Origin of the sequence: Flavobacterium sp. ACN2 (assembly GCF_002303885.1) — a bacterium.
Lineage (GTDB): Bacteria > Bacteroidota > Bacteroidia > Flavobacteriales > Flavobacteriaceae > Flavobacterium.
The window spans coordinates 346,028-403,698 of sequence record NZ_MRCM01000002.1 but is presented as its reverse complement, the minus strand read 5'-3'; the positions used below and the strand labels follow the sequence as shown (position 1 = coordinate 403,698).

Genomic DNA, 57,671 nt, shown 5'->3' with positions numbered 1-57,671 from the left:
TTTATTTGTTTTTCTTTTAGGGTCGTTATATTCTCCAATTAAAGAATAATATCCAAATGTTCCTAATCCCATGACGATTAGCGGAGTAAGTATAAATAAGATTATTACACCAAATACTAAATCGTCTTGTTGGTCTGAAAGAAGTTTGGGCAAACCAAATTCAAACACGCAAAAATAGGCAGCAGCTGCGGCTAAAGCAATCCATAACGCCCCTAAAACTTGTTTAATCGCATTCATTTTTTTTGTAAATTTTAAAGGTGAGTAATTTTGTTTTTGTTGTCAATATAAATCATCCCAATAACAAAGCAGATTCCAGCAATAATTATAGGATACCATAATCCATCCAGATAAAAATCGGCTTTGCCTGCTGTTTTGGCGTGTGATACAAAGTAAGTAGAGATAGCAGGGAGCAATCCTCCAAAAATTCCATTTCCAACATGATAAGGCAATGACATAGAAGTATATCTAATTTTGGTTGGAAACATCTCCACCAAAAATGCCGCAATCGGACCGTAAACCATGGTTACAAATAATACTTGAATAAAAACCAGAAAAATTAAAGCCCATTTATCATTTGGAGTTATTTGAATAGAGACACTTGTTTGCACATCTTTTTTCTCCATGTACGTTTTTTTCTCCATTACGGTTGTGCCATCTGTATATTTTTTTTGAATGGTTGTAACAGAACTTCCATCAGCTTTCTTTTCGGTTGTTTTTCTAGGATTTTCTGCGATTTCTATTTTTTGGCTAATGTCTGTTGTGTTGTACATTGCTTTATAAATAGGTCTGTATGATAAAATTGCCAATAGCATTCCGAACATCATAATGTATTTGCGTCCAATTTTGTCGCTCAGCCATCCAAAAACAATAAAAAACGGAGTTCCAATTAAAAGAGCAATTCCTAATAATTCATCAACTTGAGAAGAATCAACATTCATTACCGTTTTCATAAAGCTCATGGCATAAAATTGTCCCGTATACCAAACAACACCTTGCCCCATTGTAGCGCCGAACAAAGCCAAAAGAACAAACTTTAAATTGTATCGGTTTCCAAAACTTTCTTTTAACGGATTTGTGCTTGTGGTTCCTTCTTTTTTAGCTTTCGCGAAAACTGGAGATTCGTCCATATTTTTTCGAATTAAATACGAAACTCCAACCATCGCAATCGAAACCCAAAACGGAACACGCCATCCCCATAAATCAAAGGCTTCAGGAGAAAGTACGCTTTTAGTAGCTAGAATAACCATTAGAGAAATAAATAAGCCAACAGTAGCAGTGGTCTGAATCCAAGAAGTCCAATATCCTTTTTCTCCAGCAGGTGCGTGTTCGGCAACATACGTAGCGGCTCCGCCATATTCACCTCCAAGAGCAAGCCCTTGCAATAGACGTAAAATCAAAACCAATAAAGGAGCAAGAAAACCAATGGATTCATAACTTGGAATGCAGCCAATTAGAAAAGTAGAACCACCCATTAATAATAAGGTAGCCATGAAAGTGTATTTACGCCCAATAATATCGCCAAGTCTCCCAAAGAATAAAGCTCCAAAAGGTCGAACTACAAATCCTGCGGCAAATGTCGCCAAAGTAGATAAAAACGCTGCGGTTGGATTGTCGCTTGGAAAAAATTTAGTTGAAATAACGACAGCTAGACTGCCAAAAATGTAAAAATCGTACCATTCGATCATGGTGCCCATAGAAGAGGCTGAAATTACTTTCCAAATGCCCTTAGTAGAAGTTTTGCTCATAAAACTGCTTTGAGATCTTGTTAATGAATGAATTCTAAAAATACAGTTTTACGAATATAGAAGATATTTTGTTATTCACTTAATACTTTTTTAACAAAAACTATTTATTTGTTGACATTTGAATTTAACCGCTAAGGCGCAAAGAAAAAGCGCAAAGGTTCGCAACGTTTTTTTGAATTGGCTCACAAAAGAAAATTTGAAGAGGGTTTAACCGCAAAGAGCGCAAAGAAAAAACGCAAAGGTTCGCAAAGTTTAATTTTAAAAACTTTGCTAACCTTTGCGTAAACCCTAGCGTTCCTTGCGGTCAAAAAAAAACAGAAAAGTATAAAAACAAAAAACCCGAATATTTCTATTCGGGTTTCGTGGTACCTCCAGGGATCGAACCAGGGACACATGGATTTTCAGTCCATTGCTCTACCATCTGAGCTAAGGTACCGTGCTTGTTGCGGGTGCAAATATATAATCATTTTTGGTTTGTGCAAAACATTTTTTAGAAAAAATCTATTCGTATCTTCGCAAAAGCAAAAATGGAAATATGATTTTAACGATAGATGTTGGCAATACCAGAATTAAAGCGTCTGTATTTGAGGGTAATACTTCTCTAGAAAATTTTGTTTTTGATAAAAATGAAATCGAAAAAAAAATTGAAAAAATTTTAGAAAAATATCCAAAATGCTCCGATTTGGTTGTTGCTTCGGTAGGAAATATCGAAAAACAGTCCTTTTTGACTTTTGAAAACAGACTAAAAGTTCACTTTTTTACCCACGAAGATGTTTTCCCTTTTCAAAATAAGTATGCAACTCCAAAAACTTTAGGAATAGATCGAATGATTTTGGCTGCAGGAGCAACACTTCAATTTCCAAAACAAAACCGTTTGGTTATCGATGCGGGAACTTGCATAACTTACGATTTCATCGACGAAAATGATAATTATTTAGGAGGAGCCATTTCTCCAGGGCTTCGTTTAAGATATGAATCGCTGCATAATTTTACGGCCAGACTGCCGTTACTAACCTTAGAAGAGCCCGACTCTTATATAGGAAACTCAACGGCACAGGCTATACATTCTGGTGTTGTCAACGGTTTCGTCTATGAGATTGACGGTTTTATCGATGAATATCGGAAAGAGTTTTCAAATTTTATCATAATTTTAACGGGAGGCGATGCAGATTTTTTGGCTAAACGATTAAAAAATACCATATTTGCCAATTCAAATTTCCTTCTGGAGAGTTTGAGCCAAACATATCAATATAAAATCGACAATGATTAAAAAAGTAATACTAAGCGCTTGTTTGCTTATATCGTTCGTTTCATTCGCTCAACAAGGTACTGCTTCACCTTATTCTTTTTTCGGAATAGGAGATGTGAGATTCAAGGGAACACTTGAAAACAGATCTATGGCAGGAGTTGCAGTAGAGCAAGATACGATTCACTTAAATATAGAAAACCCGGCAAGTTATGCCAGCTTAATTCAGACAACTTTTACAGTTGGAGGAACATTTGCTACTTCTAATTTAAAGACGACTTCTCAATCAGAAAAAGCACAAAGAACTACTTTTGATTATTTAGCATTAGGTATTCCGATGGGGAAATTTGGAGCTTCATTTGGTTTGATTCCTGTAAGTTCAGTAGGATACAAAATACGTAATGACAATTCGGCTACAGAAGGTGCATTAAATTCTCAGCTTGATGGAAAAGGTGGTGTGAATAAAGTATATTTTGGTTTGTCATATAAAATCATGAAAAACTGGAATATTGGAGCAGATGCACAATATAATTTCGGAAAAATTACAACTACAACTATAGAAGGTATTACTGGAGTTGAAAGCGGAACGGCAGAAGTGAATACGTCTGAACTTTCTGGTATGGCATTTAGTTTCGGTACAATGTATCAGAAGAAAATCGATAAAAAAACGAGCATTTTTTCTAGTTTAAGCTATACTTTCGCTAGCAATCTGAATTCAGATAACAAAAGAGTTATTTCGGTTCAAGGAGATTCTGACCCTTATATTTCTCCAACAGAAACAACAAAATTAAAACTTCCGAACAAATTGAGCGTTGGTTTTGGTATTGGTGAATCTAGAAAATGGCTTGTGGGAGCTAACATGACTTTTCAAGGAGACGGACAGCTAGCAAATTATTATAATGAGGCAAGTAATGTAAGATATGAGAGCTATTCTAAATATGCTCTTGGTGGATATTACCTTCCAAATTATACTTCTTTTACTAGTTATTTGAGTAGAATTACCTATAGAGCTGGTTTGAAATATGAAAAAATCGGTCTTATTGTAAATAATGAATCTATTAAAGATATCGGAATGAGTTTAGGAGCTGGAGTTCCAATTCCAGGATCTTTTTCAAATCTAAATTTCGGAGTTGAATTTGGTAAACGTGGTACAACGGCATCAGATTTAGTGCAAGAGAATTATGTTAATTTTAGTGTGAGTTTCTCTTTCAACGACAAATGGTTTGTGAAGAGCAAATTCCAATAAACAAAATATTTTATCTTTTAGAAGCTCATTACAATTTACTACATTTGGCAAATGAATTTACCAAAAAGATATAGTCTATTAGTTGTCACAGTTATTGCTGTGACAATGTTTTTTGGATGCGAAAGTAATTTTAAAGAAGTTCAGAAAATTAACTTCTCAGAGTTTGTTCCTGCCAGTGATGCCGATACTGTAAATATTAAATACACAGATTCTGGACGCATTACAGGAGTTCTGATCAGTCCGAAAATGCTAGATTATTCCAATCTTGATTTTCCTTTTACAGAATTCCCTAAAGGAATCGATGTTACGTTATATGATAAAAAGCAGAAACGTACCTTTATTAGAGGTAATTATGCGGTTTCCTATAAAAACACCGGAATTATTGATTTGATCGGTAAAGTAAAGATTACTTCTGAAGAAGGACAGGTTTTAGAAACAGAACAATTGTATTTCGATCAGAAAAACGAGTGGTTTTATACAGAACGAAAGTTCAAATTGACCGATAAAAAAGGGGTTTCCTATGGTCAGGGAATAGATTTTAGTAGAGATTTTAAAGTGATTAATTCGCAGCGAATAAGCGGTGAAATTGAATCAGACGAAGAATTATAATATTATGGGTTATTTAAAATATACACAATACGTTTACATCCTTTTTGCGGTTTTCTTTACTTATGATGGTATTGTAAAACTGAATGAAGGCGATGAAAGTTATCCTTTCTATTTTGTAATTGCAGGGATGGCTGTTTTTATGTTTTTCTTTAGGAGAAGATTTCTTAATAGGCATAATGACCGAAACAAAAAACAATAAAAATGGAAATTAGTATTATAGTAATCTGTTTAATACTAGCTGCCTTTTTTTCTGGGATGGAAATAGCTTTTACATCCGCCAATAAAATTTATCTCGAAATAGAAAAGAAACAAGACGATTTCTTGTCTCGAATCTTAACAAAATTAACCGAAAATCCTTCTAAGTTTATCGCTGCCATGCTTATTGGCAACAATGTAGCTTTGGTGATTTACGGTTTTTTTATGGGCGATCTGATTTTAGATTGGATGGCTTATTTTGGTTTAGTTTTTTCTGATTGGTGGAATATCCTTATCCAGACACTTCTAGCTACATTTGTAGTGCTGCTGACTTCAGAATTTTTTCCTAAGGTATTTTTTCAAATTTATGCCAATTCTTTAATTAAGATTTTGGCACTTCCGGCTTATTTATTTTACCGATTGTTTTATTATATCTCGACTTTCTTTATTTGGATTGCAGATTTTGTGTTGAGTAAATTTTTTAAAACAGAAGGAAGCCAAATTCATTTATTTAGTCGAATTGAGCTAGGAAATTACATCACAGAGCAAATGAGCACAGTTGAAGAAGATGAAGAAGTGGATTCTGAAATTCAGATTTTTCAAAATGCTTTAGAATTTTCAGCTGTTAAGGCACGCGATATTATGACGCCTCGAACAGAGATTGTCGACATAGATTTGTTTGATACTGTAGACGATCTTAGAGCCTTATTTATCGAAACAGGATATTCTAAAATTATCATAAGCCAGAATTCATTAGATGATATTGTAGGTTATGTTCATTCCTTCGATTTGTTTAAAAAACCAGCTACAATAAAATCGGTTCTAATGACCGTTGAATTTGTTCCAGAAACCATTTTAATTAAAGATGTTCTGAATTTATTGATCAAAAAACGAAAAAATGTGGCAGTAGTTTTAGATGAATATGGAGGGACTTCAGGAATTATCACAATTGAAGATATTGTAGAAGAGCTTTTTGGGGAAATTGAAGACGAGCACGATTTAGATGAAGAATTGATCGAAGAGCAAATTGGAGAAGGCAAGTATTTGTTTTCAACACGATTAGATGTTGAGTATTTGAATGAGACCTATAAATTAATGATTCCAGAAGAAGATTCTTATGGCACATTAGGAGGTTTTATTGTCAATCATACAAAAGAAATCCCACAAAAAGGAGATAAAATTGTAATAGATAAGTTTCATTTTTATATTGAAGAGGCATCAAATAAGAAAATAGAACTAGTCAAAATGACAATTAAAGACTGATTTTTTAAATTAATGAAAAAAAATGTTGAAAATAAAACGCTAGTTGTATTGTTATTAACTAGATAATTGTATTTTCGCAAACTGAATATAAAATTAACGATAATAAAATGGCAGTTTTAGCAAAAATTAGACAGCGTTCCGCTTTATTGATAGGAGTTATTGCACTTGCATTATTTGCATTTATAATACAAGATCTATTTACAAGAGGAACATTTGGTCAAAGTTCAAAAGATGTAGGAAGCATCGATGGAAAAGATATTTCATTTGAAGACTTTAGAGTTAAAGTTAGTAATGTTGAAAAAAGTGGGCAAGGTATAACTTCCACTGAAGCTGCAAACAGAGTTTGGGATCAAGAAGTTTCAATCGCTTTATTGTCATCTCAATTTGATAAATTAGGATTGAGAGTTGGTGAAAAACACATTTTAGAGGTTTTGAAATCAGATCCAAATATTGGTAAAAACCCAATGTTCTTAAACGCAGCAGGAATTTTTGATGTTGTTAAGTTTAAAGATTATTTTAAAACAAATCCAGAAGCTGCACAATACATCGCTGAGAAAGAGAAAGATGCTGAATTGAACGCTAAGTTTCAAATCTATAATACTTTAATTAAATCAGGACTTTACACAACTGCTAGTGAAGGAAAATTAAAGTATGAAATGGAAGCTAATAAAGTGAGTTTTGCTTATGCAGCAGCTCCGTATTCTTCTATTAAAGATAGTGAAGTAAAAATCTCTGATGATGAGATCGTAGCTTACATGAAGAAAAACGAGAAAAAATTCAAAGCTGATGCAACTCGCGAAATTCAGTACGTTTTAGTTGAAGATAAAGCTTCTAAAGAAGATGAGGCAGAAATTAAAGCTAAATTAACTGCTTTATTATCAGGAAGCGTTGTTTACAATGCAAAAACAGGTAAAAACGATACATTGCCAGGATTTAAAAGCGCAACAAACATTGCTGAATTTGTAAATGCAAATTCTGATGTGCCTTACGATTCTACTTATGTTCCTAAAAATGCATTGCCAGCAGTTGATGCAGACAAATTATTTAGCTTACCAGCTGGAGCAATCTACGGACCATACGTTTACGGAAGATACTATGCAATCTCTAAATCTTTAGGATTTAAAGCGGGTGTTAATGCAAAAGCAAGTCATATCTTAATTGGTTATGAAGGATCTCAAACTCCAAATCCAAAAGAGAAAAGAACTAAAGAAGAAGCTAAAGCTAAAGCGGAAGAAATTTTAGCTCAAGTTCAAGCTAAACCAGATAGTTTTATGATGTTGGCTTTTACAAGTTCTGATGATTCATCTGCACAGCAAGGTGGTGATTTAGGATATTTTGGACCAAACCAAATGGTGAAAGCTTTCAATGATTTTGTATTCAGCAACGGAATTGGTAAAGTTGGTTTAGTAGAAACTCCTTTCGGATTTCACATTATCAAAATTACAGACAAACAAGACGGAATTCGTTTAGCTACAATTGCTCAAAAAATCGAGCCTTCTGAAGCTACTTCTGATAAAGTATTTACATTAGCTACTAAATTCGAAATGGATGCTGCTGATAAAGATTTCAATGCTGCAGCGAAAGAATTAGGTTTAAAAGTGGCTCAGCCAGTTAATGCAAAAGCTATGGATGAAGCGTTTGGACCATTAGGAAACCAACGTAACATTGTAAGATGGGCTTTTGATAAAGAAACTGATAAAGGAGATGTAAAACGTTTTGAAATTGCAAACATCGGACACGTTATCGCACAATATAAAGGTGAGAACAAATCAGGTTTAGTTTCTGTTGATATGGCAAGACCTTATGTTGAGCCAATCTTGAAAAACAAGAAAAAAGCAGAATTGTTAAAAGCTAAAATGCAAGGTTCTAGCATTGAGGCTATTGCTAAAGCTGCAGGAGTTGCGGTTCAACAAGCTACAGATGTAACTCTAGATAATCCTGTATTGCCAGGTGGAGTTGGGCAAGAGCCAAGAGTAGTAGGTAATGCATTTGCTTTAACAGCAAACAAAATCTCTGCTCCAATTGAAGGAAATACTGGTGTTTATGTTGTTAAAAACATTAAAACTGTAAAAGCTCCTGCAATTGCTAATCACGCTGCTTATGTAGAGAAAGTAAAAGCTCAAAGTGCTAATGATGCAAGTAGAGTATTACCAGCGTTGAAAAACAATGCTAAAATTGAAGATAACAGATTGCAATTTAACTACTAGTTTTATTAAGTAAAAGGTTAATATATAAAAGCCCAAAACTAAATGTTTTGGGCTTTTTTGTTTTTAGTGACTTTGCTAAAAAATTGGTTTATTGATAATTAGCGGTTTTAATTTTGTAAATCTAAATAGAGTTTATTTATTTTTCAGAAGTAAATAATTTTACTTTGTATTAATTTTCCTAAAGTATATAGGGATTATCGAAATTTAATTTGAAAAACTTGTGATTTTCAAAATATTACAGTTTATTTGCTCGATTTTTTATTTTAACATATTTTTGGCTTTTGCTGAAAAAAAATAAGAAACAAACCAAAACCAATATCCTTAATAATTAATCATTTAATGTTTTTTACTTTTAATTTTTTTAGAAAGAAGCCGAGAGTATATACCAAAATAGAAAGTCATATTTATGGGATTATTATCGAGCTTTTAAAAGTGGGCAGCACCGACATCAATGTTGATGAATTGGGTGGAAAGTATTATTTGAGTAATGAAGAGCAGCATTTTAAAGTTACTATTTTGAGTAACGACTATGTGATCAGATTGACAAATACACATGATTCTGTTGCCGAAAAATATGATAAAGTTTTTGTAGAAGATGTTTTAAGGGCAGTAAAAGAGGAGAAACACCGCCGAATGGAAGTGGTTTACGATTCTATTACAAACAGCATCGAAAAAATGGCTGAACGCTTGCACAATAGGCTTATAGAGTCTAATGAGCAAGAAAGCAAAGCTGTGCGTCGTTTAGAGACAAAGCACGTTAAAAGCACTAAAAAGGCTAATTAATGTCTTTTTTTCAAAATTGATTTTATAAAATCATTTCTTTATAAGTTAAAATCGTCTCATATCCTTTATTAAAGAAATAGTCTTTCGGATTTTCTTTAGAAACTACCATAACAAAATCGCCGCCCCAAGCTCCTAGACTTTTAATGACACCATTAAAATCAGGAAAAATAGCTTCTTTTATAGTTTGCATTTCTAAGATTTTGCTCAAATGAATTTCATGTTTCTGAACTGCAGAAGCAAAATCTTTTAATGTTTGAGCATGAAGAATCGCATTTGTGATTTTATTGTTTTCTGCAATTAGGTCTGCTAAATGATTGTTTTTATGGTTGTTGTAAGAGAAAATAGCAGATTTGCTATTTTGTTTTTTATTCAAATAAACAAAATAAATGTGCTCCTTAAAGTCTGGGTTAAATTCAACTTGCTGTACGAAATTATCTTTTATTCTGTATAAAACAGGGGTGTTGTTTTGTGCGCACGCAATATCATAACCGCTTCCGCCAAAACTATTATTTAATAGCGTAAAAGCATTAATTTGAGCCCACTGGGCAATATTATTTATAAGAGTTGAGGAAGTTCCTAATCCCCAGTTTTTTGGAAAACCCAAATGCGTGCTTACTTTATAGCCTGTAGCGTTATCAATAAACTTTGGATTTAAAATATAAGCTTCATGCAGTATGTTGACTAAAGTCGATTTTACCGTGTCAATTTGAGAGTTTAAACCTTTTATAACTTCGTCAAATGAAATAGTCTCTTCAAACCATAAGTGTTTGTCGTAATCATAACTTTTCCATTCAATTTGTTTGTCTTCTGAATCTTCAATCACTAAATCCTGACCAAATTTTGTAGGCAACGCAAAAGCATCTGCTCCATCCAAAACCAGATATTCTCCAGCAATAAAAAGTTTTCCGTTACTATAAAAGGTTGTTGACATACTTGTTTTATTATATAAATTCTAAATCTTAAATTTCAAATTCCAAATGTGAAATTCCAAATTCCAAGTAGGAAATTTGGAATTTGGAATTTGGAACTTAAAATATTGGAATTTTTGACTTTTTTATTTTCTTAAGTTTTCAATAAATTCTACCACAGCGCTATGAGAAACAGCTGTTTTTTTGAAGTGTGTTTTAATTAAATGACGCTCTTCATCGGTAGCTTCAAATTGATTGATAATGTTGTTAAGGTGCATTTTCATATGTCCTTCCTGAATTCCAGTGGTGGTTAGCGAGCGCAATGCAGCAAAATTTTGTGCTAAACCTGCAACTGCTACAATTTGCATTAATTCTTGTGCGGATGGTTTCTCTAAAATTTCTAAGCACAATTTTACTAAAGGATGTAAAGAGGTTAAGCCGCCAACTGTGCCAACTGCAAGCGGAATTTCAAGCCAAAAAGTAAAGATTCCGTTTTCGATTTTGGCGTGAGATAAACTTGCGTATTGACCATTTCGAGCTGCATAAGCATGAACGCCAGCTTCTACGGCTCTAAAATCGTTTCCTGTTGCCAGAATTACAGCATCGACACCATTCATGATGCCTTTGTTATGGGTAACTGCTCTAAAAGGTTCAACTTCTGCGATTTGAACAGCTTGAACAAAACGTTCTGCAAATTCTTGAGGATTGGTGATGTGTTTTTCTGCTAATTCTTCGATTGGGCAAGAAACTTCAGCTCTAACAAGGCAGTGCGGCACGTAGTTAGAGAGAATACTCATTATGACCTCTAGGTTTTCACCATTTTTGCACAAGTCAGAATTTTGAGCTTCTTCTTTTAAAGTAGTGGCAAATTGCTCTAAGCAAGAATTGATGAAATTGGCTCCCATGCTGTCTTTTGTTTCAAAAGTAGCATGAAGCTGATAGTAGTTTTCAAGTAAACTTCTTTTGTCTTTTAGTTTAATATCTAAAATTCCTCCACCACGCTGCTGCATATTTTTGGTAATGCTTTGCGTTTCTGAAAAGAATTTTGGTTTTAATTGGTCAAAAAACTGAGTTAGTTTTTCTGCATCTCCGCTATAAGTAAAATGTACCTGACCAATTTTTTCAGTATTGATAATAGTAGCTTTAAATCCGCCTCTTGTCGACCAGTATTTTGCGGCTTTTGAAGCTGCTGCAACTACAGAACTTTCTTCAATTGCCATCGGAATTGTTTTGTATTTTCCGTTAATCAAAAAGTTAGGAGCAACTCCAAGTGGGATATAAAGGTTTGTAATGGTGTTTTCTATAAATTCGTCATGAAGCTGCTGAACCTTTTCGTCTGAATTCCAGTAATTTCTTATAATATTTTGTGCCTCTTCAGGATTTGAAAAATATTCATTTGCAATCCAGTTAATTTTTTCTTTTTTGGATAATTTAGAAAATCCGGCAACAGCGTTGTTCATTCTCAATGTATTAAATAGTATTGTGTGCACAAAGATACTATTTTAAGAGTTTTGATTGCAATCTATTTCAGACATGAAAGTACGCAATCGTTATTTTTTTTAACATTTAACACTTAAAATGTGTATTATGTTTATTTTTTTTACTAAAATTGGGCTCTTTTTATATTTAAAATAATTCTAATGAATACAAGCAAATTTACTGCAGTACTTTTATTCTTAACTGCGGTTGTTTTTGGACAGCAGAAAATAACTGTCGAAAATGTTTTTAGCGGTACTTTCCGGGCTAAAGGAATGGATGAACTACAATCGCTGAAAAATACAAATCAATATACTGTTTTAAATATTGACCAAGCGAGCAGAAGTATGCAGATTGATTTATACGATTTTGCTACCCTGAAAAAAGTATCCAATCTTATTGATACTAAGAACTTTAAAGAACTTGCCGACGGAATTGACAGCTACACTTTTGATGTTTCTGAAAAAAAGATCTTAATTGCTTGTCATTCTTCTAAAATCTTCCGTCACTCTTTTACTGCCGATTACTACCTTTATGATATCGCAGCAAAATCTCTGATCAAACTTGTTGATTTTCAAATTCAAGAGCCAACATTCTCACCTGACGGAACAAAAATCGCTTACGCAAAAGAAAATAACTTATATGTATACGACGTAGCATCAAAAAAATCTACGGCTATTACAACAGACGGAAAGAAAAATGCTGTTATAAATGGTATTACGGACTGGGTTTACGAAGAAGAATTTGCATTTGTTCGCGCTTTCGACTGGAGTAAAGACAGTAAAAAAGTAGCTTATATTCGTTTTGACGAAAGTCAAGTTCCTGAGTTTTCAATGTCAATATTTCATAAAGATTTATATCCAAAAATTGAGACTTTTAAATATCCTAAAGCTGGAGAAAAAAACTCAGAAGTTTCATTACATATCTATGATGTAGCTGCTGCAGCAACTAAAAAAGTAGATTTAGGAAAATATAATGATTTCTATATTGCAAGAATGCAATGGACAAATGATGCAAATGTACTTTGTGCACAGGTTTTGAACCGTCACCAAGATAATTTAGACTTATTGTTTGTTGATGGAAACACAGCTGCTGCAAAAGTAGTTTTGAATGAAAAAGATAAAGCATATGTAGATATCAATGATAATTTGACATTCTTAAAAGATAACAGTTTTATCTGGACAAGCGAAAATGACGGTTTTAATCATATTTATGTATATGATAAAAACGGAAAACTTAAAAATCAAGTTACAAAAGGAAACTGGGAAGTGGTTTCATATTACGGTTTCGACGAAAAAACAAAAACGATTTTCTACCAATCTACAGAAAATGGTTCTATCAATAGAGATCTTTACAGAATTGGTTTAGACGGAAAAAATAAAGTTCGTTTGTCTTCTAAAGTTGGAACAAATAAAGCGACATTCAGTCCAAATTTACAATACTTTATCAATACGTATTCTAGCGCTACACAGCCAACGGTTTATACTTTAAATGATGCAAAAGCTGGAAAAGAAATTCAGGTTATCGAAAATAATCAGGCTCTTGCTGATAAATTGAAAGGGTATGACCTTCCTTCGAAAGAATTTATTGTTTTAAAAACAGCAAAAGGAAATGAATTGAATGCTTGGATTTTAAAACCAAAAGATTTTGATCCTTCAAAAAAATATCCTGTTTTCATGTTCCAATATTCTGGTCCAGGATCTCAGCAGGTAGCAAATCAGTGGAATAATTCTAATGATTACTGGTTCCTTTCATTAACGCAGCAAGGTTATATCGTAGCTTGTGTTGACGGAAGAGGTACAGGTTATAAAGGAGCTGATTTCAAAAAAGTGACTCAAAAAGAATTAGGGAAATATGAGGTTGAAGACCAAATAGATGCTGCAAAAGTAATTGGTGCTTATTCTTATGTTGATGCTTCAAGAATTGGAATCTTCGGATGGAGCTACGGTGGATTTATGGCTTCTAACTGTATTTTCCAAGGAAATGATGTGTTTAAAATGGCAATTGCTGTTGCGCCAGTTACCAACTGGAGATTTTACGACAGCGTTTATACAGAAAGATACATGCAGACTCCACAGGAAAATGCAAGCGGATATGATCAAAACTCTCCAATTAATCATGTTAGTAAATTGAAAGGAAAGTTCTTGTTGATTCACGGTTCTGGAGATGACAATGTTCATGTTCAAAACTCGATGCAGATGATGGAAGCTTTAATTCAGGCTAATAAACAGTTTGATTCTCAAATTTATCCAGATAAAGACCACGGTATTTATGGCGGAAACACTAGAGTTCAGCTTTACACAAAAATGACCAATTTCATCAAAGAAAATCTATAATTTAAAATCATAACCTAATTAAATAGTGAATAATATGGGAGAAACACAAGTAAAAACCGCGCATCCAAAAGGGCTTTGGGTATTGTTTGGAACGGAGATGTGGGAGCGATTCAATTTTTATGGAATGCGAGCTTTATTAACTTTATTCCTTGTGAATTCATTATTAATGAAGGAAGAAGAAGCTTCTTTAATTTACGGAGGTTTCCTTGGGCTTTGTTATTTGACTCCAATGTTAGGAGGTTTTGTTGCTGACCGCTATTTAGGAAACAGAAACTGTATCTTATTGGGAGGGTTGTTAATGGCAATAGGACAAATGCTTTTGTTTACGAGCGGAAGTATTTTTGAGTCTAATTTAGACTTGGCAAAAATCGTTATGTACTCTGCATTGGGTGTAATTGTTTTTGGTAACGGATTCTTTAAGCCAAACATTTCTAGTATGGTTGGAAGTTTGTATCCAAAACAAGAAAAAACAAAATTGGATAGTGCATTTACTATTTTCTATATGGGAATTAACATCGGAGCATTCTTAGGTCAGTCTATCTGTCCTTTGTTAGGAGATGTTAAAGATGCTGGTGGAATTAGAGATATCCACGCTTTTAGATGGGGATTCATGGCGGCTTCTGTGGCTATGTTGTTAGGAACAATTTTGTTCTACTTCTTAAAAAATAAATATGTGGTTTCTCCAGAAGGAAAACCATTAGGAGGACTTCCTTCTAAAAATGATGCTTCAGATTTTGAAGAAGGAGAAGCTCAGAAAGCAAACTTTTCAAATAAAGCGCTTGCTATGGCAGGAGTTGCTTTTATTGCTTTAGGTTTCTTTTTTCATTATGTTGTAGGTCAGAACTTAATTTATACTTTGATTTACTCAAGTGGTTTGGCTTTGGCAGGATTAATTATCTCTGATACTTCTTTAACTAAAATTGAAAGAGATAGAATTATTGTAATCTACATCGTATCGTTCTTTATTATCTTTTTCTGGGCGGCATTTGAGCAGGCGGGTTCGTCTTTAACTTTTATTGCAGATAACCAAACAGACAGACATTTCTTTGGTTGGGCAATGCCACCATCGATGGTTCAAATTTTTAACGGATTATTTGTTGTGCTTTTAGCAGTTCCTTTCAGTGTGCTTTGGGATACTTTAAGAGCTAAAGGGAAAGAGCCGATTTCTCCTGTAAAATTGGCTGCAGGTTTAGTAATCATTTCGATTAGTTTCTTTATGATCGCGACTCAGGTTTCTTATATCGGAACTTCAGGTTTCTTGCTAGTTAAATGGTTGATCTTATTATATTTCTTAAATACATGTGCAGAGTTGTGTTTGTCTCCAATTGGTTTGTCATTGGTTGGTAAATTATCTCCAAAACGTTTTGCATCATTATTATACGGAGTATTCTTCTTGTCTAATGCATCAGGTTACGCTTTAGGAGGAACTTTAGGTTCTATTTTACCAGCAACTGGTGATAAATTTGCAAAAGCAAAAGAATTAGGAATCGATCTTCAGGCAGTTTTAGATAAAAAAATAACGCTTTCAGCAGACCAATTGGCTTTGTTGGATCATCATCAAATTAGTGCGCAAAACCCAATTTTTGCAGGATTTGAAATCCATAACTTATATGAATTCTTTATGGTATTTGTTGTCCTAACTGGTATTGCTGCAATTTTATTATTTGCTTTAACACCACTATTGAAAAAATTAATGCACGGTGTTAGATAAAAAATGGAAAACAATATTACTTTAGAAGAAATTCAAAATTTTAAAGGCAAGTACCCAAAACAATTGTGGTACTTGTTTTTGGTTGAAATGTGGGAGCGTTTTTGTTTCTACGGAATGAGAGGGGTTTTAGCTTTTTTTATGGTAGACCAATTAGGTCTAGTAGAAGGAAAAGCAAATTTGCAATATGGAGCAATTCAGGCTTTTGTATATGCATTTACTTTTATCGGTGGAATCTTTGCCGATAAAATACTAGGTTTTAAGAAATCGCTTCTTTTTGGAGGAATTGTCATGATTCTTGGGAACTTGCTTATTGCAGCTTCTCCGCATGATTTCTTTTACTACGGAATAACACTTTCTATTATCGGAACTGGTTTTTTTAAACCAAACGTATCTTCAATGGTAGGAGAGTTGTATCATGAAAGTGACGGCCGTCGAGATGCTGGTTACGGATTGTTTTATGCAGGAATTAATATTGGAGGAATGCTTGGTGGTGCAATTCCTATTTATTTAGGAAAAAACTATTCTTGGAGTCTTTGTTTTCTTTCTGCGGCAATTGTGATGATAATTGGAGTTATTACTTTTCTTTTAACGAAAAAGCATCTTGCGCCAATTGGAAATTCTCCATTAGAAAACCATGCACCTAAAAAACGTAATCTTTATGAAACTGCAGTTTATGTAGGTTCTTTTGTTGTAATTCCACTAGTTTATATAATGGTTATCAATTCTGATTTTACAGAGTACTTTATGTATACTATGGGAGTAGTGGCATTAGGATATTTTGCATATGAATTGATAATGTTAAAAGATGGAAAACAGCAGAGAAAACTTTTAGCTGCATTTGTATTCATTTTTGGATACTTTATGTTTATGGCCATCTCGGAGCAATCTGGAGGTTCATTGTCTTTGTTTGCAAAAGACAATTTATCGAACAAGTTGTTGTTTTTTCATATTGATCCAAATGTGGTAAATAACAGTATCAATTCATTGTATGTTGTTATTTTTAGCCCATTAGTTGGGTTATTATGGATATTAATGGCTAAGCGAAAAATTGAACCGAATACTGTTATTAAGTTTGGTTTGTCATTTATTCTTCTTGCGGCAGGTTTCTTTATCTTTTACTCTGCTAGATTTTTTGTAGATGCAGATGGATTAAGTTCTCTGGATGTTTTTGCTTTAGGATATCTTGTTTATACGCTTGGAGAGTTGTGTATTGGTCCAATCGGAATGTCGGTAATTACCAAATTATCTCCTAAACGATTGTTTGGAATGATGATGGGATTGTGGTTCTTGTCTAGTGCATTTGGTCAGTTTGCTGCTGGGAAATTGGGAGCCGAAATATCTGATGCCAACACTGGAACTACATTAATGTCTAAACTTATTGCCTATACAGACGGATATTATCAATTAGCATTGTATTCTTTAATTGCCGGAGTTGTTTTAATTGTGGCTACCCCGCTAATCAAGAGATTAATGCAGGAAGTTAAATAATTATATTGTAATAACTTTTTGCATAAATTTGCATAAAATTCCTCGTTATGAAAAAAATACTACTCATCGCTTTGTTTTTAATTGGAGCCGCAAATATTCAGGCACAAGAATTAAAATGGTATACAGATGTTAGAGAAGCCATTACTATAAGTAACAAAGAACAAAAGCCTATGCTAATGTTTTTTACAGGCAGTGATTGGTGTGGTTGGTGTATTCGTTTGCAAAATGAAGTTTTAAAAACTGCCGAATTTAAAAAGTGGGCGACTGATAATGTAGTTCTAGTAGAATTAGATTATCCTAGAGCTGTTGCACAAACGCCAGAGCTTAAAAGTCAAAACAATGAATTGCAGCAAGCTTTCGGTATTCAAGGGTTTCCAACTGTTTTCTTTACAAGTGCAGAAACAAAAGACGGAAGAGTTAATTTTAAAGGTCTTGGTAAAACAGGATATGTTGCTGGTGGGCCATCTGCTTGGTTAAATGTTGCAGAAGGTATAGTGCATCCGAAGAAATTATAAATTTAGAATAAAAAAATATCAAAAGGTCTCTTACACTGTAAGGGACCTTTTTTTTGTTTAGTAGGAAAAATTCTTTACAAAATATAGGCAAATTGAGTATTATTTATTTTATCACGTTTAAAAAAACATATAATGTATTTTTTGTGCTAATAAAATTTGGATAACTAAAATATAATGTTAATTTCGTCTTGCTAATCTAACCAAAACCAATTTATATGACTAAAAAATTACTTATCCTACTATTTTTTTTAGGTTCATTTATGGCCCAAGCACAAAACTTAGCATGGAGAACAAACATGACAGATGCTATTGCTATAAGTAATGACCAGAAAAAACCAATGCTGATTTTATTCACTGCCTCAGGTGTACCAGAAAATCTTCAAAATGAAATCTTTAAAACGCCCGATTTTGCTGTATGGTCACGTGACAATGTGGTCTTAGTAAAATTAGATTTGTCTGATATGAATGCTTCAGATAGTGATCGTGAACAGAATGTAAAATTAAAAAATGCATTTGGAGTTCAAGATCTTCCAGAAGTATGCTTTGCAATGGCATCGGTAAGAAAAAACAAAACTACATTTAGTGCTTTAGGAAAAATAGCCTATAAACCTGGAGGAGCGAAAGCTTGGATTGCAGAATCAAATGCAATTTTACATCCATCAGAATAGTAAACGATTTCATTCGACTTTTATTTTAATTTTTTTTAGTCCCCTTTCTGTTTTACAGGAGGGGATTTTTTTTATTCTAAAAAAAGATCAATCAATATTTGATTGTTTTTATTAGTGTTTATTTCACATTTATTAAAAAACAGGCAATTTATTGTCAATTTGATTTTAATGCTTAGAACTTGGTTTTTAATCTCTTAAATTCTTTATTGGATTATATTTTTATACTATTTTAGTTTTATTAACATAACCCAAACCAAAATTATATGCCGAAAAAATTACTTATCCTACTATTTTTTTTAAGTCCATTTTATATGAATTCTCAAAATATAATATGGAAAACAGACATTAATGATGCCGTAACTGTAAGTGCGGAAAAGAGAAAGCCTTTGCTGATTTTTTTTACTAGTCAAAACGTGAGTCCTCAATTGCAAAATGAAATTTTTGCCACTCGTGATTTTGAAGAATGGTCGCGTAAAAATGTTATTTTGGTCAAACTTGATCTCTCTGATCCATCTATTTCTGATGCTAGTAAAGAGCAAAATTTGCGATTGAAAAATGCTTTTGGTATAGAAGAGGTTCCGCAAGTGTGTTTTTCTGAAGTTACCAGTAGAAAAGGAAAAACCAATTTTAATAAACTAGGACTTATTGGCTATAAAGCTTCTGGCGTTAAATCATGGATTTCTGAATCGGATTTGATTTTAAATCCAGAATAAAATTACAATCTATAATATCCCTTTTCTTTTGTTGAATGAAAAGGGATATTTTTTTTAAGACAACTATTTTTCCAATTTTTCTGAATCGAATTAGAGTTCGATCCATCAGCAATAACAATTTTAGGACGAATATTTTCTAGCAATCGATCCAGATTTATTTTTGAGGTCTGAGTAAGAATTAAGATATCTGGATTTACTTTTTCTGGTAAAGTTTTAGTGCTGTCAATAATTAGAATTTTGGTGTCTTTAAAATAAAGCACATTTTTGATCTCTGTGATTCTAGACAGCGCAATTGAATTCCCTACGAGATACGAATTGATGTTTCTGTTGTTTTCAATAACAGTATCTCTAGTAAAAAATACAAGATTTCTTCCTGAACGCTCGGAAATGAGTGTATTGTTTCTTTCGTTATAAACAATCAATTCTTCTTCTTTTTCTGTTTCTATTTTGGTTAAAATAAAGGCAAGCTGGATCGCAATAATCGAAATCAATGCATATAGCAATTTGCTGAAACTTGGTTTTTTAATCCAGATAATGGTGCTGATTATAAATAAAGAAAATGCCCATAAATGAAACAAATTAAAGCTGATGTCTCTGATAACAAACGAATCTATAGAAGCAACAGCATGAATTGTAAGATTTAGCAGATAGATGCTTTTCTCAAAAATCATGGTGATGAATAAGGGCGGACTGGTGAAAATGGAGATAATCATAACCACAATTCCAGCAATCATGATAAAGGATAAAATAGGGAGTATAATAATGTTTGTGACAAAAAATAACCCTGGAAATTGATGGAAATAATAAAGGCATAAAGGCAATGTGCCAATTTGAGCAGCGAATGAAACCGTTAAAGCTTCCCAAATGTAAATTGTTATTTTGTTTTTTGGTTTATAAATGTTTTTTAAAACAGGCTGTAGCCAAAGAATGAAAAAAAGTGCGATGTAACTTAATTGAAAGCCAACATCAAATAAGAAATAAGGCTCAAAAAGTAATATTAGTAAAATTGAAACGAGTAAAGTATGGTAGATGTTGCCAGTTCGGCGCAAATGATTTCCAATTGCAAGAAAGGAGAACATGACTACAGATCGTAAAACGGAAGGCGATAAGCCAGAAATAATAGCAAAACCAGCTAAGGAAATTAGAATGCAAGCCAGTTTAAAAAATGAACCTTTTTTTGTGTTTGGAATTGGTTTGAGTATAAAGGTTATAAAAATCATTATAAAGCCTACATGAAGCCCAGAAACCGATAAAACGTGTGTAGCGCCAGAGTATTGATAATCTTGGATAATGTCTTGTGAAATGTCCTGCTGCTGACCTAAAATGAGCGCCAGAGCAACATTCATTTCAGATTTGTTGAATTTTGACTTTTCAAGATTAAAAATTATTCGCGAATGTAATTTGGCACAATAATACCAAATGTCTTTTTGAATGTTTTTGTTCACCAAAATTTCTTTTTTAGAACAATAAATCTGAGCATAAATTTGTTTGTCTGCCAAATATCTACTGTAATCAAATTGATTTGGATTTTTACTGGGTTTATTTCGCTGTAAAAGCGTTTGAATTTTAATGTTGTTTCCTATAATTAGAGCATTGCGGTTACTATCTTTTTGAACGTTTACAATTATTTTTCCAGAATAAACTTTTCCTGAAATGGTTTTGATATGCCCAATGTAACGATCACTGAAATCATTGCTTTTTAATTTTTCTCTCAAGATTAAAGTAAGAGATTGTTTTGTTTCAAATGCTGCTTTGCAATGCGTGTAATTGTTCTTTTGAAGACTTTCGGTATGGCTAATAAGAGTAAAAGAACCTAAGAAAAAAGAGAGCAAGTAAACTGAAATCCCAAAAAGAATTGTTTTCTTATTGTTTTTTAAATTCCATAAATAGGTACTGACAAATAAGAAAAGACAAATTAGTAGCAAATAATGAATTGCCGCAATAGATAAGTGTAAATAATAAGCTGTGATGACACCTATTATAAAAGCGATTGTAATTTTTATTAACGGAAAATCTAATACTTTCATGGCTTAAAAGTATTAAATATTTGTAAGAAAAATAATAAAAAAATATCTTTTTATTGAAGAATCCTATTTACCTGCTCAAAGGAGTTTTTGTAATAAGGTTCTTTGGTAGAGGAAATAATTACACCTTTTGAGGTAGATGAGTGGACAAATTTTATTTCATCAGAATTGACCTCTGTAATTAGTCCGACGTGATTGATTTGTCTGCTTTTGTTGGTTTTAAAGAAAATTAAATCTCCCTTTTTGGCGTCATTTAATGGGACAACTTTTCCAATTTTTGCTTGATCAAAAGAACTTCTCGGAAGTTGGATATTTTCACTTTCAAAAGTGGTGTAAACTAATCCAGAACAATCAAAACCGCTTTTTGTAGTTCCACCTGCTTTATAGCGAACGCCAATATTATCAGTAGCTTTTTCAATTAAATTATTAACCAAAGCTCTGTTTTCTTTTTTCGATTCGCTTTTTGTGCTGTTTTTTGATACCGCTGTCGAAGTGGATTTACAAGAAGTAACAGCAATTGCTAAAAGCAGAAAAATTACAATTCGTTTCAAATCAATTAATTATTTTGTTTTAAATCGGCAACAATGAGTTTTGCTGTGTTTTTACTCGCGCCAACTCCACCTAATTTTTGTTCTAATATATCGTAATTTTGCAGCACTTTATTGCGATGGCCAGGCTCTAATAATTTTTGAAGTTCTTCTTTGATTCGTTTTTTATTACAATCTGCTTGAATCAACTCGGTTACAACTTCTTGATCCATAATTAAATTGACAAGAGAAATATACTTTAATGTAATAATGCGTTTTGCAATTTGGTACGAAACTTCGCTTCCTTTATAGCAAACGACCTCGGGAACTTTAAAAAGTGCAGTTTCAAGAGTTGCAGTTCCAGAAGTTACAAGAGCAGCTGTCGAAGAACGAAGCAAATCATATGTTTTGTTCGAAACAAAGGCAATGTTTTTATTTTTCAGGAATTGCTGATAAAATTCATATTCCTGACTTGGAGCGCCTGCAATAACAAATTCATAATCCTGAAAATCATCTACAACGCTCAGCATCACACTCAGCATTTTGGTAATTTCCTGTTTACGGCTTCCTGGTAGAACGGCAATAATGGGCTTTTCGCCTAAATTATTTTCTTTTCTAAAGAAAGCTTCATCAAAAGCGGGCTGATTCTGAATGGCATCAATAAGCGGATGTCCAACAAAATCTACAGGAAAATGATGTTTGTCTTCGTAGAAACTTTTCTCGAATGGCAAAATAACATACATCTTATCAATGTCTTGTTTGATGGCTTTAATTCGATTTTCTTTCCAAGCCCAAATTTGAGGAGAAATATAGTAATGTGTTTTATAACCTAATTCTTTTGCCCATTTTGCAATTCGCATATTAAAACCAGGATAATCAATAAAAATAATCACATCTGGTTTGAACTCCGAGATGTCTTTTTTACAGATTTTAATATTGTTTAAAATGGTTTTTAAATTGAAAACCACTTCAATAAAGCCCATAAAAGCTAGGTCGCGATAGTGTTTTACTAGAGTTCCGCCTGCTTTTTGCATTAAGTCTCCACCCCAAAATCTAATTTCTGCTTCTGGATCTTCGGTATATAAGGCCTTCATTAAATTTGAACCATGTAAATCTCCAGAGGCTTCTCCTGCAATTATGTAATACTTCATGTTGGTTTTTTTGTAAATGTGCTAAAGTTGTAACCATTAAAAGGAACTTAGCAAAGATAAGATTTAAATAACTAATGTAGAAATTGCCAGTACAATCACGGCTAGAATTACGCCACGCGCCATAAATTCTTTATTTCTTTTTAACAGAATACCAAAAACAGCAAGGTCTAAAAGTGTTCCTATAGTAATTATTTTTCCGAGATATCCGTATTCTCGAATCATTTGAAATCCTTGCGAAATATCAAATGTGGTAAAAAAAGTGATGAATAGATAACTTCCTAAAAGAGCTGTGAAAATTCCGATTAAAAATCCGATCAGTATTTCTTTAGTCATTTAATTTCCAAGTATTAAGTTGCTGAATAGAGTGATGAGCGGTCAAGTCAAATTGTACCGGAACTACAGAAACATATCCGTTTTCCAAAGCCCATTCGTCAGTGTCTTCGCCTTTATCTTCGTTTACAAATTTTCCGGCAAGCCAGTAATAATCTTTTCCAAAAGGAGTTTGTCTTTTATCAAATTTTTGCGCGTAGTAGGCTTTCGCTTGACGGCAAACTTTAATTCCTTTAATTTCAGACTCCTTTAGTTTTGGAAAATTGACATTTAAAACTACTCCTGGCGGAAGTTTATTGGCTAGGGTTTCTAAAGTGATTTTTTTTACAAAAGACTTTATTGGTTCAAAATCAGCATTCCAATCAAAATCTAAAAGAGAAAATCCTATTGCTTGAATACTTTCTATTCCAGCTTCAACCGCGGCGCTCATGGTTCCGGAATATATGACATTAATAGAAGAATTCGATCCGTGATTTATTCCCGAAACGCACAAATCGGGTTTGCGTTTTAAGATTTCGTTTACTGCCAGTTTTACACAATCGACAGGCGTTCCAGAGCAGCTGTACTCTGCAATTGTGTCATTGTCTTTGGAGATTTTATCAATAAATAAAGTATTATTGACGGTGATTGCGTGACCCATTGCGCTTTGCGGTTTGTCTGGCGCAACGACAATGACATCGCCTATTGTTTCCATGACACTAATAAGGGCTCTAATTCCAGGAGCCAAAATACCATCGTCGTTGGTTACTAATATAAGTGGTTTCTCGGCTTTCATTTAATAAATATTATGTGTAGTTTTAACAATTGTAAGATTTTAAGAGCAAAATTAATCACAATTATTTGCGAGAAGTCACAAATACTGTAAAATTTGTCAACTAAGGTAAAGAACTTTTTTGCGAATTAAACATTTTTATATCTTTAACAAAAAATTATCGAAGCGTTAGCTCTCGTGGCATAGTTTTTAACGTAACTTAGATAAAAAAATTGATGAATGCTATTATAAAGTTTATGAAAAGAAATTATAAGATACTCATAGCCGTATTGTGCTTATCGCTTACATTATTTGCATTTAAGATGAATGCCGATAGGACAATCGACCCAGATCCAAACAAAGACAAGACACTTTTAGAATTATTAGCATTTGTTATTGAAAAAGGACATTACAGCCCAGCAGAAATAAATGATGAATTTTCTAAAGGTATTTTCAAGGATTATATTGATGCTTTAGACCCTTCAAAAAGATTTTTCCTTCAGTCTGATATTGACGAATTCAAACAGTATGAATTAATGCTGGATGATCAATTTTTGAATAAAGATATTACGTTTTTCAATCTTACTTATACAAGGTTAATGAAGCGTATGGAGGAAAGTAAAAAACGTTATAAAACGATTTTAGCTCAGCCATTTAATTATAATGTAGATGAGACTTTTGATGCGGATTATGAGAAAATCCCGTATGCAAAAAACTTAACGGAGATAAATGAAAGATGGAGAAAACAGATTAAATTATCGACTCTTTCTTCTTTGGTTACAAAACAAAAAATTGAAGATGAAAAGAAGAAAAAAGATCCAGCTTACAAAGAGAAATCTTTTGAAACTTTAGAGAAAGAAACTCGTGAAAGTTCATTAAAATCTCTAGATGATAATTTTAGCGTGATTAAAGATTTGAATAGAGACTACTGGTTTTCTGTTTATTTGAACTCGATCATGGCTCGTTTTGATCCGCATACAAGCTATTTTGCACCAGAAGAAAAAGATCGTTTTGATGTAAACATCAGCGGTAAATTGGAAGGTATTGGAGCTCGTTTGACTAAGAAAAATGATTTTACTCAAATTGATGAGTTAATTTCTGGAGGTCCAGCTTGGAAAGGAAAACAATTAGAAGCAGGAGATTTAATCTTGAAAGTGGCTCAAGGAAACGAAGAGCCTGTAGATGTTGTTGGAATGCGTTTGGATGATGTTGTAAAGAAAATTAAAGGTCACAAAGGAACTGAAGTAAAGTTAACTGTTAAGAAAGTTGATGGTTCTATTAAAGTGATTTCTATTATTCGTGATGTTGTTGAAATTGAAGAAACATACGCTAAGTCTAGTATTGTGGAGAAAGATGGTTTAAAATATGGAGTGATCTATCTTCCTAAATTTTATATCGATTTTGAAAACAAAGACGGACGTGATGCAGGAAAAGATATTGCTCGTGAAGTAGAGAGATTGAAAAAAGAAAACATCAACGGTATTGTTTTAGACGTTCGTGATGATGGTGGAGGATCTCTTTCTACAGTGGTTGATATTGCTGGTTTATTTATCGAAGAAGGACCAATCGTTCAGGTAAAATCTGCTGGTAAAAAGAAAGAAGTTTTATATGATAAAGATAAAAAAATCGAGTGGGATGGTCCATTAGTTATCATGGTAAACAGCTTTTCTGCTTCGGCTTCTGAGATCTTGGCGGCTGCAATTCAGGATTATAAACGTGGTGTGATTATCGGAAGTAAACAAACTTATGGTAAAGGAACTGTGCAAAACGTATTAGATTTAAATCAGTTTGTGCGTAATGCAAACTATGGAGATCTTGGAGCATTGAAAATTACAGGACAGAAGTTTTATAGAATTAACGGTGGTTCTACTCAATTAGAAGGTGTTCATAGTGATGTGGTAATGCCAGATCGTTATGCTTACTTAAAAATGGGAGAGAGAGACATTGATAATGCAATGCCTTGGGATAAAATTGATCCAGCCGATTACAGCACTTGGACTTCTAATGAGAATTTCAATAAAGCAATTATGAACAGTAAAAACAGAATTGCTCAAAATGCTCAATTTAAGTTAATTGATGACAATGCGAAATGGATCGATGTTAAGAACAAAGAAAACGTATATAGCTTGAATATTAAGAGTTTTAAAGAAACTCAAGAACAAGTTGAAAACGAAGGAAAAAAATATAAACCAATTTCTGATTACAAAAACGATTTGATTTTTAAATCATTACCGTATGAAGAAGATGAAATGAAAGCTGATGCTTCTTTAAAAGAAAAAAGAGATGCATGGCACCAAGCTTTATCTAAAGATGTTTATGTAGAAGAGGCGTTAAACGTATTAGATGATTTACAATCAAAAAGTTTGGTAAAAGCTACAGTTAATCCTAAAATGAAAAAGGACAAACTAGTGAAGTCTTAAGTTCGAGAAGAATTTAATTTGTTTAAAAACGCTCTATGAATTTTAAATTTATGGAGCGTTTTTTTTTGTAAGTTTAACCTCAAAAAAAATAAAATTATGAAAGTTGGCCTGAGTTTGATTTTAATGGGGTTTGCCTTGTTTTCTTGTAAAAAGGAGAATGCAGAAATTACTGAAAAAGTAAATAATGAGGAAGCGGTTTCTTTTGCAGGAAATTCTTCTAACACAGATTCGGTCTATACGGTTGCTTATTTGCCAACGTCGACGACAAAGCAGATTGTAAAACATCAATACTATACTTTGTCGTATAATGAAAAGTTTGAACAGGCAGAATGGGTGGCGTACGAATTGAAAAAAGAATATTTAAAAAATAATGATTTTAAAAGACCTTATTTTATTGAAGATCCAAATGTAACGACCGGCTCTGCTGATTGGAGAAATTATAAAAATTCAGGTTATGATAAAGGACATCTTTGCCCTGCTGGAGATATGGAATTTAGTAAAGATGCCTATAATGATACTTTTTACACATCGAATATTTCACCTCAGAAAAAGGAATTTAATGCTGGAATTTGGAATAGAATAGAGCAGAAGACACGTTATTGGGCAGGAAAATATAATGATATTTATGTCGTAACTGGCGGAATTGCGAAAGAATCGGATAAAAAAATAGGAACAGAAAAAGTCGCTGTTCCTAAATATTTTTATAAAATCGTTTTGGCTAAAACAGGTAAAGAACACAAAGCAATTGCTTTCTTGGTTCCAAACGAAAAAAGCGACAAATCTATTTATGATTTTGTTGTTCCGATTGAAACTTTAGAAAAAATGACTGGAATTGATTTCTTCCCAAATCTTAAAAACCTTAAAAGTAGTAAGGATTTTTAAAAATACTATTTAGTCATAAAGTAATACAGAATATAAATAAGAATGCATTTTTTAGAATGAATAAGCAAATGATTTTTGTTGGTTTAATGATTGTTTTTATCGTAAACCAAGGCTATAGCCAAATACTACTGAATAAACAAAATATAGAAAATACACTTAATGAAGCCTTTAATAAATTTAAAGATTTAAAAGAAGGAAAAAATGCCGACTATATTCAAGAGCTTGCCAATGTTGATCCCAATATTTTTGGTATTGCACTTGTTACCGCAGAGGGAGCCGTATATACAAAAGGTGATATAACGTCTATGGTTTCAATTCAAAGTATATCGAAAATATTTACTATGGCAAAAGTAATTGAGCAAGAAGGACCACAATTTTTGGAAGACAAAGTAGGGGTAAATGCGACTGGATTACCATTTAATTCTATTGTTGCAGTAGAAATGCATAAAGGGGATAAAATTAATCCTCTTGTAAATCCAGGGGCTATTGCAACCACGAGTCTTATTCGAGGTGTTGATTCTATAGCTAAGTGGAAAGAAATCCAGAAAATTCAGAGTGACTTTGCCGGAAGACCGCTTTCTATAAATCGTCCTGTTTATAGAAGTGAGGCTGGAGATAATTTACGAAATCAAGCTATTGCGCATTTGTTATTGGCTTATAATAGAATATATTTTGATCCAGTACAAGCAACAGATCTTTATACGAAACAATGTGCATTGAATGTAAATGTAAAGGATCTTGCCACAATGGCGGCCACATTGGCAAATGGAGGTGTTAATCCTATTACGAAGAATAAAGTCGTTAGTCAGACTACTGTCATGTATACTTTGCCTGTAATGGCAACTGCAGGTCTCTATGATAATTCTGGAATTTGGCTGTTTAACTCGGGGCTTCCAGCAAAGAGTGGTGTTGGAGGAGGAATATTGGCGGTTTGTCCTGGTAAATTTGGAATTGCGGTTATTTCGCCGCCATTAGATGAAACTGGAAATAGTTTGAAGGCTCAGAAAGTGATCCAATACGTTGTAGAAAAACTTAAAGCAAACCCTTATTGGATTACTCCTAAGTAGGTTTGAGGTAATAAAAAAGAAAAGGCCAAAAATTGTTTTGGTCTTTTCTTTTTTGTTTTTGAAAGTTTAAAAAGCAGTAAGAGCTTTTAACTCTGCAATTGTTTCTGTTGGGTTTTCGGCTTTAAAAACAAAGCTTCCGGCAACTAAAATATCTGCACCAGCTTCTACCAATTGTTTGGCATTTTTGCTGGTTACACCGCCGTCAATTTCGATTAGTGTTGAAGCGTTTTTGCGTGTAATTAAGGCTTTTAGTTTCTTTACTTTATCGTAAGTGTTTTCGATGAATGATTGCCCTCCAAATCCTGGGTTAACACTCATGATGCAAACAACATCAATATCGTTTATAACGTCTTCTAAGAGATCAACATTAGTGTGAGGATTCATTGCTACTCCCGCTTTCATTCCTTCTGCTTTAATGGCTTGCAGTGTTCTGTGCAAGTGCGTGCATGCTTCGTAGTGTACAGTTAATCCGTTTGCTCCTAAATCGGCAAAGGTTTTAATGTATCGATCTGGGTCAACAATCATTAAATGTACATCGATATATTTTTTTGCATGTTTTGTAATTGCTTCTAGAACTGGCATACCAAATGAGATGTTTGGAACAAAAACGCCGTCCATAATATCGATATGGAACCAATCTGCCTGACTGTTGTTAAGCATTTCTGCATCACGCTGTAAATTACCAAAATCGGCAGCAAGAACTGAAGGAGCAATAAGTGTATTTTTCATTGTAGTGTGTTGTTTTTTTTACAAAGATAATTTTTTTTTAACGGCAAAGAGCGCAAAGAATTACGCAAGGTGCGCTAAGTTTTTTTATGCTGTAGTTAATGATTTAAACGCAAAGAGCGCAAAGATTTTTCGCAGAGTTCACAAAGTTTCTGTTTGAAATTATTTGAGAAACCAAAGTCCACAAAGCTTTGTGACCTTTGTCTTTCGACTGATACTTAAATAAAATCTTAGCGAACTTTGCGTAAAAACTTTGTGTACTCTGCGTTACTAACATTTTAGCTAAATACTAAAAAAATAAAAAACTCCGGTAATCAGCCGGAGTTTCAATCATCAATCAAAAAACGAACAGTCAATCAAACTGTTGTTTGGGGTAAAATTCCAAGTTGTAAATTCCAAATCCCAATTAGATTGGAATTTGGGATTTTAAATATTGAAATTTAATATTGTTTATCCTAAATAAGTTTTAAGGATTTTACTTCTAGAAGTGTGTTTCAATCGACGGATTGCTTTTTCTTTAATCTGACGAACACGCTCACGAGTTAGGTCGAAAGTTTCACCAATTTCTTCAAGAGTCATTGGGTGTTGGTCGCCAAGTCCGAAATACAAACGTACAACATCTGCCTCTCTTGGAGTTAATGTTTCTAAAGAACGTTCGATCTCAGTACGAAGAGATTCGTGAATTAATTCTCTATCTGGATTTGGAGATTCACCAGAACGCAATACGTCATAAAGGTTAGAATCTTCTCCTTCAACAAGAGGAGCATCCATAGAAAGGTGACGTCCAGAGTTTTTCATAGACTCTTTTACGTCGTTTACAGTCATGTCTAATTCTTTTGCAATTTCTTCAGCAGAAGGCGGACGCTCGTTAGATTGCTCTAATAACGCGTACATTTTGTTGATTTTATTGATAGAACCAATTTTATTTAATGGTAAACGTACAATACGAGATTGTTCAGCTAGAGCTTGAAGAATCGATTGACGAATCCACCATACAGCGTAAGAAATGAATTTAAAACCACGAGTTTCATCAAAACGTTGAGCCGCTTTAATTAAACCTAAGTTTCCTTCATTAATTAAATCCGGAAGAGTTAATCCTTGATTTTGATATTGTTTAGCCACAGATACTACGAAACGTAGGTTGGCTTTTGTTAGTTTTTCTAAAGCTCTTTGATCACCAGCCTTTATTCTTTGTGCTAATTCTACCTCTTCATCAGCGGTAATTAGGTCAACTTTTCCAATTTCTTGTAGATATTTATCTAACGATGCAGTTTCACGATTAGTTACCTGCTTGGTGATTTTAAGTTGTCTCATGTTGTTGTCTCCCTATTTTTAAAGTGTACAAATGGTTATACGTAAGGAGTATCAAAAAAGTTACAATATTTTAAAAATATTTTTTAAAATTTATAACTAACACCAGTTTGAAGCGAAATACTATATGGTTTAGCCTCTTCTTTTTTATTGAAAGTGCTTAAGTAATATTTGAATAAAGGGTTTATGTCCAATGCAATACGTTCGGTCAATTTATAATTTAATCCGAGGCCTAAATTATAAGAGAAATTTACGCCTGAAATATTTTTTGCTTCTCCTATATTTTGCTGAGACACATTTTCTGATTTTAAATACAGTTTGTTTTTATCCAATATTAAAAAACTAAAGCCTGTAAAAGCTTCTATTCCAATTTTGCTTTCGTCTTTTTTTATTGCGTAATTAAATTCTAAAGGCAGTTCATAATAAGAGAGATTCTGTACTAAATCTACTTGATTAGAATCGCCAAATGTTTCTTTTACGTTTATTTCTGTTTTTAAATTTATATTGGTGTAATCTGGAATTAAATCCTGATTTAATCGCGTTGATGTTTTTAGATTTATCTTAGAAAATCCTGCTCTGAAACCAATTTTGTCGTACATCGTTTTTACATAAACGCCATAATGTGAGGTAATAGGATGACTTTTAGACAAATCATTCATTCTAGGACTAATCATGGATTTACTGTTTAAAGAGCCAAAAAGTGCAGGGCCATAAAAAGCAGCAACTGTAAATTCAGGTTCAATCTCTGTTGTTTGAGGCGTGTACTTACGTTCTTTATACTCTCGTTTTGGAGTTGTCTTTTTCTTTAAATCTGTGCTGTCTTTTTTGGCAACACTATCCATTTTGGGTTCAGTTATTACTATTGAAGTTGGGAGGTCTTTTTTGAAATTATTATCAGTTATAGTATCTTTTCCTGAAATTGCCTTTTCTGAAATTGCGTTTTTTGGAGTTTTGTTTCCTGCAATAGTATTTTTTGAAATTTTATTGATTTCCTTTTTTTGAGTTTTCTTCGGATTTGTGAAACTAGATTTTGCTGTTTTTTGTGCAATACCATTTTTAGAATTACCTTTTTTATAAGCTACAATTGGTTTTTTAGCATTAATTGTATTGCGATCTTTTGCAGTAGTTTTTATTGGTTTAGACGTGATTTGTTCTTTTTTAATAATGACTTTATACTTTTTTACCACTTCATATTCTTCGTATTCATTAGTCGATGTAACAAATTTCGTTGACTGTTTTACGAGTTTTACGGTCTTGGTTTTTTTAACAGTAGTAACTTCATCCGATCCTTTTTTTTGCAGGTTAACTGGCAAAGTTTGGTTTTTAGAGCTAGTCGAATTAGAAGCATTTTTTTGTGACGGAGTTTTTGGGTCTATATTTTCTTTCTGAAAATCTGAATTAAGATACAGCAAGCTTGATAAAATTGTAAACGTAAGAATGCTAGGAATTAGCCAAAACAAAATTCTTTTACGTCTTTTATTATTTAAATCTTTTTCAATTTTAGACCATACAAAATCACTCGGACTTTTGTCTAAATTGTCCAATTTGTTTTTGATTGCTTTTCCTATTTCAGTTTTATTCTCCATTTTTTTGTTTTGAATAATAAAATGTATTTTTTGATTTGATTTTTAATTTCAGAATCTGTTTTGCTCGATGCAAATTTGATTTTGATGTGCTTTCAGAGATCGATAGCATTATAGCAATTTCTTTATGCGTATAATCATCGAGCTCGTATAAGCTAAAAACCAATCGGTATTGATGAGGGAGTTCTTGAACAAAAGATAAAATGGTGTCAAGAGAAAAATCTATTTCGCTTTCATTTACGGTGTCGTCTTGAGAGAAATCGTCTTTAATTGCAGTGAGCAGGTACGATTGCTTGTATCGCATTATGGCTTTATTGACCGTAATTCTTTTAATCCAGCCTTCAAAACTTCCGTTTCCTTTATAGTTTTTTATATTGGTAAAGATTTCAATAAAAGAATCATGCAGATTATCTTCGGCTTCTGCTTCATTAGGGCAATATTTCAGACTAAGCACAAAAAGAGTGTTTTTATACAATTGGTATAATTCTTCTTGTGCTTTTCTGTTTTGCCTAATGCAATCTTTTATGAGCTGATCTAAATTCAAATTTTAAAAACTATAATTTTGAAATTAATATAGTGCTTTGACATTCTAAAGATTTCTTGTTATATGCTGAAATTTCTCCCTTAGTAAAATCTTTATTAAAGTAAAAAGTGGCTTCTTTTGTGCCTTGTCCTTTCAGTAAAATTATTGAGCCACTTATAACAGTCCATTCAATTTCATAATCGTCAGATGGTGCATTAAATGCTTTATAGTCATAGGTATATTTATATGAAGTTTCTGTTTCTACCCATATCCTGCCATCTACATCGCAGCAGGTTCCAGACGTTATATCTTTGCAATCCGGATCTTGATCATAGTATGCGCTATCATCTATTGGGATTGTATTTTTTGTTTCTGCAGCTTCATTATTGCATGAAAATAAAAAAACAAGCAGAATTGCCGAAATAAAAAGTGTTGCTTTTTTCATCTTAGTTAGCCTTTTATAATCTATAGTATAAAAACAATGAAAAGGTTGCGTAACTATGAAAAAATAAAAAGCCCATGTTTCTAAGTTTTTGAAACATGGGCTTTTATTAGCAGTTGTAATTTTTTTAATTTGTCGCTGTATCTTTTACTTCAATTAATTCTTTAATAGAAACTGGAGTTCCGTTTTTTGCAAAACCTTCCAATCTTATTTCATAATTTCCGGCAACATCAGAAGTGTAGAATGAGGTTTGAGAATCCTTGTTTAATTTTACATCAGGATTCCAAAGCAATTGATTTCTAAAATCAGGAATTCTTGCATTATCAGCCAAGTTTGTATAATCTACATTGTTGTAGATTTTTTTAAGCTGTGGTCTCAAAATTGTAGTTTTTAGAATCGAAGAACCGCTTTGTGTGCTTGCGAAATCCTTATCAAAAGTTATAAAACTTACTAATCCGTTAAATGATTTTGGTCCAACATAATATCTGCCGACAATAAGGTCGATTCTATAGATATTTTTCATGTTGTATTTTAATAAATCATTTTGGTTTTGCAATTGCAATCCGTCAACTAATACTAATGCAGGATCTGGCAATTGAGGGAAAACAGATGGATCTGTTACATGCAAATGCATGACTCCGTTATTTTCTTTATGATATACTTCTGTTGTAACCTCTGTTATTGTTTCTCGTAACGTTTTAAATCTTGTATAATCATCCAAAACATATTCTTTTGCTTTAGTGGCATAGAATGGATCTTGAGTAGTTTGCTTTTCTAAGTTGTCCTTTTTTCTATGGATATAAGCATTCTCAATTTGACTTGAAACCGCTCTGTCCAAAAGACTTTCCTTAAACGTGTATGATAAATTGTTATTTGGCGAAAATGCTAATTGTGTTGTGTTTATACTTGGAAGTTCGTCCAATGCAATAGAATAATTATCAGCACGTTCATCAATTACTTGAATAATGATGTTTGGATTGTAATTCTCTTTATCAATACTAAAAATAAAGCGTCCTTCTGAATTTGTCTTTACTACCTGAAAAACAAAAGATTTTCCTGGCAAAGAAAAAGAAACCGTAACATCTTGAATCTTATCTGTTCCGCTTTTAGAAACCACTTTACCAGAGATCATTTCTCCTCTTAATTCTGGAAGAACTGCTTTTGAAGTAGCATCTAGCACAACAGTATTTGATGGTATAGTGGCAAAATTAGTTGCTGAAATTGAATTTTGAGTAGGAATGTTGTCTAATTTTCTAACAGATAAAGAGTAACTTCCTTCTTTAATATTATCATTTGAAGATTCTAGTTTTAAATCGACATGTTCGCGGCTAGAGAAAACTTTTTTGTTTAATCTAAGGTTTAAATCTGTCGCGTTTACTGAACTCTCTAAAGTATTTGAAGTGCCTGTTAAAACATTGCTGTTTGGAGTTTTTTCATTTGTTTTATAAGGATTAACGATATTAATATCCATTTGAAAAAATTCTGAAGCAGGTTTGTTTAACATCCAATTGGTGTAAGCAACTAGTTTGTAACTTCCTGTTTTAAGAGTAGTCGGAATAAAATAATCTCCTTGTCCTAACGCATTTTCTAGCTTGATTTTGGCTTTAAAAACGCTTTTTTTATCGCTGTCTACCAATTCTACATAAGCAATTTTACTAATATGGCTTATAGTTTTGTCAGACGATTTTAAGCAGTAAATTTTATACAATAATGTCTCACCCGATACAAATGTCGATGCATTGGCATGAAGGTAAATAGTTTCGTCTACAACAATATTTTGCTGTGCGTTTCCTAATTGTGTGCTAATTAAAACAAACAATAATAATAGGTGCTTTATTCTGTCCAAAATGAAGGTTTTACGTTAGATGAAAATGTTGTGCAGTCTCCGCATTCTATAGGTACCATAGTATAATAATCGTTGGTATTATAGCTGTACCAAAGTCTATAGCTGTTAAGTTCTGTTATTAATTGTGGCCCAAGGCAAGGAGGGTCACCAAATCCGAAACAGAATCTGTAATCAGCTTCAATACATGGCACATAATACGGAGGTAAAGGTCTTCCTGGATATAAATCAGCATAATTAAAAAACATTCTTTTTGATGAAACGGAAGACACGTCAAAAAAGCCTATTACTTTGCTTTCAGTATCAGTAACACATTTAATATTACCATTTACAAAACCAGGCTGTTTAGGCGATAATACACTAGAGCTGCTTGAGATTTCTTTTAACGTTTTGTAAAAAGTAAATGCCTCAATACTTTGTACATATTGGCGAACTAGAATACTATATCTGTGACTGATAATATAACTTTGGTCACTTATAAATCGTACAGGAAAATTAACACGATCTTCTTGTAGATTTGTTGTTGATGTTTGAATAATATCGACAGATTTTTTTGAGCCATAACAAATTTGAATGTCTAATGGGCTTTGGATAAGCTCAATCTCTTTTGGACCAGTAGCAATTAATTTTTTATCACCCCATTTTGGTGCGATTATTTTATAGGTTTCTTCATATTCGTATCTGTAATATTTTGAAGTATTTGTTGGGTCGTAGCTTTCAACACTTATTTGCACGCCTTCTCCTTCTTGGGTTGAAACCACTTTAGGGACTAGGTTTTCAATCTGATTTTCAGTTGTCAAAACTTCAGTTGAAGATTGGTATTTCTTACCGCCTTTTGTGGTGATTTCTAAAGAATATTCTGTGTTAGGTTCTGCTTTAAACTCGGCGTCAGAAATATATTTTTCTGAATTTTCAGTAAAATGATAGCTGTTTCCTTTGTTGTCGGTAACTACAACATTCGCACCTGTTTCTACTTGTACACCTTCTTCTTCCAAACGAGCAGTCTTCGTCAGTTTAATTTCCTGATTTTTTAATTCATTTGTTATAGTTGCTTCTACAACAAGTGCCTCTTCGTAAGAATCAGTCTTAAGGTTATAGGTTTCAGTACAGCTAATGAATATAGTACTCATTAGTAGTAATACTGTTATTTTATTTTTTAATAATGTTTTCATGATTTTTAAATTCTGCTTTACGGAAGATTAAAATTTAAAATTATAAGTTATACTTGGAACCGGAATAGAGAAGATTGATGTTTTGTATCCCTTTAATTTTCCGTTTGGATCTGTTACAAAAAATATCGAGTACGGATTATTTCTTCCTAATACATTGTAAATAGAAATATTCCAGAAACTATGCGCTAATTTTTTAATTTTATGATTCCCTTCAATGTTGATACCGATGTCTAAACGAATGTAATCTGGTATTCTAAATTCATTTCTGTCGCTATATAATGTGTATTCTGCGCCTCCAAGATTATAAGTCCCAATAGGGTAGGTAATTGGCCTTCCCGTTTGGTATATAAAGTTTGTTGACAGACTATAACGTTTTGTGAATTTGTAATTTAAAACAGCGCTTAAATCATGTGGCTTATCAAAATTAGAAGCGAAGAATTTACCATTGTTTACAATTTCTTCATTAAACTCACCATCTAATTTAATCAATGATCTTGAATAAGAGTATCCTAACCATCCATTTAATTTACCAACTTGTTTTTTAATTAAAAATTCTACACCATAAGCTTTTCCTTCACCTTGTAAAAGTTCTGTTTCTACATTTTCGTTTAGCAATAATTGCGCACCTACTTTATAGTCTAAAATATTTTTAGATTTCTTGTAGTAACCCTCTAAGCTAACTTCGTATTCATCATCTCCAAAGTTTTTAAACAATCCTAAAGATGCTTGTTGTGCACTTTGTGGTTTTACGTTAGCATCAGATAATTTCCAAGTGTCAGTAGGAGATTGTGTGGTGTTGCTAGACAAAAGATGAATGTATTGTCTCGTCACATCATAACCCGCTTTGATAGAAAAATCTTCTGTAAAGAAATAACGTGCCGCTATTCTTGGTTCTAGACCTCCATAAGTTGTTACAACTTCATTATTGTTGTAGTGCTTAGTATCGATAATTGTAGCGTCACTGATCGGTTTTCCACTTTCATAAGTATTGACATCAGCAGGCCCTAATGATGCGTATAAAGAATATCTTAAACCAAGATCAATCAATAATTTGTCGCTTACTTTATAATTGTCTGCCAGATAAATTGCAGATTCTAATCCTTTTTCCTTATTAATATCAGTCGGAACTAAAGTTGAATTAGGGTTTGTTGGATGCTGGTAGCCTGGCGAAATATTATATAATTTACTAGCTAAACCATAAGAAAAATTGTGTTTTTCATTCAACTTATAATTCATCTTTAATTGCAATTGAGTCTCGTTTATTTTATATCCGAAATCGAAAGAATTAATATTGTCAGAATGATAATCTATGTTGAATTTATATTCGCTATTCGTTAAAATAAGAGCTCCTTTGTTTTTGTCATTAAAAGTATGATCCCATTTTGCAGAAAATAATCTGTTGCTGTATTTGTATAATGAATCTGAACTCAATCTGAAACGGTCATGACTGTAGTATGCCATTGCTTCAATTGCATTTTTACTGTTGATGTTGTTTTGGTATTTTAAAATTCCATCATAAAATCCAGCTTCACTATTTTTAAGTCTTTCGTCATCCAATTGTTTTAAAATCCAATCAGAATATGTTGCACGACCTCCAAAAATTATGCTTGATTTATTTTTTTCAAGAGGCACACTTAATGTAAGGTTCGAAGTAATTGGTCCTATAGCACCTTCTCCAGAAATTTTCTCTTTGTTTCCATTTTTTGTTGCAATATCAAATACAGACGATAGTCTTCCTCCAAAATCGGCAGGAATGCTTCCTTTGTAAATGTCTGCTTTTTTTGTTGTGTAAGGGTTAACGGCAGAGAAGAAACCTAAAAAGTGCTGCGGATTATACACCACTGCATTATCTAAAAGAATTAAGTTCTGATCTTCTTTTCCTCCACGAACGTTAAACCCTGAAGATCCTTCACCAGTAGTTTTTATACCTGGAAAAGTAGTAGCAACTTTAAAAATATCTCTTTCTCCAAGAATAAGAGGAACATTTTTTATGTTTTCAATATCAATAGAAACCAAACCAGATACAACTGTTTCTGTCGCTCTTTGGCCTTTCTTTTTAATCACGACTTCGTCCAATTGATTCGATTTTTCGTTAAGTTCTATATCAAATTGGCCATCATCGTATACCACTAAAGTTTTTGTAACCTCTTTGTGACTAAGCGATTTTATTTCTACTATGTTAATTCCTCTTGGTAATTGTAAAGTATAATTTCCATCAAGATCACTAGATGTGCTTATGTTTTTATTTTTTACCTTAATATAAATATTGGCTTCTGGTTTTCCGTTTTCTTCATTTTTAACGGTTCCAGTAACTGTAAATGTTTTCTTTGTTGTGTCCTTATTCTCTTTACCTATAAATACAATAGAACTCTTTTTGCTTACACTATAGCTACTAGTTGAGTCATATTGCTGATAAAAAACAGGATTGTCATTTTGATCATTTCCTTGGCTGTTTGTTTGAAGTGGTTCGTCAGGGAAATAATTAGATGGTAAAGTACTGTATATTGTGCTGTTAAGCGTCAAGATTACTTTGTTCTTGATAACAACATAATTTAAGTCTGTTTTATTTAAAACAGCAGACATAAATTCATCAATACTAACATTATTAAAAGTGCCAGAAATAAGTGTTTTGTTAGAATTTAACCAAGCCGAATCAAAATAAAATTTATAAGATGTCGATGATTCAATACGTTTTATAGTGTTTTCTAAAGTTTCATCTTTTAAAGTAATCGATAACTTCTCATTAGAATTTTGTGCAAAAGACAATTGAAAGGAGAAGACGATAAGTAAGGAGAGTAAAAATTTTTTCATTTGTTTTATTTGCTTGATATTGAAAGAGAGTTAAAAGTGTATTTCATCAAATTTTTCATGAATTGATTTAAATCGGATTTTCGTAGTTCTCTGTTCAATAAATAAAACCCATTGATTTGTTTTTTCTGTTCTGGGAATAATTTAATAAGGTCGCCTTTGCTTTTTATTAAATAAATTTTGCCTTTTAAATCGATAAAATAAGAATTGTTTTCTTTGAATACATAATAGATGCTGTTGTCAGAAATTGTTTTTTGCATGTCTTTATGATGTCTGATATACAAAATTAATTCGGGAGCAACTTTACTTTCTTCGTAGTAGCCTGTGGTAAATTCAGGAATGTCTTCGGTTGTTCTTTCTCTTTTGATAAAGTTTTTATCTTGTAGAGAAAACGAACTGACTTTATTCTGTATTAAGCTTATACCGATATTTTCTGAACCTCCAGCTGGATTTAAAACCAATATGTCGCGATAGATATCGTATTTAAGTTTAATGTCATAATAGGCTTGGTCTTCGTAGACCGCTTTTCCTAATTCGTATTTATCTACTAAATACAAATGAATGTCATTTCTTAAGGTTCTGTAAGGATTTGTGTGTGGTACCCCATTATAAATATCCAGATTGTCTTTGCCAACTGTAGTGTCAAACCAATTGTAAGTTTTTACGTCATTGCTAGTTTGACTCTGGATAGGATGAATATTTAATAATAATTCAAATAAAATGAGAAAAACGATTTTTTTTTGGTAATTTTTCAAAGGATTTAATGGTTTATTAGTTGTTTTTGGAAGATTTCAAAAGTATAAAAAAAAGGTTACAAATAAAACGCTAATTTGTTAAATTGTTATAAAATGACGCTACAGGCTAGTGAAAGGCATTGTAGGACTATTAAAATTTAGAATTTTTATTAAAAATATTCGAAAAATGATGTTGTAGTGGTGTGTTTTTTGATTTTATGAAGGATAAGCTTGATTTGTAGAAAGATAGCAAAAAGATGCAAATGTCCAAAAAACTGAAAAACCCCAATTCTTAATCGAATTGGGGTTTCTAATATTTTTTTTCAAAAAAACAAATCTACTTGTGAATTTATCTTTTCCAAATAATAATCAATTTTTCGAATGGCTCGATTAAAGAAAAGATTTTGTTCTTTAATGCCAGATTGACCCAAAGGTATAGAGTTCGTGATTTGTTGCTTAAAAAACTGATGAACATTTTTACAACTTTCTTTATTGTCGGTTATAAAATATCCCAAAAGAGTATAGGGTACAAACATCGTAAGCTTGTCTTCTGTTTCTATAAGCATATTGTTGTTTAATAATATGAGTTCATTATAATAAATGGAAAACTTATTATTAGTATCGTTGCACTTTGATTTTATTAGATTTACAATCCGTTTTAAATCTAAACAAAGGGCATTGGCACTTTTTAAATTTAAAAGGCCAGCTTCATAAAAATATAAAATTTGCTGTAAGCTGCTGTTTATGGTAGTATCATTCCATACTTCGTTGACAGAAGTATTCTCATATATTTCTTTTAATTTCTGCATGTACTCAGTAAACGATTCATCGACTACAAAATTTTCAAAAGCAACTTTTTTCTGATTTGAATTTAATAGATTCAGCCATACAAAAGCTTTAAATTTAGATAGGATTGTACCATCCATAAAATAAAACAGAGGAATATCTTTTGCGGAATAAAAAAGTGTTGTTTTCTTGTTTTTTATTAAGGTTGCTATATTTTCAGATGATGTTTTGAAATATTGAAGCATGTCCTTTAAGTTTTCAATCTCAATTGTTTTTTCAACCACCACCTTTTCCTTATTTGAAAATAAGTTATCTAACGAAATGTTGAAATAGCCTGCCAGTGTAATTGTTTCATCTATAGAGAATTTACTTTTTCCCGAAACTCTTCGGTGTGAAGCATCGTAGCTAATTTGTAAAATGCCTGCAATTTCTTCTATTAAAGAAACTGATTTAGGTATTTTTTGTCTAATTGCTTTTAAAAATAATTCTTGCGATTTCATATTTTGCGATAATCGCAAATGTATAAAAATGATTTATTAGTTTACACAAATTGATATGCGATAAATGCAATACGTTTGTTCTGTAATTAAAAAAAAATAAAATTTTATGAAAGCTAAATATTTTAATAAATCAGAAGACGAAAAGCTTTTCTTTTCTGTTTTAAAGAAAAGAGTACAGGAGAAGCTTCAGGATAAAACTATTTCTTATGGAGATGCTCAGTTTTGGTTTAAAGGTTTGTTTTGGACATTCGTTTGTTATTTGTCTTATTCGTTGCTTTTTTTGGAGTCCATCACTAAAATAAACTTTTGGGTATTATATGTTGTTTTTCAATTATCAGGATTGTTAATAGGATTTAGTTTTGGGCATGATGCTTCGCACAATACAGCATTCCAAAATAAAAAGGCAAATTCCGTTTTGCATTTTTTTAGTTTTCTTACGGTAGGAATTGACCCGATGCTTTGGGGATTAAGACATATTCGATCACACCATTTATATGCAAATGTAGAAGGAAGTGATATTGATATAGATAAAAACCCTTTTTTGAGATTAAGCCCAACGCATCCTTGGAAACCGAAGCATAAATATCAGGCATATTACGCGCCATTTGTTTATATGTTTACTTTATTGCACTCTGTTTTTATGAGTGATTGGGTATATTTATTTTCAGAAGACTACAACTGGATGAAAAGGGGTGTTCCTAAAGCGGCGTTATATTTTAGATTTGTATTGTATAAAATATTTTATTTTTCTTTGGTGCTGGTTCTTCCATTACTGTATTCTGATTTTTCATGGAGATTTGTGGTTTTGAGTTATCTTACCGCCAGTGCATTTACATCAATGGTATTTATTATTATGCTTGTTGGAACCCATTTTTTTGATGGCGCAGATTATCCGCAGCCCGAGGGAGAGTTTTTAGAACACACTTGGGCGGTTCATCAGCTTTACACTAGCTGCGATTGGGATGCAGATAAAGGTTGGGCAAGATTTTTAAGTGGAGGTTCCAATTGTCATGCTGCTCATCATCTTTTTCCTAATATATGTCATACTAATTATAGTGAAATAAATGAAATAATTAAAAAAACAACAAAAGAGTATAGGCAGCCTTATCATCATAAAACATTGTTTGAAATGATGTTTTCACATTTTGTTCATTTGCATAAAATGGGAAATCCTGTAGCGGAGACAAAATAAAAACTTAAAAACCCCAATTCAATTAATGAATTGGGGTTTTCTATGAATAAACCTTTAGTAAACTAAGATCTGATTACTCTTTTTTCTCCTCACGTGGAGGTCTTGGAACAAGTGCTTTTTTAGACACTTTTTCTTTTTTAGTTTTAGGGTCAACTCCTAGGTATTTCACTTGGAAAACATCTCCCATTTTAACTACGTCAGCAACATTTTCTGTACGCTCCCAAGCCAATTCAGAAACGTGAAGTAAAACTTCGTTTCCTGGTGCAGCAGTATATTCTACAACAGCTCCAAAATCAAGCATTTTAATTACTTTAACTTCGTAAGCTTCTCCTAATACTGGTTTGAAAGTGATAGAAGCAATTTTTGCTAATACTGCTTCAATTCCAGCAGGATCTGTACCTAAAATTTCGATAACACCTTGCTCATCAACTTCGTTGATCACAATAGTTGTTCCAGTAGCTTTTTGTAATTCTTGAATTACTTTTCCACCAGGTCCAATTAATGCTCCAATAAAGTTTCCAGGAATAGTTCTGGTAATGATTTTTGGTGCATGAGCTTTTACGTCAGCTCTTGGTGCAGAGATAGTTTCAGTTAATTTTCCTAAAATGTGTAAACGTCCATCACGAGCTTGAGCCAAAGCTTGCTCCATAATGTCATAACGTAAACCGTCAATTTTGATGTCCATTTGGCAAGCTGTAATACCGTCAGCAGTTCCAGTTACTTTAAAGTCCATATCTCCTAAGTGATCTTCGTCTCCTAAGATATCAGACAATACAGCAAATTTCTCACCGTCAGTAATTAATCCCATAGCAATACCAGAAACTGGTTTTACCATTTGAACTCCAGCATCCATCAAAGCCATTGTTCCAGCACAAACTGTTGCCATTGAAGAAGAACCATTAGATTCTAAAACCTCAGAAACAACACGAATTGTATAAGGACAATCAGCAGGAATCATATTTTTTAAAGCTCTTTGAGCTAGGTTACCGTGACCAACTTCTCTTCTTGAAGTTCCTCTTAATGGTTTTGCTTCACCAGTTGAGAAAGGAGGGAAGTTATAGTGTAAGTAGAATTTCTCTTCACCTTGCTCGCTAGGCGAGTCGATTTGGTTTGCTTCTCTAGATGTTCCTAAAGTTACGGTTGCCAAAGCCTGAGTTTCTCCACGAGTAAACAAAGATGAACCGTGAACTCTTGGTAAATAATCAGTTTCACACCAGATTGGTCTAATGTCTGTAGTTTTTCTACCATCTAAACGAACACCTAATTCTAAAACTACATTACGAACAGCTTCTTTGTTTGTTTTGTAGAAATATTTAGAAACTAAATCACCATCGGCAGCTAATTCTTCTTCAGTAAATAAAGCTTTAACTTCTTCTTTTACTTCAGCAAATGCAGCACCTCTTTCGTGTTTAGCAGAACCAACTTTTGCAATAGCATAGATTTTATCGTATGCTGCAGCTTTTACTTTTGCGTAAATTTCTTCGTTTTCTCTCTCTCCTTCGTAAGTACGAATTTCTTTTTTACCAAAAGCTTCTTGTAAACGATATTGAGCTTGAATTTGAACTTTGATAGCTTCGTGAGCAAACTTAATAGCTTCGATCATTTCAGCTTCTGAGATTTCTTTCATCTCACCTTCAACCATTGCTACAGAATCCATAGAAGCTCCAATCATCATATCGATATCAGATTTTTCTAATTCTTCTCTGCTTGGGTTGATTACTAATTTTCCGTCGATACGTGCAACACGAACTTCAGAAATCAAGTTGTAAAATGGAATGTCTGACACAGCTAATGCCGCAGAAGCAGCTAAACCAGCTAATGCATCTGGCATAACTTCTTCGTCGTGAGACATTAATTGAATCATAACTTGTGTTTCAGCATGGTAATCGTCTGGGAAAAGCGGACGCAATACACGGTCAACTAATCTCATTGTCAATACTTCGCTGTCGCTTGGACGTGCTTCTCTTTTAAAGAAACCTCCTGGGAAACGACCTGCTGCTGCAAATTTTTCGCGGTAATCTACCGTTAACGGTAAAAAATCAACGCCTGGGTTTGATGTGCGAGCTGAAACTGCTGTTGCAAGAATCATAGTGTCGCCCATTCTTACTACTACAGAACCGTCAGCTTGTTTCGCTAAACGTCCTGTCTCGATTGTGATGCTTCTGCCATCACCTAAATCGATCTTTTCTACAAATAATTGTGGAATCATAAATTTTTTCCTTATTGATTATACAATGGGTTTTAGTTGTGTTGTAGTTGTTGTTGTGTGTAGTTGTTGTTATCTAAAACCCAATGAAAAACCAAACTTTTTTTCTTGTAATATGCTTATTATAAATAGCTATAATGTAAAAACAAAAAGAGGCACTTTCGCACCTCTTTTCTATATTGATTATTTTCTGATATTCAATACTTTGATAATCTCACGATATCTGTTGATATCTTTCTTTTTCAAGTAGTCCAACAAAGCTCTTCTTTTACCTACTAATAGTACAAGAGAACGCTCAGTGTTGTAATCGTGACGATTTTTTTTCAAGTGTTCAGTTAAGTGAGAAATTCTGTAAGTGAACAATGCGATTTGACCTTCAGCTTTACCAGTGTTTTTTGCATCACCGTGTTGTGCGAAGATTTCTTCTTTCTTTTCTTTAGTTAAATACATTCCAATATTGTTTTAATGATTTTTATGTATGTCAATACAACTTTTGTAAGACGGGTGCAAAATTAGATTAAAAAAACAAAAAAATCAAACAAAAATAAAAGAATCTTAAAATAAGGGTTAAGAAATTTGTTTTTAATGATTTACGATCGTTTTTTTACTTAAGCTTCTGAGCTTTTTTACCAGATTGCTTTTCGCTTAAAGAAGAATACGAAAATTTGACATTGTTTGTATCAGTGCTCACACCTGAAATTAAAACACCTTTGTCGTAATTATCAACAAATGTAATTTTTCTCGACGCATCATTTCCTTCCCAAACTCCTTGTTTCAATCCGTCTTTAAGAGTTCCTTTTTGTGTTACAAATAAATCTATTTCTTCATAATCTCCATTTCCATCAACTACAGTCTGACTTTTGTTTTCATCCCAGCAGTTAAGAACTAAAGTTTGTGTCTTTTTTGTTTTCGGATCCCAGAGATTCTGTTTTTCGCACTTTTTATTTTGGTTTTCGTACCAATTGATTTCTTTTCCATTTTTATGATCCTCAGAATAATTGACAACGGTTTCTTTTGCTCCGTTTTTATAATAGTAAATAAATTCGCCGTCTTTTTTTAAGACATCGCGATCCAGAGTAGAACCAGTCATTTTCTTTCTTCCGTTCTTATAAAAGTCAGTTACAACATAGCGAACACTTTTCTGCGAATAATTGGTAATTACTCTTGTGTAGGCAGAGTTTTCTAATGTGCATTCACGATTTAAGGAGTCTAAAAAGATTTTTTTAGAAACCATATTAATTTGTGCAGACAGATGAGCTGAAATTAGTGTAAGCAAAAAGAGAAGGAAGTTTCTTTTCATTCTGTGCTATTTTTTATCTTAAAAATAGTTCTTCTAGAATAATTTAGCAACTTCTTGATTTACAAATTCTAAAAATCTTTCGTCAGCTTCTGTAAAAGGATCAATTACGTGGCTGTCGATGTCGATTTGACCAATATTTACTCCATTAACAAAAAGGGGTACTACGATTTCCGATTTTACGGTTAAACTGCAGGCGATGTAATTGTCTTGTGCTTTCACATCTGGAACAACAAAATTGGCATTACTTTCAGCAACTTGGCCGCAAATTCCTTTTCCAAAAGGAATAACAGTATGGTCTGTTTCTGCACCAACATAAGGTCCTAAATGTAAAGTTTTAGCCTCGTGATTGGCAAAATAAAATCCAACCCAGTTGTAATACTCCACGTTTTCGTTTAAAAGTTGGCATATTGCTAATAATTTTCCGTCTCTATCTGTTTCAGTGCCAGCAACAATTGCACTTATTTTTGGTTGTAATTCTTGAAATGTCATAATGTAAAAATTTATACAAAAGTATTTAAAGCTGAACTCAAAAAATACATAAATTTGAAAAAAAAAATCTCTTGAAAAAATATTTAGTCCAGTTTAAGCCATTCTTAATTTTTGTAAGCGTCTTTTTTCTTACCTATATTGTGCTTACACTGCTGTATAAGTTTTATTTAAATACCTATCAAGCCGAGGAACTTGATGGAGCGACAATGATAGCCGGGCAAAATGCAGAGCAATTACTAAAGCTTTTTAATTATGATGTCATAATTCAGAAAAGTTCACAAAATCCGTGGCAGGAGATTATTTTAAATGGCAAATTTATAGCGCGTATAACAGAAGGGTGCAATGCTGTTAGCGTAATGATACTTTTTGTGTCATTTGTATCTGCTTTTTCGAGAAGCTTAAAAAAAACAGTATTGTTTATGCTTTTTGGACTTATATCTATATACCTATTAAATGTTATAAGAATTGCGATTTTGATTGTCCTTGTATATAACTTTCCTCAATATACCCGATTTTTACACGGTACTTTCTTTCCGTTAGTGATTTACGGATATGTTTTTATTTTATGGGTTTTCTGGATTAATAGATTTTCAAAATATGCTAAATAATTTAAAAGAGAATAAATTTAAAATCTTTACAGCAATTGTTGTGGTAATAGGTTTTGCTTTGATTAGGACATTTGAAAGAAATTTGTTTTATGATCCTTTTCTGAGATACTTTGAAGCCGATTACCATTCGAGTCCTTATCCAGAAGTAGAAACTTTAAAACTTTTCTGGTCACTTTTTCTTCGTTATTTTCTAAACTCTGCTTTGTCACTTTTACTGATTTATGTCTTATTTCAAGATCGTGATATTTTTAAGTTTAGCTCATTTGTTTATGCCTGCTTTTTGGTTGTGCTATTGAGTTCATTTTATATAATACTTCATTTTTTTCCAGATGGCAGTTGGCTTCTTTTTTATGTGAGAAGATTTATAGTTCAGCCAATTTTGGTGTTATTGTTCATTCCTGGATTTTACTATCAGCTCCAGAAATCTAAAAAATAACAATTCATTTAGTTTTTTATCAACAGTTTTTGAATAGCTTTGCAGTATGAATTTGAAAAAGTGTACAGGTCTGTTTTTGGCGTTCCTTTTATTGGTTTCCAATATTGGGTTTGCTTTTGATGTGCACTATTGTGGCGGAGAAATTGCTTCGGTTTCATTAAAGACTACCGCAGAACCTGTTGTTGAAAAGAAATGTTGTGGTTCTAAAGAGAAAAAGAACTCTTGCTGTAAAGACAAAGTTGTTCATTTTGAAAAGAAATCAGATAATGCAACAATCAAATTCTTCTTTTTTCAATTTGCTTTCTCAGCAGTTGTACAAGATTACAAACCTCTTGTCTTTTTAGAAATTCCAAATTTTAAAAAGAAAGAAGTTCTTTCGTACTATGCTGATGCGAATGCGCCCCCCTTATTTAAATTATACCATCAGTATATTTTCTATTCCTGATTTTAATGTTAGATGCACTACAAGTCTTAATTAAGGCTTCGTATTTACATTTTAATTGCTTTTGCTTTGTGCAGAATGCAATAATGTAATTCTATTTCAACATTAAAATCATTTTTTATGCAAAAAAATATAATGCTTTTTGTAGCGTTTTTGCTTTCTGTGTCTGTGTTTTCACAAGAAGATCTAGAAGAGGTAAAAATCACTAAAAAGCAAAAAGGAATTAAAAAATCCTATACGTTAACAGCCAATACTTCTGTAATTACTAGTAAAGAACTGCTTAAAGCGGCTTGTTGTAATTTGGCAGAAAGCTTTGAAACCAATCCATCAATCGATGTCAATTTTTCTGATGCTTTAACAGGAACTAAGCAAATTAAAATGCTTGGATTGACGAGTCCTTACTTAATGATTACAGAAGAGAATATTCCTTCTGTTCGAGGAGCTTCTCAAGCTTACGGATTGTCATTTACTCCTGGAACTTGGATTGAAAGTGTTCAGATTACCAAAGGGGCGGGAAGTGTTATAAATGGATACGAAAGTATTTCAGGTCAAATTAATACGGAGCTTTTAAAGCCTTTAAACGATATTCCGTTTTTCTTGAATGCTTATGGTTCAACAGATTCTCGTTTTGAATTGAATACTCATTTCAATAAAAAATTATCAGATAAATGGGCAACAAGTTTGTTTGTTCATGGAAATGCACGCGTAGCTAAAAACGACATGAATAATGATGGGTTTTTAGATAATCCGTTAGGAAAACAAATCAATGTTTTAAACCGTTACCAATATTATGATCCGGAAAGCGGTTTGGTTAGTTTTATCAATTTCAGATATATGAATGATAAAAAACAAACGGGAGAAGTTGATTTTGATAAAGATCGCGATCGAGGTACAACTAACCATTGGGGTTCTGAAATTAATACAGAACGTTTTGATGTTTCAACAAAAATTGGATATGTGTTTAAAGATATGCCTTATCAAAGTATCGGTTTTCAAAACGCTTTTAATAGTCATAAACAAGATTCTTATTATGGTTTAAATCAATACGATATCAAACAAAATAGTTTTTATTCTAATTTGATTTTCAATTCGATTATCAATAACACCATGCACAAGTTTACTACTGGTCTGAATTTTACTTACGATCAATATCAAGAGTTTGTCAATTTAACAGATGTGGGTAGAATTGATAATTCGGTTGGTGCTTTCTTTGAGTACACTTACGATAATATAGACAATTTTAGTTTGATTTTAGGAGGGAGAGTAGATAACCATAATCGATTAGGTTTTTTTGTTACACCAAGATTGCACATGAGATATAATCCTTGGAAAAATGGAGTAGTTCGTTTTTCTGCGGGAAGAGGGAAACGTTCTGCCAATATTTTTGCCGAGAATCAACAGCTTTTTGCCAGTTCAAGAACTTTTTCGATTTTAGATTCTAGCGGAAAAGTTTACGGTTTAAATCCAGAGATTGCTTGGAATTATGGCGTGAGTTTCTCACAGAAATTCCGTCTTTTCAATAAAAATGCCGATGCAGGTTTTGATTTTTATCGCACCGATTTCCAAAATCAAGCTGTTGTAGATGTGATGCAAAGCCCGCAACAAGTTTTGTTTTATGATTTGAAAGGAAGTTCTTTTGCAAACAGTCTTCAAGTAGAGTTTAATTATGAATTGATTCATAACTTAAATTTGAGAACAGCTTATAAATATTACGATATCCAAACCGATTATTTAAGGGGGACATTCCAGCGTCCGCTTCAGGCTAAACATCGTTTCTTAGGAAATTTAGAATACGAAACAACAATGAATGATGATAAACAATGGAGGTTTGACTTTACGTATAATTGGTCAGGAAAACAGCAATTGCCTTATACGGCAACAAATCCTGTAGAAGATCAGTTTCCTGATTTTTCACCAGCTTATGGCGTGATGAATGCTCAGGTAACTCGTGTTTTTTCATCGGTTTTTGAGGTATATGTAGGAGGGGAGAATATTGGAAATTATAAGCAGCAAAAAGCAATTTTAGGGGCAAACGATCCTTTTGGACCTAATTTTGATGCATCGATCGCATACGCTCCAATTTTTGGACAGATGTATTATGCAGGATTAAGGTTTAAAATTAAATAACAATTTCAATATCAAAAATCAATATCAATAACAATAAAAATAAATACAATGAATAAGATAGTTTTAATCGCAATGATGGTTTTTTTAGGTTTGTCGGCTCAGGCTCAAACGAAGAAAAATAAAAACTTAAAGTATGCAACTGAAGTAAATGGTAACTGCGAACAATGCAAGAAACGAATTGAAAAAGCGGCCTACGGAGTTCCGGGTGTAAAAAGTGCAAGTTGGGATGTAAGCTCTCATCAGCTTTCGGTTATTTTAAACGAAGAAAAATGTTCTCCTTCAGATTTAAACAAAGCGATTGCAAAGGCAGGTCATGATACTAAGGAAGTTAAGGCGACAACTGCAGATTATGATAACTTACACAGCTGTTGCAAGTATGTAAGAGAATAATGTAAAGGAGGCCCAGACGAATAGTTTGGGCTTTTTTTAATAGTTAATTTATGTTTAAAATACCGTATTTTATTGTGGTTAAGCTAAATTATTGTTACTTTCACGAACTTATAAGATAACCAATTCCCCTTTTATGAATAATTTTGAATGGACCCAGTTACTAAACCCTGAATTTTATATTACTTTAAGCGTTGGAGGTTTTCAGATTGGGTTGTTTATTGTTCTGTTTATCGTTTTTGCCGAAACAGGACTTTTTGCAGGTTTTTTTCTGCCTGGAGATAGTTTGCTTTTTTTGGCAGGTATTTACAGCCGTGATCTAGTTGAGAATGTTGCCTCTATTCCAAATGATTTTATAAATGTCTTTCTGCTTGCTACAGCAGTTGCTGTAATGGGAGTTTTAGGTAATATGACTGGTTATTGGTTTGGCGCAAAAAGCGGTTATTATTTATTCAAAAAAGAAGATACATTCTGGTTCAAGAAGAAATATCTGTTGCAGTCAAAAGATTTCTTTGAAAAATATGGTGGAAAAGCAATTATTTACGCCCGTTTCCTTCCTATTTTCAGAACCTTTGCTCCAATTGTTGCGGGTATTGTATCGATGGATAGAAAGAAATTTATGTTTTACAATATCTTGAGTTCTTTCCTTTGGTCGTTTATTTTAATTTTCGCAGGACATTATCTATACGGCATTTTCTTGAAGCAAGGCATAGATTTAAAGAAACACATTGAATACATTATTATCATTATCGTTATAATCTCAACGTTCCCGGTTCTAGTTAAACTATTTAAAAAGACACCAAAGGAACAAATATAATCTTTAAAGAAAATAAAAAAATCCGAAGCTTAAACTTCGGATTTTTTTATGCTTGTTGTTGAGGTTATTATCGGCGTTTCCATGATATGATATATTTAGTAAGCAGATAAAATCGAAGCTAAAATTATAAAATCAAAAAAGCTGTAATTAGTTTTAAAAACGTAATTACAGCTTTTAGGTTAAATTGTTTTAGTTGTATAAAAGTAATTTCTAATTGGAATTTGGCATTTAAAAATTGAATATTTTAAACATTACCATTCATTCACTTTATTTGCATCCATTTTAAGGAAAATAAACAGCAAAATGGTGAATCCCCAGAGTCCAGAGCCTCCGTATGAAAAGAACGGCAGAGGAACACCAATTGTAGGGAAAATTCCAATTACCATCGCGATATTTACAAAGAAGTGTATAAATAGAATTGCGGCGACGCAATAGCCATAGACTCGGCTAAACTTTGTCTTCTGTCTTTCTGCTAAATAAATTACTCTAAGCAATAAACTAACGAAAAGTAAAATAACGACAAAAGAACCTGCAAATCCCCATTCTTCACCAACAGTTGTAAAAATATAATCGGTATGTTGCTCAGGAACAAATCCTCCTTTGGTTTGAGTTCCTTCTAGGAAACCTTTTCCGATCCATCCGCCAGAACCAATTGCGATTTCAGACTGATTGGTATTGTATCCAATACCTTTCATATCTACTGTTTTACCTAGTAAAATATTGAAACGGTCTCTGTGGTGCTGTTTAAAAACATTATCAAATACATAATCTACAGAGAAAACAAATCCTGAGATTAAAACTAATAAGATACCGCTTAAGATAATATTTCGATCTACTGCTCTGCCTTTAAAATGTATGATCGCCAAAACCACAAAAGCCATTGCTATAACAGCGTATGGTTCTAAAACCAAAGTAAGAACAAAGAGGATAATTGTTATAAATGCTGTCCAAACATACCAAGAAGGTAAGCCTTCTCGATACAGAACAAGAATAAAAGCACTATAAATTAAAGCACTTCCAGGATCTGGCTGTGGGAGAATAAGTATTACAGGTAATAGCATAATGGCCAAAGCCTGAATTTGTCTATTTGTTTCTTTTAAGTTGATCTGCGTGTCGCTTAAATATTTAGCCAAAGCCAATGATGTCGCGGCTTTTGCAAACTCAGAAGGTTGCAAAGTAAAACTTCCGATGGCATACCAGCATCGCTGTCCGGCAATTGTTTTTCCGAAGAGAAACAATCCAGCAAGAGATAATAAAGAAACTCCAAATATGATACTAGCATATTTTTCATAGAATTTACCATCAACAAAAAGCACAACAAATATCAAAGGAATTGTACAGCAAATAAAAATCAGCTGTTTTTGATAAGTACCATCTGTTGATAATAAGGAAGACGAGTAAATATTAAGCCAACCTAAAGTTACCAGCGCAATGTAGATAAAGACACTTATCCAATCAATATTATTTTTTACACTTTGATTTTTCATTTGAAATAATCTTTCTTAATTTTTCTTAGTTGTGTCTACTGCTGTTTTTTTAACTTCAGTTTTTGGTGCGGTTGTAACTGGTGCTTTTGGCTTTATAATTTTAGCTTGTAAAGCAGAATCTTTTGGAACAGATTCAATTTTAAGAGCCTCACTTATTCCTCCTAATTTAGCATATTCTGAAAGTAAGCTTTTGTTTAGTACTCTTATTTCTAGATCCGTTCTTGTAATTTTCTTTCTTAGATATTTTTCAATCATTAAACTCGCTATCGGACCCGCAACTGTTGCTCCAAAACCTCCATTTTCAATCATAACTGCAATAGCAATTTTTGGATTGTCTTTTGGTGCAAATGCAACAAATATAGAGTGGTCTTTAAGCTGTGTTCTTTTGCCATTTATTTTGGCAAAGTTCTCGGCAGTACCTGTTTTTCCGCAAATATCGATTCCTTCTACTCTTAAACTGTAAGCGGTACCTCTGTTGTAAACATCAAACAGTCCGCTTATAACTGGCGGGAAGTATTTTTGATCAATAGAAGTCACGTGTTTTGTTGTGAACTTTTCGTCTATTTTTTCTCCCTCAATTTTTTTAATGATATGAGGTGTGTAGTAATACCCCTGATTTGCTACAGTCGCCATCATGTTGGCTAATTGAATAGGTGTCATCAAAACCTCTCCTTGACCAATTGCATTCGATACAATAGTTGAGCTTCTCCATCCTCCGTTAGGATAAATTCTTTTGTAGGTTTTAGAAGTTGGGATATTTCCTCGTTTTCCAATAGGTAAATCATATCCCATAAATTGTCCTAAACCAAAACTTTTTATGTGACCGCTCCAAACATCAACTGCCTGACCAGGATCTTTATATTTATTGATGGTCAGCATATAGGCTTGTCCAAAATAAGTGTTGCAAGAATTGTAAATTCCGTTATGCAATTGATGTGGGCCAAAACCGTGACACTTCATGAATCGGCCTCCACCATAACTAAATCCGTGATGACACATAAAAGTAGTCTGCTCATTTACCACGCCTTCTTGAAGCGCAACTAAACCAGTCAAAATTTTGAATGGAGAACCTGGAGGGTACTCTGCTAAAAGTCCTCTGTCGTATAATGGTTTTGAAATAGAATCGTTATATAGAAGCGTATAATTTTTAGATCTTTGGCGACCTACTAAAATACCTGGATCATAGGAAGGAGCAGTGACCAATGCTAGGATTTCTCCAGATTTAGGTTCAAGAGCAACAATTCCTCCTCGCTTATTAATCATTAATTCTTCTCCATATTTTTGAAGTTCAGCATCAATAGTTAAATTAATATCTTCTCCAGCTACGGCGATGGTGTCATATTTTCCTTCTTTATAAGCGCCAATTTCTCGGTTATATTTGTCTTTTTGAATGTATTTTACACCTTTTATTCCGCGTAAAATTTCTTCATAACTTTGCTCTACACCTTGTTTTCCAATTAAATCTCCACTATTATAGTAAGGATTTTTTTCAATTTGTTTTTCGTTAACCTGTGTAATAAAACCAAAAATATTTGCACCATAATCTACTTCATAATCACGAAGTGATCTTTTTTGGAAATAAAAACCATCATATTTTCTGATTTTTTCCTGAAAAGCAGCAAATTCATTTTTGTTTAGCTGAGATAAGAAAACAGAAGGAAGTCTCGGACTATATACTTTTGCCTTTTCAACGCGTTTATGATATTCTTCTTCAGTAATATTTAGAAGAGCGCAAAATTCGGCAATATTTAAATCTTTTTTTACATCTCTAGGAATAACCATGATATCATAAGAAGCCTGATTCGCAACAAGAAGTTTTCCGTTACGATCATAAATATAACCTCTTTCAGGATAGTCATATACTTTTTTTATCGCATTATTTTCCGATTTCAATTTAAAAGAATCATCAATAATCTGCAGGTAAAAAATCCTAATCACTAGCAAAGACGCTGCAATAATAATTATAGTGGGCAGCAATACTTTTCTCATCGTTTATTGGGCTTAATAAGATAAATTATTATTATTGAAGTGATTATAGTAAAGATAGAACTAAATAAGGTTCGGAGCAAAATGTCCCAGATGAATTTGAATTGAAATGCTTCTAAGACAAATAATACAATATGGTGCATTAAAACCGAAACCAGTATAAATGAAAATCGCTCTGGTGTTAAAGATTCGTTTAGTTTAATAGTTTGATATTCATAACTCAGACCAAAAGAAAATTTAAAAATATAGGGTCTATAATACGCTAATATAACACATGCAGTTGCATGTATACCTCCAGAATTACAGAACATATCCATTGTAAGTCCAAGTAAAAAACTAGAAATTATTAATCCTGCTTTATTGCTGTTTACAGGGTATAGAATGATATACAAGATATACGGAAAAGGACTTATATATCCTAAGAAATTCATATTGTTGAAAATAACAATCTGAACTGCCAGTAACATAATAAATCGAAAAATATTGACTAACAGAGCGCTATTCATTTTTTTCTTTGTTTTTGTTTTCTAAGTTAATAAGTTCTTCTCTGTCTTTACTTTTGATGACATATACATGACCCAAGTTTGTCATATCGTTAAATAGTTTAACTTTTATAACATAAAAGCTTGTGTTCTCTTTTTTGTATATAACGTCTACAGTTCCGATATTAATTCCTTCAGGAAAAATTACAGATTGTCCTCCGGTAACAATGGTGTCGCCTTTTCTAATTGATGCTAATCTTGGCACATCTTCTAGCTGAACAAATCCTGTGCTTTTACCATCCCAAGTTAAAGAACCAAAGTGGTTGGATTTTTTGATTTTAGCATTAATATGTGACTTCATGTTCAAAATACTCACTACTGTAGAATAGTTGGCAGAAGTATTGTCTACAACTCCAATAATACCTAAACTGTTTATAACTCCCATATCTGGCTTAACTCCTTCTTTGCTTCCAGAGTTTAAAGTGATATAGTTTTCGTGTGTGTTGTATGTATTATGAATTACTTTTGATACCACGATATCTGCAGGTTTTACACCTTTAATGCTATCTGGCAATGGTGCTTTGGTAGTGTCTTCTTTGTTAAACAAAAGACTTTTTAACCTTGCATTCTCTAATACAAGTTCATCATTTTCGGCTCTTAAATTCAAATATTCGTTTACACGATTAATTCTTTCATAAACACCTCCGCTTAAAAAATTAGCCGAACTGATTACTCTGCTTCTGTGGTAGGAATGCGATTGAATTGTGAGCGTCAACGAAATACCTAAAAGCAGCAAAAACAGCAATCGATTACTGTTTCTTATAATGAAATTAAATATTTGCTGCATTTCTTGTCTGGTTATTTTGTTTCAGGATATGCTTAAAGGTTTCAGTTTTTACAAGGGCCTAATATTGAAAATCGGGCCCTTATAAAAGTAAATTGATTGTTATTTTGAATCTTATTTGATTAAGATACTTTTAAATTTAGCGATGTTTTTAAGAGCCATTCCTGTTCCTCGTACAACTGCTCTTAAAGGATCTTCGGCAATATAAACCGGTAAGTCTGTTTTTTGAGAAATACGTTTGTCAAGACCTCTTAACATTGATCCACCACCAGCTAAATAGATACCAGTGTTGTAGATATCTGCTGCTAATTCTGGCGGAGTCTGAGATAATGTTTCCATTACCGCATCTTCAATACGCTGAATAGATTTGTCTAATGCTTTTGCAATTTCACGGTAAGAAACATCTACTTGTTTTGGTTTACCAGTAAGCAAATCTCTACCTTGAACTGACATATCTTCTGGCGGACCATCTAAATCTTCAATAGCCGCTCCAATTTGAATTTTAATTTTTTCTGCAGTACTTTCTCCTACAAAAAGGTTGTGCTGTGTACGCATGTAATAAACGATGTCGTTTGTGAAAACGTCACCTGCAATTTTTACAGATTTGTCACAAACAATTCCGCCTAAAGCGATAACAGCAATTTCTGTTGTACCACCTCCGATATCTACAATCATGTTGCCTTTTGGTTGCATAATGTCTATACCAATACCAATTGCCGCTGCCATTGGCTCATGAATCAAGTAAACTTCTTTTCCGTTTACTCTCTCACAAGATTCCTTCACCGCTCTCATCTCCACTTCAGTAATACCAGAAGGAATACATACAACCATACGTAAAGCTGGAGTAAACATTCTTTTTTTCAATGCAGGAATACTTTTAATGAACATATTGATCATTTTTTCCGAAGCATCAAAATCAGCGATTACACCATCTTTCAAAGGCCTTATAGTTTTGATGTTTTCATGTGTTTTACCTTGCATCATATTGGCTTCCTTACCAACAGCAATGATTTTGCCTGATACTCTATCACGTGCAACGATAGATGGACTATCAATGACAACTTTATCATTATGAATGATTAAAGTGTTTGCGGTTCCAAGGTCTATCGCAATATCCTCGGTCATGAAATCAAAAAATCCCATAAGTTTTTTAGGGGTTTAAAATGTTATAAATTATTTATCGAACAAAGTTAAACAAATTAATGTTTAAAATGACGAGTTCCTGTAAATACCATTGCAAGATTATTTTCATTGCAATAATTTATACTTAATTCGTCTTTAATTGAACCTCCTGGCTGAATTACAGCAGTTATTCCTGCTTTTTTGGCTAATTCTACACAATCCGGAAATGGGAAAAATGCATCACTTGCCATCGAAGCTCCATTTAAATCAAATCCAAAAGCTTTTGCTTTGTCAACAGCTTGAATTAAAGCGTCAACTCTTGAAGTCTGACCTGTACCTGATGAAATCAATGTTCCGTTTTTAGCAAATACAATAGTGTTTGATTTTGTATTCTTGCAGATTTTAGAAGCAAAGATCAAATCTTCGATCTCTTGAGCAGTAGGTTCTGTAATTGTAACGGTTTTTAAATGCTCTTTATTATCCGTAATATTATTTCTGTCCTGAATTAACAAACCATTAAGACAAGTTCTTACTTGACGAGAAGGTAATTCAACTTCATTTTGAACTAATATAATTCTGTTTTTTTTCTCCTGTAACACAGTAACAGCCTCATCATCATAGGCCGGAGCGATTACAACCTCACAGAATAATTTGTTGATTTCTTGTGCAGTTTCTAAATCAATTTTTGTGTTAGAAATTAACACTCCTCCAAAAGCAGAAGTAGGATCACAAGCTAAAGCGGCTAAATAAGCTTCGCTGATTGTTTTTCTTGAAGCCAATCCGCAAGCATTGTTGTGTTTTAAAATGGCGAACGTTGGTCCGTCAGTTTTAAATTCAGCAATTAAATTTACTGCAGCATCAACATCAAGTAAATTGTTATATGATAATTCTTTTCCGTGAAGTTTGTTGAACATTGCATCAAAATCTCCAAAGAAGAATCCTTTTTGGTGAGGGTTTTCACCGTATCTTAAAACTTGACCATTTGCAATGCTTTCTTTGTAAATAGTCTCGTCTGTGTTGAAATAATTAAAAATAGCTCCATCGTAGTGAGAGGAAA

The 57,671-nt window shown here is 32.9% G+C and carries 52 protein-coding genes and 1 tRNA gene (2 of these 53 running past the window's edge); 23 read left to right on the top strand and 30 right to left on the bottom strand.

Annotation, left to right across the window (positions count from 1 at the left end; all coding sequences use genetic code 11):
• The 3 genes from BSF41_RS03630 to BSF41_RS03620 form a co-directional block, all read right to left on the bottom strand.
• Positions 1–237, bottom strand: the 5' portion of a protein-coding gene (locus BSF41_RS03630) for a DUF6814 family protein (protein ID WP_095928146.1). Its footprint begins 3 nt before the window's first position; the window shows 237 of its 240 coding nt (coding positions 1–237); the start codon lies at positions 235–237; the stop codon falls past the left edge of the window.
• Between the two features lie 14 nt (positions 238–251).
• Complete coding sequence (locus BSF41_RS03625) at positions 252–1,745, bottom strand: MFS transporter (RefSeq protein ID WP_095928145.1); 1,494 nt, start codon at positions 1,743–1,745, stop codon at positions 252–254.
• 363 nt (positions 1,746–2,108) lie between these two features.
• A tRNA-Phe gene (locus BSF41_RS03620) sits at positions 2,109–2,181 on the bottom strand.
• 99 nt (positions 2,182–2,280) lie between these two features.
• Between BSF41_RS03620 and BSF41_RS03615 the strand changes: the two genes are divergently transcribed.
• From BSF41_RS03615 to BSF41_RS03585, 7 genes are all read left to right on the top strand, one after another.
• On the top strand, positions 2,281–3,015 hold the full coding sequence (locus BSF41_RS03615; RefSeq protein WP_095928209.1) for a type III pantothenate kinase: 735 nt from the start codon (positions 2,281–2,283) through the stop codon (positions 3,013–3,015).
• A complete protein-coding gene (locus tag BSF41_RS03610) occupies positions 3,008–4,237 on the top strand; it encodes a hypothetical protein (RefSeq protein WP_095928144.1) in 1,230 nt (409 codons plus the stop codon). Before BSF41_RS03615 ends, BSF41_RS03610 begins: the two co-directional genes overlap by 8 nt.
• 51 nt (positions 4,238–4,288) lie before the next feature.
• Entirely contained in the window at positions 4,289–4,846 is a 558-nt protein-coding gene (gene lptC / locus BSF41_RS03605; RefSeq protein ID WP_095928143.1) for an LPS export ABC transporter periplasmic protein LptC, read from the top strand.
• Positions 4,847–4,850: 4 nt separating this feature from the next.
• Positions 4,851–5,045, top strand: coding sequence for a hypothetical protein (locus BSF41_RS03600; RefSeq protein WP_095928142.1), 195 nt, complete (start codon positions 4,851–4,853; stop codon positions 5,043–5,045).
• A gap of 2 nt (positions 5,046–5,047) precedes the next feature.
• Positions 5,048–6,304 carry a hemolysin family protein gene (locus tag BSF41_RS03595; protein ID WP_095928141.1) on the top strand — a complete coding sequence of 419 codons (1,257 nt, stop codon included), beginning with the start codon at positions 5,048–5,050 and terminating at the stop codon, positions 6,302–6,304.
• Between the two features lie 107 nt (positions 6,305–6,411).
• Positions 6,412–8,511 (top strand): peptidylprolyl isomerase, encoded by a 2,100-nt coding sequence (locus tag BSF41_RS03590; protein ID WP_095928140.1) that lies wholly within the window; start codon positions 6,412–6,414, stop codon positions 8,509–8,511.
• Positions 8,512–8,850: 339 nt separating this feature from the next.
• Positions 8,851–9,294: a hypothetical protein gene (locus tag BSF41_RS03585; RefSeq protein WP_095928139.1), complete on the top strand. Its 444-nt coding sequence runs from the start codon at positions 8,851–8,853 to the stop codon at positions 9,292–9,294.
• 22 nt (positions 9,295–9,316) lie between these two features.
• Here BSF41_RS03585 and BSF41_RS03580 read toward each other — a convergent pair whose 3' ends face one another.
• A complete protein-coding gene (locus BSF41_RS03580; protein WP_095928138.1) occupies positions 9,317–10,225 on the bottom strand; it encodes a GYDIA family GHMP kinase in 909 nt (302 codons plus the stop codon).
• 123 nt (positions 10,226–10,348) lie between these two features.
• Positions 10,349–11,662: a hydroxymethylglutaryl-CoA reductase, degradative gene (locus tag BSF41_RS03575; protein ID WP_095928137.1), complete on the bottom strand. Its 1,314-nt coding sequence runs from the start codon at positions 11,660–11,662 to the stop codon at positions 10,349–10,351.
• A 180-nt stretch (positions 11,663–11,842) separates the two neighbouring features.
• On the opposite strand from BSF41_RS03575, the gene BSF41_RS03570 reads away from it, so the two are divergent.
• The 6 genes from BSF41_RS03570 to BSF41_RS03545 all read left to right on the top strand — a co-directional run bounded on the left by BSF41_RS03570 (position 11,843) and on the right by BSF41_RS03545 (position 19,109).
• Positions 11,843–14,014 (top strand): S9 family peptidase, encoded by a 2,172-nt coding sequence (locus tag BSF41_RS03570; protein ID WP_095928136.1) that lies wholly within the window; start codon positions 11,843–11,845, stop codon positions 14,012–14,014.
• A 34-nt stretch (positions 14,015–14,048) separates the two neighbouring features.
• Entirely contained in the window at positions 14,049–15,725 is a 1,677-nt protein-coding gene (locus BSF41_RS03565) for a peptide MFS transporter (protein ID WP_095928135.1), read from the top strand.
• Between the two features lie 3 nt (positions 15,726–15,728).
• Positions 15,729–17,213 carry a peptide MFS transporter gene (locus BSF41_RS03560; protein ID WP_095928134.1) on the top strand — a complete coding sequence of 495 codons (1,485 nt, stop codon included), beginning with the start codon at positions 15,729–15,731 and terminating at the stop codon, positions 17,211–17,213.
• Positions 17,214–17,260: 47 nt separating this feature from the next.
• Positions 17,261–17,728, top strand: coding sequence for a thioredoxin family protein (locus BSF41_RS03555; RefSeq protein WP_095928133.1), 468 nt, complete (start codon positions 17,261–17,263; stop codon positions 17,726–17,728).
• A gap of 215 nt (positions 17,729–17,943) precedes the next feature.
• Positions 17,944–18,396 carry a hypothetical protein gene (locus tag BSF41_RS03550; RefSeq protein ID WP_095928132.1) on the top strand — a complete coding sequence of 151 codons (453 nt, stop codon included), beginning with the start codon at positions 17,944–17,946 and terminating at the stop codon, positions 18,394–18,396.
• A 263-nt stretch (positions 18,397–18,659) separates the two neighbouring features.
• Positions 18,660–19,109: a thioredoxin family protein gene (locus tag BSF41_RS03545; protein ID WP_172426842.1), complete on the top strand. Its 450-nt coding sequence runs from the start codon at positions 18,660–18,662 to the stop codon at positions 19,107–19,109.
• A 2-nt stretch (positions 19,110–19,111) separates the two neighbouring features.
• Here BSF41_RS03545 and BSF41_RS03540 read toward each other — a convergent pair whose 3' ends face one another.
• The 5 genes from BSF41_RS03540 to surE form a co-directional block, all read right to left on the bottom strand.
• On the bottom strand, positions 19,112–21,136 hold the full coding sequence (locus tag BSF41_RS03540) for a ComEC/Rec2 family competence protein (protein WP_095928130.1): 2,025 nt from the start codon (positions 21,134–21,136) through the stop codon (positions 19,112–19,114).
• Between the two features lie 50 nt (positions 21,137–21,186).
• The gene (locus BSF41_RS03535; RefSeq protein WP_095928129.1) at positions 21,187–21,684 is read right to left on the bottom strand and encodes a C40 family peptidase; all 498 of its coding nucleotides are present in this window, start codon (positions 21,682–21,684) and stop codon (positions 21,187–21,189) included.
• A 5-nt stretch (positions 21,685–21,689) separates the two neighbouring features.
• Positions 21,690–22,811: a lipid-A-disaccharide synthase gene (lpxB, locus tag BSF41_RS03530; protein WP_095928128.1), complete on the bottom strand. Its 1,122-nt coding sequence runs from the start codon at positions 22,809–22,811 to the stop codon at positions 21,690–21,692.
• A gap of 63 nt (positions 22,812–22,874) precedes the next feature.
• Complete coding sequence (locus BSF41_RS03525) at positions 22,875–23,144, bottom strand: hypothetical protein (RefSeq protein ID WP_095928127.1); 270 nt, start codon at positions 23,142–23,144, stop codon at positions 22,875–22,877.
• A complete protein-coding gene (gene surE / locus BSF41_RS03520) occupies positions 23,137–23,916 on the bottom strand; it encodes a 5'/3'-nucleotidase SurE (protein WP_095928126.1) in 780 nt (259 codons plus the stop codon). Before surE ends, BSF41_RS03525 begins: the two co-directional genes overlap by 8 nt.
• A 212-nt stretch (positions 23,917–24,128) precedes the next feature.
• Between surE and BSF41_RS03515 the strand changes: the two genes are divergently transcribed.
• From BSF41_RS03515 to glsA, 3 genes are all read left to right on the top strand, one after another.
• Positions 24,129–26,312: a carboxy terminal-processing peptidase gene (locus tag BSF41_RS03515; protein ID WP_095928125.1), complete on the top strand. Its 2,184-nt coding sequence runs from the start codon at positions 24,129–24,131 to the stop codon at positions 26,310–26,312.
• Between the two features lie 96 nt (positions 26,313–26,408).
• Positions 26,409–27,194, top strand: coding sequence for a DNA/RNA non-specific endonuclease (locus BSF41_RS03510; protein ID WP_253251754.1), 786 nt, complete (start codon positions 26,409–26,411; stop codon positions 27,192–27,194).
• Positions 27,195–27,250: 56 nt separating this feature from the next.
• Entirely contained in the window at positions 27,251–28,261 is a 1,011-nt protein-coding gene (gene glsA, locus BSF41_RS03505) for a glutaminase A (protein ID WP_095928124.1), read from the top strand.
• A gap of 66 nt (positions 28,262–28,327) precedes the next feature.
• Here glsA and rpe read toward each other — a convergent pair whose 3' ends face one another.
• The 10 genes from rpe to BSF41_RS03455 form a co-directional block, all read right to left on the bottom strand.
• A complete protein-coding gene (rpe, locus tag BSF41_RS03500) occupies positions 28,328–28,990 on the bottom strand; it encodes a ribulose-phosphate 3-epimerase (RefSeq protein ID WP_095928123.1) in 663 nt (220 codons plus the stop codon).
• A gap of 447 nt (positions 28,991–29,437) precedes the next feature.
• Positions 29,438–30,301, bottom strand: coding sequence for an RNA polymerase sigma factor RpoD/SigA (locus BSF41_RS03495; RefSeq protein ID WP_007804760.1), 864 nt, complete (start codon positions 30,299–30,301; stop codon positions 29,438–29,440).
• An 83-nt stretch (positions 30,302–30,384) separates the two neighbouring features.
• Positions 30,385–31,884 carry a PorT family protein gene (locus BSF41_RS03490; RefSeq protein ID WP_095928122.1) on the bottom strand — a complete coding sequence of 500 codons (1,500 nt, stop codon included), beginning with the start codon at positions 31,882–31,884 and terminating at the stop codon, positions 30,385–30,387.
• Positions 31,874–32,425, bottom strand: a complete 552-nt coding sequence (locus BSF41_RS03485; RefSeq protein WP_095928121.1) for an RNA polymerase sigma factor — start codon at positions 32,423–32,425, stop codon at positions 31,874–31,876. Before BSF41_RS03485 ends, BSF41_RS03490 begins: the two co-directional genes overlap by 11 nt.
• Positions 32,426–32,435: 10 nt before the next feature.
• On the bottom strand, positions 32,436–32,849 hold the full coding sequence (locus BSF41_RS03480) for a hypothetical protein (RefSeq protein ID WP_095928120.1): 414 nt from the start codon (positions 32,847–32,849) through the stop codon (positions 32,436–32,438).
• A gap of 124 nt (positions 32,850–32,973) precedes the next feature.
• Positions 32,974–34,692, bottom strand: a complete 1,719-nt coding sequence (locus BSF41_RS03475; RefSeq protein WP_095928119.1) for a hypothetical protein — start codon at positions 34,690–34,692, stop codon at positions 32,974–32,976.
• Positions 34,680–35,861, bottom strand: coding sequence for a DUF4249 domain-containing protein (locus BSF41_RS03470; RefSeq protein ID WP_095928118.1), 1,182 nt, complete (start codon positions 35,859–35,861; stop codon positions 34,680–34,682). The genes BSF41_RS03475 and BSF41_RS03470 overlap by 13 nt, the downstream gene beginning before the upstream one ends.
• Positions 35,862–35,888: 27 nt before the next feature.
• Positions 35,889–38,672, bottom strand: coding sequence for a TonB-dependent receptor (locus tag BSF41_RS03465; protein WP_095928117.1), 2,784 nt, complete (start codon positions 38,670–38,672; stop codon positions 35,889–35,891).
• 5 nt (positions 38,673–38,677) lie between these two features.
• Positions 38,678–39,424 carry a hypothetical protein gene (locus BSF41_RS03460; protein ID WP_095928116.1) on the bottom strand — a complete coding sequence of 249 codons (747 nt, stop codon included), beginning with the start codon at positions 39,422–39,424 and terminating at the stop codon, positions 38,678–38,680.
• 302 nt (positions 39,425–39,726) lie between these two features.
• Positions 39,727–40,689: a helix-turn-helix domain-containing protein gene (locus BSF41_RS03455; RefSeq protein WP_095928115.1), complete on the bottom strand. Its 963-nt coding sequence runs from the start codon at positions 40,687–40,689 to the stop codon at positions 39,727–39,729.
• Positions 40,690–40,795: 106 nt separating this feature from the next.
• Between BSF41_RS03455 and BSF41_RS03450 the strand changes: the two genes are divergently transcribed.
• On the top strand, positions 40,796–41,881 hold the full coding sequence (locus tag BSF41_RS03450; RefSeq protein ID WP_095928114.1) for a fatty acid desaturase: 1,086 nt from the start codon (positions 40,796–40,798) through the stop codon (positions 41,879–41,881).
• 73 nt (positions 41,882–41,954) lie between these two features.
• Here the strand turns inward: BSF41_RS03450 and BSF41_RS03445 are convergent, their stop codons facing one another.
• The 4 genes from BSF41_RS03445 to BSF41_RS03430 all read right to left on the bottom strand — a co-directional run bounded on the left by BSF41_RS03445 (position 41,955) and on the right by BSF41_RS03430 (position 45,876).
• A complete protein-coding gene (locus BSF41_RS03445; RefSeq protein ID WP_095928113.1) occupies positions 41,955–44,090 on the bottom strand; it encodes a polyribonucleotide nucleotidyltransferase in 2,136 nt (711 codons plus the stop codon).
• 180 nt (positions 44,091–44,270) lie between these two features.
• Positions 44,271–44,537 (bottom strand): 30S ribosomal protein S15, encoded by a 267-nt coding sequence (gene rpsO / locus BSF41_RS03440; protein WP_012023524.1) that lies wholly within the window; start codon positions 44,535–44,537, stop codon positions 44,271–44,273.
• A 154-nt stretch (positions 44,538–44,691) separates the two neighbouring features.
• Positions 44,692–45,387 (bottom strand): hypothetical protein, encoded by a 696-nt coding sequence (locus tag BSF41_RS03435; protein ID WP_095928112.1) that lies wholly within the window; start codon positions 45,385–45,387, stop codon positions 44,692–44,694.
• A 33-nt stretch (positions 45,388–45,420) separates the two neighbouring features.
• Complete coding sequence (locus BSF41_RS03430; protein WP_095928111.1) at positions 45,421–45,876, bottom strand: GAF domain-containing protein; 456 nt, start codon at positions 45,874–45,876, stop codon at positions 45,421–45,423.
• A 71-nt stretch (positions 45,877–45,947) separates the two neighbouring features.
• Between BSF41_RS03430 and xrtF the strand changes: the two genes are divergently transcribed.
• The 6 genes from xrtF (at position 45,948) to BSF41_RS03400 (ending at position 50,693) form a co-directional block, all read left to right on the top strand.
• Entirely contained in the window at positions 45,948–46,484 is a 537-nt protein-coding gene (gene xrtF, locus BSF41_RS03425; protein WP_095928110.1) for an exosortase family protein XrtF, read from the top strand.
• Positions 46,474–46,920 (top strand): exosortase F system-associated protein, encoded by a 447-nt coding sequence (locus BSF41_RS03420; protein ID WP_095928207.1) that lies wholly within the window; start codon positions 46,474–46,476, stop codon positions 46,918–46,920. The genes xrtF and BSF41_RS03420 overlap by 11 nt, the downstream gene beginning before the upstream one ends.
• 46 nt (positions 46,921–46,966) lie before the next feature.
• Positions 46,967–47,365 (top strand): hypothetical protein, encoded by a 399-nt coding sequence (locus BSF41_RS03415; protein WP_095928109.1) that lies wholly within the window; start codon positions 46,967–46,969, stop codon positions 47,363–47,365.
• 117 nt (positions 47,366–47,482) lie between these two features.
• Positions 47,483–49,489, top strand: coding sequence for a TonB-dependent siderophore receptor (locus tag BSF41_RS03410; protein ID WP_095928108.1), 2,007 nt, complete (start codon positions 47,483–47,485; stop codon positions 49,487–49,489).
• Between the two features lie 48 nt (positions 49,490–49,537).
• The gene (locus BSF41_RS03405) at positions 49,538–49,879 is read left to right on the top strand and encodes a heavy-metal-associated domain-containing protein (RefSeq protein WP_095928107.1); all 342 of its coding nucleotides are present in this window, start codon (positions 49,538–49,540) and stop codon (positions 49,877–49,879) included.
• A 133-nt stretch (positions 49,880–50,012) separates the two neighbouring features.
• A complete protein-coding gene (locus BSF41_RS03400; protein ID WP_095928106.1) occupies positions 50,013–50,693 on the top strand; it encodes a DedA family protein in 681 nt (226 codons plus the stop codon).
• 251 nt (positions 50,694–50,944) lie between these two features.
• Here the strand turns inward: BSF41_RS03400 and rodA are convergent, their stop codons facing one another.
• The 6 genes from rodA to purH form a co-directional block, all read right to left on the bottom strand.
• Complete coding sequence (rodA, locus tag BSF41_RS03395) at positions 50,945–52,180, bottom strand: rod shape-determining protein RodA (protein WP_095928105.1); 1,236 nt, start codon at positions 52,178–52,180, stop codon at positions 50,945–50,947.
• Positions 52,181–52,195: 15 nt separating this feature from the next.
• Positions 52,196–54,169, bottom strand: coding sequence for a penicillin-binding protein 2 (mrdA, locus tag BSF41_RS03390; RefSeq protein WP_095928104.1), 1,974 nt, complete (start codon positions 54,167–54,169; stop codon positions 52,196–52,198).
• Entirely contained in the window at positions 54,166–54,672 is a 507-nt protein-coding gene (locus tag BSF41_RS03385) for a rod shape-determining protein MreD (protein WP_095928103.1), read from the bottom strand. Before BSF41_RS03385 ends, mrdA begins: the two co-directional genes overlap by 4 nt.
• Complete coding sequence (gene mreC, locus BSF41_RS03380; protein WP_095928102.1) at positions 54,665–55,495, bottom strand: rod shape-determining protein MreC; 831 nt, start codon at positions 55,493–55,495, stop codon at positions 54,665–54,667. The genes BSF41_RS03385 and mreC overlap by 8 nt, the downstream gene beginning before the upstream one ends.
• A gap of 111 nt (positions 55,496–55,606) precedes the next feature.
• Positions 55,607–56,635, bottom strand: coding sequence for a rod shape-determining protein (locus BSF41_RS03375; protein WP_008466528.1), 1,029 nt, complete (start codon positions 56,633–56,635; stop codon positions 55,607–55,609).
• Between the two features lie 56 nt (positions 56,636–56,691).
• Positions 56,692–57,671 carry the 3' portion of a bifunctional phosphoribosylaminoimidazolecarboxamide formyltransferase/IMP cyclohydrolase gene (gene purH, locus BSF41_RS03370; protein ID WP_095928101.1) on the bottom strand. Its footprint extends 547 nt past the window's final position, so 980 of the gene's 1,527 nt are visible here — the last part of the coding sequence; the start codon falls outside the window, past its right edge; its stop codon occupies positions 56,692–56,694.

Bases quoted from the DNA above. Each gene is read 5' to 3' on its own strand.
- BSF41_RS03625 (WP_095928145.1), bottom strand. From the start codon at position 1,745: ATGAGCAAAACTTCTACTAAGGGCATTTGGAAAGTAATTTCAGCCTCT.
- BSF41_RS03615 (WP_095928209.1), top strand. From the start codon at position 2,281: ATGATTTTAACGATAGATGTTGGCAATACCAGAATTAAAGCGTCTGTA.
- BSF41_RS03610 (WP_095928144.1), top strand. From the start codon at position 3,008: ATGATTAAAAAAGTAATACTAAGCGCTTGTTTGCTTATATCGTTCGTT.
- lptC (WP_095928143.1), top strand. From the start codon at position 4,289: ATGAATTTACCAAAAAGATATAGTCTATTAGTTGTCACAGTTATTGCT.
- BSF41_RS03600 (WP_095928142.1), top strand. From the start codon at position 4,851: ATGGGTTATTTAAAATATACACAATACGTTTACATCCTTTTTGCGGTT.
- BSF41_RS03595 (WP_095928141.1), top strand. From the start codon at position 5,048: ATGGAAATTAGTATTATAGTAATCTGTTTAATACTAGCTGCCTTTTTT.
- BSF41_RS03590 (WP_095928140.1), top strand. From the start codon at position 6,412: ATGGCAGTTTTAGCAAAAATTAGACAGCGTTCCGCTTTATTGATAGGA.
- BSF41_RS03585 (WP_095928139.1), top strand. From the start codon at position 8,851: ATGTTTTTTACTTTTAATTTTTTTAGAAAGAAGCCGAGAGTATATACC.
- BSF41_RS03580 (WP_095928138.1), bottom strand. From the start codon at position 10,225: ATGTCAACAACCTTTTATAGTAACGGAAAACTTTTTATTGCTGGAGAA.
- BSF41_RS03575 (WP_095928137.1), bottom strand. From the start codon at position 11,662: ATGAACAACGCTGTTGCCGGATTTTCTAAATTATCCAAAAAAGAAAAA.
- BSF41_RS03570 (WP_095928136.1), top strand. From the start codon at position 11,843: ATGAATACAAGCAAATTTACTGCAGTACTTTTATTCTTAACTGCGGTT.
- BSF41_RS03565 (WP_095928135.1), top strand. From the start codon at position 14,049: ATGGGAGAAACACAAGTAAAAACCGCGCATCCAAAAGGGCTTTGGGTA.
- BSF41_RS03560 (WP_095928134.1), top strand. From the start codon at position 15,729: ATGGAAAACAATATTACTTTAGAAGAAATTCAAAATTTTAAAGGCAAG.
- BSF41_RS03555 (WP_095928133.1), top strand. From the start codon at position 17,261: ATGAAAAAAATACTACTCATCGCTTTGTTTTTAATTGGAGCCGCAAAT.
- BSF41_RS03550 (WP_095928132.1), top strand. From the start codon at position 17,944: ATGACTAAAAAATTACTTATCCTACTATTTTTTTTAGGTTCATTTATG.
- BSF41_RS03545 (WP_172426842.1), top strand. From the start codon at position 18,660: ATGCCGAAAAAATTACTTATCCTACTATTTTTTTTAAGTCCATTTTAT.
- BSF41_RS03540 (WP_095928130.1), bottom strand. From the start codon at position 21,136: ATGAAAGTATTAGATTTTCCGTTAATAAAAATTACAATCGCTTTTATA.
- lpxB (WP_095928128.1), bottom strand. From the start codon at position 22,811: ATGAAGTATTACATAATTGCAGGAGAAGCCTCTGGAGATTTACATGGT.
- BSF41_RS03525 (WP_095928127.1), bottom strand. From the start codon at position 23,144: ATGACTAAAGAAATACTGATCGGATTTTTAATCGGAATTTTCACAGCT.
- surE (WP_095928126.1), bottom strand. From the start codon at position 23,916: ATGAAAGCCGAGAAACCACTTATATTAGTAACCAACGACGATGGTATT.
- BSF41_RS03515 (WP_095928125.1), top strand. From the start codon at position 24,129: ATGAATGCTATTATAAAGTTTATGAAAAGAAATTATAAGATACTCATA.
- BSF41_RS03510 (WP_253251754.1), top strand. From the start codon at position 26,409: ATGAAAGTTGGCCTGAGTTTGATTTTAATGGGGTTTGCCTTGTTTTCT.
- glsA (WP_095928124.1), top strand. From the start codon at position 27,251: ATGAATAAGCAAATGATTTTTGTTGGTTTAATGATTGTTTTTATCGTA.
- rpe (WP_095928123.1), bottom strand. From the start codon at position 28,990: ATGAAAAATACACTTATTGCTCCTTCAGTTCTTGCTGCCGATTTTGGT.
- BSF41_RS03495 (WP_007804760.1), bottom strand. From the start codon at position 30,301: ATGAGACAACTTAAAATCACCAAGCAGGTAACTAATCGTGAAACTGCA.
- BSF41_RS03490 (WP_095928122.1), bottom strand. From the start codon at position 31,884: ATGGAGAATAAAACTGAAATAGGAAAAGCAATCAAAAACAAATTGGAC.
- BSF41_RS03480 (WP_095928120.1), bottom strand. From the start codon at position 32,849: ATGAAAAAAGCAACACTTTTTATTTCGGCAATTCTGCTTGTTTTTTTA.
- BSF41_RS03470 (WP_095928118.1), bottom strand. From the start codon at position 35,861: ATGAAAACATTATTAAAAAATAAAATAACAGTATTACTACTAATGAGT.
- BSF41_RS03465 (WP_095928117.1), bottom strand. From the start codon at position 38,672: ATGAAAAAATTTTTACTCTCCTTACTTATCGTCTTCTCCTTTCAATTG.
- BSF41_RS03455 (WP_095928115.1), bottom strand. From the start codon at position 40,689: ATGAAATCGCAAGAATTATTTTTAAAAGCAATTAGACAAAAAATACCT.
- BSF41_RS03450 (WP_095928114.1), top strand. From the start codon at position 40,796: ATGAAAGCTAAATATTTTAATAAATCAGAAGACGAAAAGCTTTTCTTT.
- BSF41_RS03445 (WP_095928113.1), bottom strand. From the start codon at position 44,090: ATGATTCCACAATTATTTGTAGAAAAGATCGATTTAGGTGATGGCAGA.
- rpsO (WP_012023524.1), bottom strand. From the start codon at position 44,537: ATGTATTTAACTAAAGAAAAGAAAGAAGAAATCTTCGCACAACACGGT.
- BSF41_RS03435 (WP_095928112.1), bottom strand. From the start codon at position 45,387: ATGAAAAGAAACTTCCTTCTCTTTTTGCTTACACTAATTTCAGCTCAT.
- BSF41_RS03430 (WP_095928111.1), bottom strand. From the start codon at position 45,876: ATGACATTTCAAGAATTACAACCAAAAATAAGTGCAATTGTTGCTGGC.
- BSF41_RS03420 (WP_095928207.1), top strand. From the start codon at position 46,474: ATGCTAAATAATTTAAAAGAGAATAAATTTAAAATCTTTACAGCAATT.
- BSF41_RS03415 (WP_095928109.1), top strand. From the start codon at position 46,967: ATGAATTTGAAAAAGTGTACAGGTCTGTTTTTGGCGTTCCTTTTATTG.
- BSF41_RS03410 (WP_095928108.1), top strand. From the start codon at position 47,483: ATGCAAAAAAATATAATGCTTTTTGTAGCGTTTTTGCTTTCTGTGTCT.
- BSF41_RS03405 (WP_095928107.1), top strand. From the start codon at position 49,538: ATGAATAAGATAGTTTTAATCGCAATGATGGTTTTTTTAGGTTTGTCG.
- BSF41_RS03400 (WP_095928106.1), top strand. From the start codon at position 50,013: ATGAATAATTTTGAATGGACCCAGTTACTAAACCCTGAATTTTATATT.
- rodA (WP_095928105.1), bottom strand. From the start codon at position 52,180: ATGAAAAATCAAAGTGTAAAAAATAATATTGATTGGATAAGTGTCTTT.
- mrdA (WP_095928104.1), bottom strand. From the start codon at position 54,169: ATGAGAAAAGTATTGCTGCCCACTATAATTATTATTGCAGCGTCTTTG.
- BSF41_RS03385 (WP_095928103.1), bottom strand. From the start codon at position 54,672: ATGAATAGCGCTCTGTTAGTCAATATTTTTCGATTTATTATGTTACTG.
- mreC (WP_095928102.1), bottom strand. From the start codon at position 55,495: ATGCAGCAAATATTTAATTTCATTATAAGAAACAGTAATCGATTGCTG.
- BSF41_RS03375 (WP_008466528.1), bottom strand. From the start codon at position 56,635: ATGGGATTTTTTGATTTCATGACCGAGGATATTGCGATAGACCTTGGA.